The organism is Achromobacter pestifer (assembly GCF_902859625.1).
Classification (GTDB): Bacteria; Pseudomonadota; Gammaproteobacteria; order Burkholderiales; family Burkholderiaceae_B; genus Achromobacter; species Achromobacter pestifer.
Window position 1 is genome coordinate 743205 of sequence record NZ_CADIJX010000001.1, and the last position, 57671, is coordinate 800875.

At 64.7% G+C, this 57671-nt stretch carries 42 protein-coding genes (2 of these 42 cut by a window edge); 19 read left to right on the forward strand and 23 right to left on the reverse strand.

Going from position 1 to position 57671, the window contains the following annotated elements; genetic code table 11:
• Positions 1 to 229, reverse strand: partial view of a low affinity iron permease family protein gene (locus tag HV753_RS03235; RefSeq protein WP_175172970.1) — the beginning only. The gene continues 245 nt to the left of window position 1, outside the view; only the first 229 of its 474 coding nucleotides appear in the window; it begins with the start codon at positions 227 to 229; its stop codon lies beyond the left edge, outside the window.
• A 115-nt stretch (positions 230 to 344) separates the two neighbouring features.
• Here HV753_RS03235 and HV753_RS03240 point away from each other — a divergent pair, with 115 nt between their 5' ends.
• Positions 345 to 1430, forward strand: a complete 1086-nt coding sequence (locus HV753_RS03240) for a calcium:cation antiporter (protein ID WP_175172971.1) — start codon at positions 345 to 347, stop codon at positions 1428 to 1430.
• Between the two features lie 93 nt (positions 1431 to 1523).
• Here the strand turns inward: HV753_RS03240 and HV753_RS03245 are convergent, their stop codons facing one another.
• The 9 genes from HV753_RS03245 to HV753_RS03285 all read right to left on the reverse strand — a co-directional run bounded on the left by HV753_RS03245 (position 1524) and on the right by HV753_RS03285 (position 9756).
• Positions 1524 to 2153 (reverse strand): TetR/AcrR family transcriptional regulator, encoded by a 630-nt coding sequence (locus tag HV753_RS03245; RefSeq protein ID WP_246288134.1) that lies wholly within the window; start codon positions 2151 to 2153, stop codon positions 1524 to 1526.
• A 66-nt stretch (positions 2154 to 2219) separates the two neighbouring features.
• On the reverse strand, positions 2220 to 2957 hold the full coding sequence (locus tag HV753_RS03250; RefSeq protein WP_175172972.1) for an SDR family oxidoreductase: 738 nt from the start codon (positions 2955 to 2957) through the stop codon (positions 2220 to 2222).
• Positions 2958 to 3107: 150 nt separating this feature from the next.
• The gene (locus HV753_RS03255) at positions 3108 to 4082 is read right to left on the reverse strand and encodes a Bug family tripartite tricarboxylate transporter substrate binding protein (RefSeq protein ID WP_175172973.1); all 975 of its coding nucleotides are present in this window, start codon (positions 4080 to 4082) and stop codon (positions 3108 to 3110) included.
• 88 nt (positions 4083 to 4170) lie between these two features.
• Positions 4171 to 5046: an HpcH/HpaI aldolase/citrate lyase family protein gene (locus HV753_RS03260; protein ID WP_175172974.1), complete on the reverse strand. Its 876-nt coding sequence runs from the start codon at positions 5044 to 5046 to the stop codon at positions 4171 to 4173.
• 10 nt (positions 5047 to 5056) lie between these two features.
• Positions 5057 to 5830, reverse strand: a complete 774-nt coding sequence (locus HV753_RS03265; RefSeq protein WP_175172975.1) for an enoyl-CoA hydratase/isomerase family protein — start codon at positions 5828 to 5830, stop codon at positions 5057 to 5059.
• Position 5831: 1 nt separating this feature from the next.
• Positions 5832 to 7034: a CaiB/BaiF CoA transferase family protein gene (locus tag HV753_RS03270; protein WP_175172976.1), complete on the reverse strand. Its 1203-nt coding sequence runs from the start codon at positions 7032 to 7034 to the stop codon at positions 5832 to 5834.
• Positions 7035 to 7070: 36 nt separating this feature from the next.
• On the reverse strand, positions 7071 to 8003 hold the full coding sequence (gene kce / locus HV753_RS03275) for a 3,5-dioxohexanoate:acetyl-CoA acetone transferase (protein ID WP_175172977.1): 933 nt from the start codon (positions 8001 to 8003) through the stop codon (positions 7071 to 7073).
• Between the two features lie 70 nt (positions 8004 to 8073).
• Positions 8074 to 9240, reverse strand: coding sequence for an acyl-CoA dehydrogenase family protein (locus HV753_RS03280; RefSeq protein ID WP_175172978.1), 1167 nt, complete (start codon positions 9238 to 9240; stop codon positions 8074 to 8076).
• Positions 9241 to 9291: 51 nt separating this feature from the next.
• Positions 9292 to 9756, reverse strand: a complete 465-nt coding sequence (locus HV753_RS03285) for a MaoC family dehydratase (RefSeq protein ID WP_175172979.1) — start codon at positions 9754 to 9756, stop codon at positions 9292 to 9294.
• 132 nt (positions 9757 to 9888) lie between these two features.
• Here HV753_RS03285 and HV753_RS03290 point away from each other — a divergent pair, with 132 nt between their 5' ends.
• The 9 genes from HV753_RS03290 to HV753_RS03330 all read left to right on the forward strand — a co-directional run bounded on the left by HV753_RS03290 (position 9889) and on the right by HV753_RS03330 (position 18709).
• Positions 9889 to 10911 carry an NADP-dependent oxidoreductase gene (locus HV753_RS03290; RefSeq protein ID WP_175172980.1) on the forward strand — a complete coding sequence of 341 codons (1023 nt, stop codon included), beginning with the start codon at positions 9889 to 9891 and terminating at the stop codon, positions 10909 to 10911.
• Complete coding sequence (locus tag HV753_RS03295) at positions 10912 to 11427, forward strand: MarR family winged helix-turn-helix transcriptional regulator (RefSeq protein WP_175172981.1); 516 nt, start codon at positions 10912 to 10914, stop codon at positions 11425 to 11427. It begins immediately after the preceding gene.
• Between the two features lie 131 nt (positions 11428 to 11558).
• Positions 11559 to 12032 (forward strand): (2Fe-2S)-binding protein, encoded by a 474-nt coding sequence (locus HV753_RS03300; protein WP_175172982.1) that lies wholly within the window; start codon positions 11559 to 11561, stop codon positions 12030 to 12032.
• Positions 12029 to 14320: a xanthine dehydrogenase family protein molybdopterin-binding subunit gene (locus tag HV753_RS03305; protein ID WP_175172983.1), complete on the forward strand. Its 2292-nt coding sequence runs from the start codon at positions 12029 to 12031 to the stop codon at positions 14318 to 14320. The genes HV753_RS03300 and HV753_RS03305 overlap by 4 nt, the downstream gene beginning before the upstream one ends.
• A gap of 31 nt (positions 14321 to 14351) precedes the next feature.
• Complete coding sequence (locus tag HV753_RS03310; protein ID WP_175173658.1) at positions 14352 to 15368, forward strand: XdhC family protein; 1017 nt, start codon at positions 14352 to 14354, stop codon at positions 15366 to 15368.
• A 279-nt stretch (positions 15369 to 15647) separates the two neighbouring features.
• Positions 15648 to 16070 carry a DUF3995 domain-containing protein gene (locus tag HV753_RS03315; protein WP_175172984.1) on the forward strand — a complete coding sequence of 141 codons (423 nt, stop codon included), beginning with the start codon at positions 15648 to 15650 and terminating at the stop codon, positions 16068 to 16070.
• 87 nt (positions 16071 to 16157) lie between these two features.
• Positions 16158 to 16883, forward strand: coding sequence for a hypothetical protein (locus tag HV753_RS03320; RefSeq protein ID WP_246288135.1), 726 nt, complete (start codon positions 16158 to 16160; stop codon positions 16881 to 16883).
• A gap of 364 nt (positions 16884 to 17247) precedes the next feature.
• Entirely contained in the window at positions 17248 to 17544 is a 297-nt protein-coding gene (locus tag HV753_RS03325) for a hypothetical protein (RefSeq protein ID WP_246288136.1), read from the forward strand.
• Between the two features lie 202 nt (positions 17545 to 17746).
• Positions 17747 to 18709 (forward strand): sensor domain-containing diguanylate cyclase, encoded by a 963-nt coding sequence (locus HV753_RS03330; RefSeq protein WP_175172986.1) that lies wholly within the window; start codon positions 17747 to 17749, stop codon positions 18707 to 18709.
• A 28-nt stretch (positions 18710 to 18737) separates the two neighbouring features.
• Here HV753_RS03330 and HV753_RS03335 read toward each other — a convergent pair whose 3' ends face one another.
• From HV753_RS03335 to HV753_RS03380, 10 genes are all read right to left on the reverse strand, one after another.
• Positions 18738 to 21278 (reverse strand): fused MFS/spermidine synthase, encoded by a 2541-nt coding sequence (locus HV753_RS03335; protein ID WP_217481430.1) that lies wholly within the window; start codon positions 21276 to 21278, stop codon positions 18738 to 18740.
• Positions 21279 to 21355: 77 nt separating this feature from the next.
• Positions 21356 to 22990 (reverse strand): arylsulfatase, encoded by a 1635-nt coding sequence (locus HV753_RS03340; protein WP_175172987.1) that lies wholly within the window; start codon positions 22988 to 22990, stop codon positions 21356 to 21358.
• A 49-nt stretch (positions 22991 to 23039) separates the two neighbouring features.
• Positions 23040 to 24077: an HAD family hydrolase gene (locus HV753_RS03345; RefSeq protein WP_175172988.1), complete on the reverse strand. Its 1038-nt coding sequence runs from the start codon at positions 24075 to 24077 to the stop codon at positions 23040 to 23042.
• A complete protein-coding gene (locus tag HV753_RS03350; RefSeq protein ID WP_175172989.1) occupies positions 24074 to 25504 on the reverse strand; it encodes a BatD family protein in 1431 nt (476 codons plus the stop codon). Before HV753_RS03350 ends, HV753_RS03345 begins: the two co-directional genes overlap by 4 nt.
• A complete protein-coding gene (locus HV753_RS03355; protein WP_175172990.1) occupies positions 25501 to 27015 on the reverse strand; it encodes a VWA domain-containing protein in 1515 nt (504 codons plus the stop codon). Before HV753_RS03355 ends, HV753_RS03350 begins: the two co-directional genes overlap by 4 nt.
• On the reverse strand, positions 27000 to 28028 hold the full coding sequence (locus HV753_RS03360) for a VWA domain-containing protein (protein ID WP_175172991.1): 1029 nt from the start codon (positions 28026 to 28028) through the stop codon (positions 27000 to 27002). The genes HV753_RS03355 and HV753_RS03360 overlap by 16 nt, the downstream gene beginning before the upstream one ends.
• Positions 28015 to 28515 (reverse strand): DUF4381 family protein, encoded by a 501-nt coding sequence (locus HV753_RS03365; RefSeq protein WP_175172992.1) that lies wholly within the window; start codon positions 28513 to 28515, stop codon positions 28015 to 28017. Before HV753_RS03365 ends, HV753_RS03360 begins: the two co-directional genes overlap by 14 nt.
• The gene (locus HV753_RS03370) at positions 28512 to 29477 is read right to left on the reverse strand and encodes a DUF58 domain-containing protein (RefSeq protein WP_175172993.1); all 966 of its coding nucleotides are present in this window, start codon (positions 29475 to 29477) and stop codon (positions 28512 to 28514) included. Before HV753_RS03370 ends, HV753_RS03365 begins: the two co-directional genes overlap by 4 nt.
• Before the next feature lie 8 nt (positions 29478 to 29485).
• Positions 29486 to 30466, reverse strand: a complete 981-nt coding sequence (locus tag HV753_RS03375) for an AAA family ATPase (protein WP_175172994.1) — start codon at positions 30464 to 30466, stop codon at positions 29486 to 29488.
• Between the two features lie 60 nt (positions 30467 to 30526).
• The gene (locus HV753_RS03380) at positions 30527 to 31675 is read right to left on the reverse strand and encodes a formylglycine-generating enzyme family protein (protein ID WP_175172995.1); all 1149 of its coding nucleotides are present in this window, start codon (positions 31673 to 31675) and stop codon (positions 30527 to 30529) included.
• A gap of 548 nt (positions 31676 to 32223) precedes the next feature.
• Here HV753_RS03380 and HV753_RS03385 point away from each other — a divergent pair.
• Positions 32224 to 32904, forward strand: a complete 681-nt coding sequence (locus tag HV753_RS03385) for a hydrolase (protein WP_175172996.1) — start codon at positions 32224 to 32226, stop codon at positions 32902 to 32904.
• A 108-nt stretch (positions 32905 to 33012) separates the two neighbouring features.
• Here the strand turns inward: HV753_RS03385 and HV753_RS03390 are convergent, their stop codons facing one another.
• Positions 33013 to 33534: a sigma-70 family RNA polymerase sigma factor gene (locus tag HV753_RS03390; protein ID WP_175172997.1), complete on the reverse strand. Its 522-nt coding sequence runs from the start codon at positions 33532 to 33534 to the stop codon at positions 33013 to 33015.
• Between the two features lie 166 nt (positions 33535 to 33700).
• A complete protein-coding gene (locus HV753_RS03395) occupies positions 33701 to 35353 on the reverse strand; it encodes a cyclic peptide export ABC transporter (RefSeq protein WP_175172998.1) in 1653 nt (550 codons plus the stop codon).
• Positions 35354 to 35562: 209 nt separating this feature from the next.
• Between HV753_RS03395 and fhuF the strand changes: the two genes are divergently transcribed.
• The 8 genes from fhuF (at position 35563) to HV753_RS03435 (ending at position 45525) form a co-directional block, all read left to right on the forward strand.
• The gene (fhuF, locus tag HV753_RS03400) at positions 35563 to 36312 is read left to right on the forward strand and encodes a siderophore-iron reductase FhuF (protein WP_175172999.1); all 750 of its coding nucleotides are present in this window, start codon (positions 35563 to 35565) and stop codon (positions 36310 to 36312) included.
• A 122-nt stretch (positions 36313 to 36434) separates the two neighbouring features.
• A complete protein-coding gene (locus tag HV753_RS03405) occupies positions 36435 to 37481 on the forward strand; it encodes a GNAT family N-acetyltransferase (RefSeq protein WP_175173000.1) in 1047 nt (348 codons plus the stop codon).
• 19 nt (positions 37482 to 37500) lie between these two features.
• The gene (locus HV753_RS03410) at positions 37501 to 38802 is read left to right on the forward strand and encodes a lysine N(6)-hydroxylase/L-ornithine N(5)-oxygenase family protein (RefSeq protein ID WP_175173001.1); all 1302 of its coding nucleotides are present in this window, start codon (positions 37501 to 37503) and stop codon (positions 38800 to 38802) included.
• A gap of 27 nt (positions 38803 to 38829) precedes the next feature.
• Entirely contained in the window at positions 38830 to 40263 is a 1434-nt protein-coding gene (locus tag HV753_RS03415) for a diaminobutyrate--2-oxoglutarate transaminase (protein WP_175173002.1), read from the forward strand.
• Positions 40264 to 40270: 7 nt separating this feature from the next.
• A complete protein-coding gene (locus HV753_RS03420) occupies positions 40271 to 41218 on the forward strand; it encodes an alpha/beta hydrolase (protein ID WP_175173003.1) in 948 nt (315 codons plus the stop codon).
• A gap of 110 nt (positions 41219 to 41328) precedes the next feature.
• On the forward strand, positions 41329 to 41967 hold the full coding sequence (locus HV753_RS03425) for an RNA polymerase sigma factor (RefSeq protein WP_175173004.1): 639 nt from the start codon (positions 41329 to 41331) through the stop codon (positions 41965 to 41967).
• A 4-nt stretch (positions 41968 to 41971) separates the two neighbouring features.
• Positions 41972 to 42988 (forward strand): FecR family protein, encoded by a 1017-nt coding sequence (locus HV753_RS03430; protein WP_175173005.1) that lies wholly within the window; start codon positions 41972 to 41974, stop codon positions 42986 to 42988.
• 101 nt (positions 42989 to 43089) lie between these two features.
• The gene (locus HV753_RS03435) at positions 43090 to 45525 is read left to right on the forward strand and encodes a TonB-dependent receptor (protein WP_175173006.1); all 2436 of its coding nucleotides are present in this window, start codon (positions 43090 to 43092) and stop codon (positions 45523 to 45525) included.
• Between the two features lie 134 nt (positions 45526 to 45659).
• On the opposite strand, the gene HV753_RS03440 is transcribed toward HV753_RS03435, so the two are convergent.
• A protein-coding gene (locus HV753_RS03440; RefSeq protein WP_175173007.1) for a non-ribosomal peptide synthetase crosses the window boundary here: on the reverse strand, positions 45660 to 57671 show its 3' portion. Its footprint extends 321 nt past the window's final position; only the last 12012 of its 12333 coding nucleotides appear in the window; its start codon lies off the right edge, out of view; its stop codon occupies positions 45660 to 45662.

Below are 57671 nucleotides of genomic sequence, written 5' to 3' on the forward strand. Positions count from 1 at the left end.
TCACCAATTGCCAATTCTCGGAATAGCCGAAAGCTGGACCGGAGACGCCCCAAACGACCACTGCGATCAATGCAAGCCCGAACGCGATGGGCGAGCCCGCCCATTTCGTCACGTGCGCGGCAAAATGGTCAAAAAACCGCGCCAAGGGATGTTCGCGGGGAACGCTTTTTTCATCGGCGGCTGCCCGCTTTGAGGTCGGCTTGCGCCTTGATCTGCGCTTGCTCGTCATGGCGTTCCTTCTGTCCGGTGGGGCATGACGGTCAGCAAGTTTCATACCCGCCGCTTTGCTCCGAAACCCAGCCATGCGTGATAGCCTCGCTGGAGTCCCCGCTTGCCGATTCCAGATGAAATACATTTTGCAGTCTGAGAAATCCCTGCTTCTGGCGTGCGCCATCGCTTTCACAGGGTATGCCGTAGACAGCCGCCTGGCGGACTACGGCCGGTTCGCCGGCCTGCTGGAAACGGCCATCATGATCGCAGCCATCCTGGCCGCTTCACTAAGCGTCGCCCGCCATGCCGAGCGCATCGCCCAAAAGCTGGGCGACCCGTACGGCAGCATGGTCCTGACGCTATCGGCAGTCCTGGTGGAAGTGATCGTATTGGCTATCGTTTCTGCCAAGAACGGCTCGCCGACGCTGGTGCGCGACAGCATCTATTCGGCCGTCATGCTCGACATTAACGGCATCCTTGGCGTTGCCGCGCTGATTGGCGGATTCAAGCATGGTGAGCAGGCTTACAACGATGATTCCGCTCGCACCTACAGCGTGATGATTCTGACTGCCGTGACGATCTCCATGATCATTCCCGAATTCGTCCCCCAGGACGACTGGCGCGCATTCAGTTCCTTCACCATCGTGGCAATGCTGTTGCTCTACAGCGTCTTCCTGCGCATGCAGACGGGCCCACACAGCTACTTTTTCAGCTATAGCTATCCCGACAAGAAAACGCGCGGCGCCGTCGCCACACCCGGTGCTTCAAGCGCGCGCTACTCGGCTACCATCATCGCGTGCGGCATCATCGCGGTCGGTTTTCTTGCCGAACTCATGTCCCATTCCCTGGATCGCAGCCTGACGGGCGCCAATGTGCCTCCTGGCTTGATCGCCCTGATCGTGGCTGGCATCTCTGCCGCACCGGAAATGCTGACAGCACTCCGCGCGGCCCTGGCCAATCGAATGCAGGCGGTCGTCAACATCGCCCTGGGCGCCTCGCTGTCCACGGTGATCCTCACCGTACCCGCCATGGAGGCCATGGCGCTGATTTCCGGAAAGCGCATTGATCTGGCCCTGACGCCGCTACAGACGCTGATGATGGCGGCAACGCTGCTGGTGGCCGCGATAAACCTGAACGACGGCCAGACCAATGCGATAGAAGGCATGACGCACTTCATACTATTCGGGACATTCCTGATGCTATTGACCCTGGGCCTGTAGACCCGGCATACGCCGACATTCCGCTTGCTGCGGATTTCTGCGGTCAGAGGTGTGCCGGATCGTCGCCTGGAGGGTTGTCCAGCCGTAGCCGCGTCACCCGGCCGGCCAGGCGAGCATGGCGGCATCGATGATCATGTTGAGCTTTTCCACGGAGGCCTCGTCACGGGCCTGGATCGAGAGTCCTTCGAGAACGGTGGTGTAGAAGGCGGCAAGCTGATCGACATCCGCGGAAGCAGGTAGGTCGCCTTCTACAATGCCTTGCGCAAGGCGGTTTCTCAACATCGTTTCTCCATCGGATCGGTTGGCGGCAAGAAACGCACGCACGCTCTCGTTTTCGGGAGCGCCAAGCAAGGAAGACAACACGATCATGCAACCGCGCGGCCCTGCTTCGACGGCATAGGCCCGCGCGTTTGATCGCAGCATTTTCTCGACGGCCTCACGGGAGGTCTTGGCCTCGCCAAGGCTCTGCGAGGTCGCTCGTCCCTCAGTGCGGTCGTAGAGCGCGACCGCCTCCCGAAAGATCTCCTCCTTGCAACCAAAGGTCGAATACAGGCTTGGCTTGTTGACTCCCATGGCGTCGACCAGATCCTGCATCGACGTGCCTTCGTAGCCTTGCGTCCAGAAGGTTCGCATGGCGGCAAGCAAAGCCGTATCTCGATCGAATGCCCGCGGGCGCCCGATTTTCAAGGCCGCGACGGGTTTTGTTTTGCTACCGGCACTCACGGCATCCTCACTTGTATTTGACCCCGATTGCACAAATGTCGACCCACGGCCCAAGCGTGGGCCACGCTACGCCGTGAAGCCGCCATCGATAGCGAGCGATGCCCCCGTGATGAATTGGCTTTCCGCGCCCGCGAGGTATCCGACAGCCGCTGCGATTTCATCGGGTTCGGCATAGCGCTTGATCGCCATGAGCGCCAACTCAGCAGAAACCGTCGGACCATCGGCAGGATTCATATCGGTGTTGGTCGATCCCGGATCGACCACGTTGACCGTGATGGCACGCTTGCCCACTTCGCGCGCGAGCCCCTTGGTGAACCCGATGAGCGCGGACTTGCTCATCGCATACAGCGTTACCCCGCCATAAGGCACTCGCTCTGCAAAGCAGGAGCCGATAGAGATAATGCGCCCACCGGAAACCATGTAGGCAAGCGCGGCTTGCGAGGCCACGAAGACCGCCCCGGCGTGGATCGCCAGCGTGTCGCTGATCTCTTCGAGCGTGACGTTCTCGATGGGCCCCGCGGGGAATACACCGGCGCTATTGACCAAGATATCCAGCCCGCCCAGCTCGCCGGCAGTTCGTTCCACCGCCGCGCGGACGGCCGCCGGATCACGGCTATCCGCCTTGATGGCCAAGAGCTTGGCGCCGGTGGCGCCCAGTTCATGCACGAGGTCCATCGCCGCCTGATCCGACTTGGCGTAGGTGAAGGCAACATCCGCCCCTCTTTGCGCGAAGCGCCGAACGATGGCGGCGCCGATGCCGCGCGTACCCCCTGTGACGAGCGCTACCTTGCCTTTGAATTCCATGTCGACGGCTCCTTTTATACCGATCGGTTAAAAAATATTATGCGGCCTGGAAATTCATGTCAAGGATTGTGAAAGGAGCACATTAAAGCGGGGGCACAGCGGACGGCGGGCGACGGCGCAAGGAAATCACATGGGGGTGTCAGGTACCTGCTACTCCGGTTGGATGCCCGCCTGCTTGACCTTGTCTCCCCAGACTTTTTCCTGCTGTGCCACGAACGGCCCGAAGGCCGAGGCCGGCGCGGGCGTGGGCTCGGCACCCATCTGCGTCAGTTTCTGCTTGATCTCGTTGGATGAGACGATTCGATAGAGCTCGTCGGCCAGCCGCTTGGCGATGGGTTCGGGCAGCTTGGCCGGCCCGAAGATGCCGACCCACGCGGCCAGGTCGAAGCCCGGCTGCCCCAGCGCCTCGGACACGCTCGGCAGGTTGGGCGCCAACGCGCTGCGCTTTTCCGTCGAGACGGCCAGCGCCTTGAGCGAGCCCGCCTGAATCTGCGCGGCGGCGGACGCCAGGTCCACGAACATGAAGGTTGCACGCCCGCCGATGATGTCCGTCATGGCCTGCGGCGTGCTCTTGTATGGAATGGCCGCCGCGCCGAGCCCCGTCATCTTGTCGAACGAAGCGGCCGAGATCTGCCCGGTGCTATTGCCATAGGCATAGTTCAGGCTGCTCGGGTTGGCGCGGCCGTAGGCAAGCAGGTCTTGGACGTTCTGGATGGGCAGCTTGGCGCTGACGACCAGCACGAACGGAAAATTGCACACCTGTACCAATGGCGTGAAGTCCTTGACCGGGTTGTAGCGCAGGTTTTTATACAGGTATGGGTTGGACGAATGGGTGGTGTTGGTCGCCAGCATGATGGTGTAGCCATCGGGCTGAGCGCGGGCGACGAGGTCGGCTGCCACTTGCCCTGAGGCGCCGGGCCGGTTTTCAACGATGACGACCTGGCCGAGTGCCGCCTGCAATCGTTCGCCGATCAGGCGCGCGACGATGTCGCTCGCGCTGCCGGCGCCAAACGCCGTGACCAGTTTCACCGGCTGCGACGGATAATCCGCCGCGCGCGCGGGGCCCGCCAATCCCACAACCAGCGCTGCTGCCGCGCATAGCGGCGTCAAGATGGAACGCAACATGTCTCTCTCCTTGGTGTGGCGCCGCCCTTGTGCCGGACGGTCGCGGATAGGCCTGCCAGGCCTGTCGTGATGGATGCCGGAACCGCCGTCAGCCGCCCGCCGGGACGCTCGCCAGAATGCGCATGGCCTGTTTCAGGTGTGGCCGGTCCAGCATTTCTCCGTCCAGCTGCAAGGTGCCCGTGCCCGGCGCGTCTTCGAAGGCCTGCACGATACGCCGCGCCCGCGCCACGTCGGCGGGATCAGGCGTGAAGGCCTGGTTGATGATCCCGACTTGATCCGGGTGGATGGCGATCTTGCCGGTGAACCCCGCGCGGCGCGCTCGCGTGCTGTCCTGCTGCAAGCCATCGCCATCGCGGAAGTTTCCCCAAATGGTGTCGATGGCGGGCACGCCTGCCGCGTGCGCACCCAACAGGCACAATGACCGCGCCAGTTGATAAGTGAAGTCATATTCGCCGTCTTCACGGCGGTTGCTGGCCGCGCCCAGCACGGCGGCCAGGTCCTCGGCACCCCAGGTCAGGCCGCGCAGCCGTGCGCTGCAATCGGCATAGCTGCCCAGATTGAACATCGCGCCGGCGGTTTCTGTGGCCACCGGCATGATGCCGATGGCGCCAACCGGCAAGCCTTCGCGCGCCTCCAACGCGGTCAGGTAGTGATCCAGCACGACGATGTCGCGCGCACCCTGCCCCTTGGGTAACAGGATGGCGTCGGGCGCCGCGCGCACGACCGCCGCCAGATCGTCCAGCGCCAATCCCGAATCCAGCGGGTTGATGCGCACCCACAGCTGCGGCCCGCTGGCCGGGCGCGCGGCCAGGTATTCCCGCACCATGACGCGCGCGGTCGGCAGGCGCGCAACGTCCACCGCGTCCTCCAGATCCAGAATCAGCGCGTCGGCGCCGCTGCCCGGTGCCTTGGCCAGCTTTCTTTCGCTGTCCCCGGGTACGAACAACATCGATCTCAATGCCATGTCTTGCTCCTCAACGTCCTTGAAAATGGGGCGGCCGGCGCTGCGCGAACGCCTCGGTGCCTTCGGCGACATCCTGCGAGTCCTGCAACAGCCGCAGGAACAGTTGTTCAAGCCGCAGTCCGGTCGCCAGGTCGGCGTCGCGGCTGCGCAGCGCCAATTCCTTGGCGGCCTGCACGGCCAGCGGCGCATTGGCGGCCAGGCGGCGGGCATACGCCATTGCCGCGGGCAGCAGTTCGTCTTGCGGCACCACGCGGTTGACCAGCCCCCAGCGCAGCGCCGCATCCGCATCGAATGCATCGCCCAGCAGCAGCATTTCCATGGCGATGGCGTGCGGCAGTTGCTGCGCCACGCGCTGCGTGCCGCCGTTGGCGGGAAAGACGCCGCGCTGCACTTCCGTCAGCCCGAACGTGGCCGTGGGCACGCACACGCGCAGGTCGGTCGCCAGCAAAAGGGTCATGCCGCCGCCAAGGCAATGACCATTGACGGCGGCCACCACGGGCTTCCAAACCTCCAGCCCCCGGTTGAGCAATTGACCCTGCTGGGTGTGCATCAGCGCGGCCAGGCTGGGCGGTGCGCCGACAAAGGACTTCAGGTCGGCGCCCGCGCAGAAGGCGCGGTCTCCCGCCCCGGTGATGACCGCGACGCGGATGGCGTCGTCGTCCCGCACGCGGCGCCACGCCTGCGACAGGGCGTCGTAATGCGCGTGGTCCAACGCATTGCTTTTCTCGGGGCGGTTGATGGTGATCAGCGCCACCCCGTCGGCTTCATGAAAATCGATGGCCATGTCAGTTGGACTCCCCGGCGACGGCCTTGGGCTGGCGTGCCTGTAGATGATGCGCGATGGTGGCTTCGTCATAGCCCAGCTCGGCCAGCACCTGGCGCGTGTGTTGGCCCACCGTGGGTGGCGGCGACGAAGGAATGGGCCGCTGGCCGTCGAATCGCAGCGGTTGCGATACCACGTTCAATTCGCCGTGCGCCGATTCCGCAAAGCGGTAAATCATGTCGCTGGCTGCCATGTGGTCGTGCGCCAGCACCTCGCCCACGCCCTGGATCGGTGCGCAGGGTATGCCGGCGCGCGACAGCCTTTCCATCCAGCCATCGCGGCTGTCTTCGCGCAGGATGGCAGCGACGCGCTCCAGAACCTCGGGGCGATGATGCACGCGGTCGGCATTGGTGGCGTAGCGTGGATCGTCGGCCAGTTCCGGCTGGCCGGCCTCGTTGCAGAAAGTACGCCACAGTGTGTCGTTGGCCACGCCCAGCAACAGCGGCCGGTCATTGGCCTGGAACACCTGGTACGGACACAACGATTCGTGCGCCGAGCCCCAGCGGCGCGGCTCGGTGCCGCGCTCCCAGTAGCTCTGCATGACGTAGCTCATGAAACCGACCGAGGTGTCAAAGAGCGAGGCCTCGACCTTGCAGCCCTTGCCGGTGCGCAGGCGCCGCACCACCGCGGCCAGGATGCCGGTGGCCGCGTGCATGCCGGTGGCCTGGTCGATGGGGGAAATCGGGCTGCGGATCGCAGGCCCGTCTTCTTCGCCAGTGATCGACATCATGCCGCAGAAGGCTTGCAGAATGACGTCGTAGCCCTTGCCCCGATTCAGCGGCCCCTTGCTGCCAAAACCTGAAATACTGCAATAGACCACATCGGGCCGCAGCGCGGCGGCAGCGGCGTAGTCGATGCCCAACCGCGTCGCCACGCCCGGGCCGAAGCTTTCCACGACGATGTCGGCCGTGGCGATGAGGCGCTGCGCGGCCTCACGCCCTTCGGCGGACTTCAGGTCCAGCGCCACGCTGCGCTTATTACGGTTGACGCTCAGGAACACCGTGCCGTCTTGCTGCCGGAACGGCGGCCAGCGCCGCGTGTCGTCGCCCTGCACCGGCTCCACCTTGATGACCTCGGCGCCCATGTCGCCCAGGTACTGCGTGCATAGCGGCCCGGCCAGCACCTTTGAAAAATCCACCACCCGCAACCCTTGTAAGGCATCCATCGCGCCGATCTCCTCTATGGGCACGCGCCGCGTTGCTCAGAAGGCAACGTTGGCGCCGCCCTTGGTTTGAATCATGGCCCGCGCCTCGTCAGGCGTGGCAATCTCGAACGACAGCTCTTCCAGGATGCGGCGGATCTTGGCGACCTGCTCGGCATTGGAGGTGGCCAGCTTGCCTCGGCCCGCATACAGGCTGTCTTCCAGCCCCACCCTGACATTGCCGCCCAGCAGCGCGCTGGCGGTGACGAACGGCAGTTGGTGGCGGCCGGCGGCCAGCACCGACAGGTAGTAGTCCTGGCCAAATAACCGGTCGGCAATGGTGCGCATGTGCAAGAGGTTGTCGTGGTCGGCGCCGATGCCGCCCAGGATGCCGAAGATGCACTGCAAGAAAAACGGCGGTTTGGCCAGTCCACGGTCAACGAAGTGCGCCAGGTTGTACAGGTGGCCGACGTCGTAGCATTCGAATTCAAAGCGCGTGCCCACGTCCGAGAGCTCGCGCAGGCCGCGGTCGATCTGCGCAAAGGTGTTGGACAGGATGAAGTCGCGCGTCATCTCCAGATAGGGCTTTTCCCAATCGAACTTGAACTCGCTGATGCGTTCGCCCGCACCGGCGATGTTGAAGTTCAGCGACCCCATGTTCATCGAGGCCACTTCCGGCTGCGCCCACTTGGCCGGCGCCAGCCGCTGGTCCAGCGACATGCCCAGGCCGCCGCCCGTCGTGATGTTCAGAATGGCGTTGCTGCGTGCCTTGATCTCGGGCAGAAACTGCGCGAAGAGCTTGGGGTCCTGATCCGGGCGGCCGGTTTCGGGATCGCGCGCATGCAGGTGCAGCATGGCCGCGCCCGCGTCGGCCGCGGCCACCGCGTCGTCGGCGATCTGCTTGGGCGTGATGGGCAGATAAGGCGACATCGACGGGGTGTGGATCGAACCCGTGACGGCGCACGTGATGATGACTTTCGGGGATTTGCGCATGCCTGCCTCCTAGTGAGTCGGGTCGTGGCGCCCCGGGTCTTTCTGCCGGGACGCCGATACACAAGGCCGGCTAATACGACTTGGGCAGGCCCAGCACTTTTTCAGCGATGTAGCAAAGAATCAGTTGCGGCGACACGGGCGCGATGCGCGGCAACATGGCCTCGCGGAAGTAGCGCTCGACGTGGTACTCCTTGGCGTAGCCCATGCCGCCGTGCGTCAGCACCGCGGTCTCGCAAGCCCGGAAACCCGCTTCGGCGCAGAAGAATTTGGCCGCGTTGGCCTCGGCGCCGCACGGCATGCCCTGGTCGTACATCCACGCGGCGCGGCGGTACAGCAGTTCAGCCGCCTCCAGTTCCACCCAGCGTTCGGCCAGCGGATGCTGCACGCCCTGGTTCTGGCCGATGGGCCGATCAAAGACGACACGTTCGCCCGCGTAGGCCGCCGCACGGCGCAGCCCCGCGCGGCCCAGGCCGGTGGCCTCGGCGGCCAGCAATACGCGCTCGGGGTTCAGCCCGTGCAGGATGTACGAAAAGCCCTGCCCCTCTTCACCAATGCGATCCTCGACCGGCACCTCCAGCCCGTCGATGAACAGCTCGTTGGAGTCCACGGCCTTGCGGCCCAGCTTCTCGATCTCGCGTACGCTCACGCGGCTGCGATCCAGGTCGGTATAGAACAGGCTCAGCCCCTGCGTCGGGCCGGTCACCTCGCCCAATGGCGTGGTGCGCGCCAACAGCAGGATCTTCTTGGCGACTTGAGCCGTCGAGATCCAGATCTTCTGCCCGTTGACCACATAGCGGTCGCCGTGCCGCACGGCCTGCGTGCGCAGCTTCAGCGTGTTCAAACCCGTGTTTGGCTCGGTCACGCCAAAGCAGGCCTTGTGTTCGCCGCTGATGATCGGTGGCAGCCAGCGCGCCCGCTGTGCGTCGCTGCCATGCACCACAACCGGATGCAGCCCGAACACATTCATATGGATGGCTGACGCGCCCGCCATGCCCGCGCCAGACGCGGCCACCGCCTCCATCATCAGCGCGGCTTCCAGGATGCCAAGCCCCGCGCCGCCGTACTCGGTGGGCATCGCCACGCCCAGCCACCCGGCGTCTGCCATGGCCCGGTAGAAGTCCTCGGGAAACCCGCCCTCTTTGTCCTTGCGGGTCCAGTAGTCATCGTCAAACCCCGCGCACAGGTCCTGCACGGCGCGGCGGATGGCGGTCTGCTCTTCAGTCAGCGCGAAATCCATGGGCAACCTTATCGAGTAGGAAATTCAGCCATGCCTGCACGGCCCGCGCGCTCAGCCGGCCTGGGTGGCGGGTTGGCGCAGCATCAACGCAACGCGGCGGCAGCTGGCTACCAGTTCGTCGCGCTGGTTGTAGGCACGGTGGTCGAACACGACGATGCCGTTCTGCGGACGCGAACGGCTTTCGCGCAGCTCCAGTACCTGCGATTCCACGTGCAGCGTGTCGCCGGCAAAGACAGGGTTCGGAAAGCGCACTTCATCCCAGCCCAGATTGCCCACGGTGGTGCCCAGGGTGGTGTCGCCCACCGAGATGCCCACCATCAGGCCCAGCGTGAAGGCACTATTGACCAGGGGACGGCCGAACTCGGTTGTCTTGGCATATTCCGCATCCAGATGGATGGCCGCGGGATTCAGTGTCATGGTGGTGAACAGGACGTTATCGGTCTCGGTGACCGTACGCCGCACGTCGTGCGTAAAGCGTTGCCCGACTTGGAATTGCTCGAAATACAACCCGGCCATCGTCGTCTCCTGTTGCGCATGCGGGATGATTCCCGTCTGGCGCCTGGACATTCATTCACGTTGCGATAAACTGAACGCTAACATACTGTATGCATCCATACTATATTAGGAACAACCCCAAGGAGACACCCCATGCAAGGTCGACAACAGGTCAATCGGCAGGTCGTACTGAAGGAGCGCCCGATGGGCATTCCCCAGGCCTCGCACTTCGCGTTGCGCGAGGCCGCCATCCCCGAACCCAAGGATGGCGAGATCCTGGTCCGCAATCTGTATCTGTCGGTCGACCCGGCCATGCGCGGCTGGGTCAATGCCGCCGCCAACTACTCCGCCCCGGTCGCGATCGGTGAAGTCATGCGCGCTTTTTCCGCGGGCCGCGTCATCGCCTCGCGGCACCCGGACTACGCCGAAGGCGACCTCGTCATGGGCTTGCTGGGCTGGCAGGACTACGCCGTCTCCGACGGCCACGACATCCGCCGCAAAGTCCGTGAAATCGATCTGCCCCTGTCGCTATCGCTGGGCGTCCTGGGCCTGAACGGCGTCACCGCCTACTTCGCGCTGAACGCCTGCGGCGAGCCCAAACCCGGCAACACCGTTGTGGTATCGACAGCGGCGGGCGCGGTGGGATCAGTGGCCGGACAGTTGGCCCGCCACCAGGGCTGCCGCGCGGTCGGCATTGCGGGTGGCGAGGACAAGACGCGGCTGTGCGTCGAAGAGTTCGGCTACGACGCCGCCTTGGACTACCATTCGCCCCAGATGGCGGACGCCCTGGCCGCCGCCTGCCCCGAGGGCGTGGACGTGTACTTCGACAACACGTCCGGTCGCATCAGCGACACGGTCATCCCGCTGATCAACCGCCATGCCCGCATCGTCGTCTGCGGCACGGCATCGGTCGCCAGCTGGGACCCGTGGCCCACCGGCCCGCGCATCGAACGCCATCTGCTGAACAAGGCGGCGCGCATGCAGGGGTTTCTGGTGTGGGACTACGAGCACCGATACGAGGAAGCCATCGGCGTGCTGGCGCCTTTGGTGCGGCAAGGCAAACTGCGTTATCGCGAAGAGATCCTGGATGGCATCGAAGCCGCGCCGGGATCAATCGCCGACCTGTACCAGGGCAAGAACATGGGCAAGCGGCTTATTCGGCTGGAGGATGTGTGAATGACAACAAAGACGGCGGCAGGAAACGAGAACTGGGACCAGCGGCTGGGCTTTCTGATGCACGACGTCTCGCGCCTGCGCCGCAAGGTGTTCGACGAAGTCATGAAGCCCGAGGGCATCACGCGGTCACAATGGTGGGTCATGGCGCACCTGTCGCGCCATGACGGCATGTCGCAAAGCGAGTTGGCCGACGTGCTGGACCTGGGCCGCGCCGCACTCGGCGGCCTGGTGGATCGGCTGGAGTCACTAGGCTTCGTGCGCCGCGGCGCCGACGGCCAGGACCGCCGCACCAAGCTTGTCCTGCTGACGCCCGAGGGCCGCGCCATGATTGACCGCATGCGCGTCAAGAGCGACGTCATGAGCGAAGCGATCCTGCAAGGGCTCAGCGTCGAACAGCGCCATCAACTTGCCGACATGCTGGGGTTGGTCAAGCGCAATCTGCTGGCGTTCGGCACAACTCAGGATGACGGCGGTCAGCCAGTAACCGTCACTCGAGATCTGTTCCAAGAGCGTTGACGACATAGGCCTATTAGTGAAAGTATTAAATTTGTTTGCAATTTCCAGGCGGAATTCCGATATAAAGAGGTGGTTTACTCACGTCTAAAGCAAGGCACGGCCCGCCCTGCCCGCCCATTAAGGATTCCGCTATGACCCAACTTCAAATCAACGGCCAGGCGAAGGACGTCGACGTCCCGGGCGAAACGCCCTTGCTCTGGACCCTGAGAGACGAGCTCGGCATGACCGGCACCAAGTTTGGATGTGGCATGGCATTGTGCGGCGCCTGTACCGTGCATATGGACGGCGCGCCAATCCGTTCCTGCGTAACCCCCCTCTCAGCTGCGGCAGGCCACAGCATCACCACTATCGAAGGGATAGAGTCAGATGCTGTCGGCCGGGCGGTGCAGCAAGCCTGGATAGAGCAAAATGTTGCTCAATGCGGCTACTGCCAGGCAGGCCAGATCATGACCGCAGTCAGCCTGCTCAAAACCGCTCCCCAGCCTACTGACCAAGATATCGAAGACGCCATGAGCGGCAATATCTGCCGCTGCGGTACCTACCCCCGCATCCGCGCCGCCATCCAGCAAGCGGCCAAGCGCCTGGCCCAGGGAGACAAGCAATGACGCTCACCGCTCAACTTTCCCGACGTGGCTTTCTACAGGGCAGCCTGGGCGCGCTTACGCTGGCGATCACATCCAAGGGGTTCATCACGACAGTCTGGGCGGCGGAGGCCGCCGCTCAGAAGTATGGCGCCGACAGCATGCCCGGCGGCACCGTCGACGACCCGCTGATTTTCGTCAGCATCGCCCCGGACGGCACCGTTACCATCGTTGCGCATCGAGCAGAAATGGGCACAGGAGTCCGCACCAGCCTGCCCATGGTGGTCGCCGACGAGATGGAAGCGCGCTGGGACCGCGTAAAGGTCATCCAGGCGCAGGCCGATGAAGTGCGCTATGGGAACCAGAATGTGGATGGTTCGCGAAGCGTGCGCCACTTCCTGATGCCCATGCGGCGCGTCGGAGCGGCGGCCCGGCAGATGCTGGAGGCAGCAGCCGCGGCGCGGTGGTCCGTTCCGCTTGCCGAAGTCAAGGCGGTTCAGCATGAGGTGCTGCACCCGCCGTCCGGGCGCCGTTTGGCATACGGCGAGCTTGCCGCCGACGCGGCGCGGCAGCCCGTTCCCACCGGCGATGCGCTCAAACTCAAGGACCGCAGTGAGTTCCGCTACATCGGAAAAGACCAGGTCCGGCTCGTAGACCTGGAAGCCATCGGGAAAGGCCAGGCGAGCTACGGCATGGATATGCGCCTGCCCGGCATGGTCTATGCCGTCGTGGCACGCCCGCCTGTCGTCGGAGGCAAGCTGCGTCGCTTCGACAGCACTCGGGCGCTGGCCGTTCCCGGGGTGCTGAAGGTCGTGGAAATCCCCCCGATGCAAGGCGCTCCGGCATTCCAGCCCTTAGGCGGCGTCGCGGTCGTCGCGCGTAACACCTGGGCCGCCCGGCAGGGCCGCGATGCGCTGGAAATCGAATGGGACGACGGACCTAACGGCGGCTACGACTCGGCCGCCTATCACCAGGCGCTGGAGTCGGCTGCACGTGAATCCGGCAAGGCGATACGCAATCAAGGCGACGTGGCACAAGTCTGGGCGAAAGCTCCCGAAACCGAGCGCCTGGCCGCTGAATACTATGTACCCCATCTGGCCCACGCTTCGATGGAACCGCCGGTAGCCACCGTCCAGATAAAAGGCGGCAACGCCGAAGTCTGGACCTCTATTCAGAACCCCATCGCCGCGCGAGATGCGGTGGCGGCCCGACTGAAGCTGGACCCCGCCAAGGTCAAGGTAAATGTCCTGCTGCTGGGGGGAGGGTTTGGCCGCAAGTCCAAGCCCGACTTCGTGGACGAGGCCGCCATTGTCGCCCACGCCATGCCCGAAGGCACGCCGGTCAAGCTGGTGTGGACGCGCGAAGACGACATTCACCATGATTATCTGCACACCGTGTCGGTCGAGCGCTTGGAGGCCGTCCTGGACAAGAACGGACAAGTCCAATCATGGCTGCACCGCAGCGCCGCTCCCACCATCGCCTCTCTCTTCTCCGAGGGAGCCAAGGGCCAGCAGATGTTCGAGTCGGCAATGTCGGCCATCAACATGCCGTACCGCATTCCGAACGTCCGGGTGGAAACTGCCGAAGTAGAGGCCCATGCCCGCATCGGATGGTTCCGCTCGGTCGCCAACATCCCTCATGCCTTCGCGGCGCAATGCTTCATTGCCGAATTGGCCGAGCGCGCGGGCAAGGATCCCAAGGATTTCGCGCTTGACCTTATCGGTCCGGCGCGTCAAATCGATCCGGGCACGTTGGCCGACACCTGGAATTACTCGGAATCGCCCGAACGCTACCCTTACGACACGGGCCGCCTGCGCGGCGTGATCGAAGCCGCGTGCAAAGGAGCCGAATGGGGCCGGACACTGCCCAAGGGCCATGGCCTTGGCCTGGCATTCTGCTATAGCTTCATGAGCTACACAGCCACCGTGGTCGAGGTGGCCGTAGACGAGAAGGGCGAGGTACGCATCGTTGCTGTCGACATGGCGATGGACTGCGGCCCGCAGATCAACCCCGAACGCATTCGCGCGCAAATGGAAGGCGGCGCCATCATGGGCCTGAGCCTTGCGCTCACCAGCGAAATCACCTTCGAGAAAGGCCGCGTGAAGCAAAGCAATTTCCATGATTACGAAGTGCTGCGCCACAATGCGTCGCCGCGAGTGATCCGAACGCATCTGGTCAACGACGATCACGCTCTGCCCCCCGGCGGCGTGGGCGAACCGCCGGTTCCGCCCGTGGCGCCTGCGCTATGCAATGCCATATTCGCCGCAACCGGAAAGCGGATTCGCAATCTGCCCGTGCGCAGAGTCGCCTGACGGCACGCACATGGAACCACCTACCGTCAGCGTGGAAACTGTCGACGTTCGTGTATTGCGAGAAGCCCGGTCGTGGCATGCCGAGGGGCACCGGCTGCTGCTGGCTACGGTCGTCAAGACCTGGGGATCTTCTCCGCGCCCTGTCGGCTCCATGATGGCGCTGCGTGAGGACGGGCGCTGCGTCGGGTCCGTATCCGGCGGCTGCATCGAAGACGATCTGGTTCACCGATACACCCGCGCCTATGGCGACGGCGCCATTGCGCAAAGCACTCCCGAACTGGTGCGCTATGGGATTACAACCGACGAAGCGCACCGGTTCGGCCTGCCTTGCGGCGGCACGCTGGAGCTCCTGCTGGAGTTTCAACCGGATTTCGAAACGCTTGACGCCCTGGTACGGCGGCTTGAATCTGGGCAACTCATCCGGCGCAGCATCTGCGTAGCCACGGGTGCGGTGACATTGACCCCTGCTTTGGCGCCAGAGGCGGTGCAGTTCGATGGCGTGACGTTCTCCTGCACCCTGGGGCCGCAGTACCGAATGCTGCTCATCGGCGCCGGCGTATTGGCGGAATACCTGGCCACCATGGCCCTGTTCAATGACTTTTCAGTGACGGTGTGCGACCCGCGGATTGAACACCAGGGCAACTGGTCCGTGCCGGGCGTACATATCACCCGTGACATGCCTGATGATGCCGTGCTCGCCCTTGAGCCCGACACGCGCACCTGCATCGTCGCCCTTAGCCACGATCCCAAGCTGGACGATCTTGCGCTCTTGGAAGCGCTTCACAGCCCCGCCTTCTACGTAGGCGCCATCGGCTCGCGCCGCAACACAAATAGCCGCAGGGAGCGCTTCATTGAGCACTTTGGCGAAACCGCCACCTCTCTGGAGCGATTACATGCGCCGGTCGGCATCTATATTGGCAGCCGGACCCCAGCCGAGATCGCTGTAAGCATCATGGCAGAGATCCTCGCGATCAAGAACGGGGTTGCTCTACCGGCCGCGCTCTCCGTCGAACAGGCAAAACGCCAGCAGACAACCTCCGTCGCCTGATACATGATCCGGTCGCCATTCTTCGGGATCGGGACGGCCATCACGCTGCTGACGGTTGGAGCTGTCGCGGCGCTTCACGCCCGCGATGCCTTGATTCGGCGATCACAGGTAGCGCTGGACAATCTTACGGAACCGGCGGACGGCTCCGCCGCGGCTCCGAGAATGTAATGCATCCACTCCCTTGCAATGTGCTCGCTGCCAATGACCAACTCGTCCCTACCGGTCATTCTCAGTAATTCCGGCGCACAATCACGCGGGTGCCAACTTTCTGAGATCATCATGCAAGCCATCATTGCCGCCTTGACCTGTGCCGTGTTCGTCGTGCTGTCGCTATGGCACATCTATTGGGCCCTGGGCGGTCGCGTGGCCTACCTGATCGCCTTGCCTGTTAAAGACGGAAAGCCCCTGTTTCGGCCGTCTGCTCTGGGGACATTCGTGGTGGGTTTGGCATTGATGGCGTTTGCCGGGCTCGTTGCGGTCAACGCGGGCTTACTGAGCACACTTGGCGCGCCGACCTGGCTACGCTGGGTTGGCGCTGTGCTGGCGCTGGCTCTGCTGGGGCGGGCCATTGGTGACTTCCGCTACGTGGGATTGTTCAAGCGATTTGGCGGCGAGCCCTTCGCCCGGCTGGACACGCGCGTGTTTTCACCACTGTGCCTGCTGCTGGCCGCCGGCGTGGCGGCCACTGTCTGGCAGGGATGAGAGAGTAACGGGTCAGCGGCGCTCGGCCACAAACAGACGTTCAGTTTCGTGGCAAACTTTGATAATAAATACCTCGCATCGGAAACTATGACGCTGTCGTTTTCCCTTAAATATTTCTCGGCGCAGGCCATGCGCTGGACATTCCTCCCGTTAGCCCTTCTGGCCAGTGTCGGCTGCGGCGCGAACGACGGCAATACTGCGGCCGGGGTTCGTGCTCCTGCCAACGCATCCGCGCCACCGCTGCGCAAGCTGAACCCCGCGCCGACACAGGCCTATGAGATACGACTGACACTTTCCAATGCGTCGGATCTCTCAAGCGCAGCCGACGGCAAATCGCCGTTTACGGTAGTAGAGGGCACTTTGCAGTTCGACGCCAGCAACGGCGCCCGCTGTGGAAAATCCAACGCCCTGTCCGGCCACGTGCCGACATTGTCCAGCCACGAACCGTTCCGCCTTTCCCGTATATCCGCTACCGAGTACGTGGGCACCGTGTATGCCGACCTGCTGCTCAATGAGGACTATTACGGGCGCGGGGTATGCCATTGGGCATTGACGGAGGCCCGCGTCGCTTTGCAAGCGCGGGCGGACATCGCCGATACGCGATTCGTAGCCGGGCTGCCTGCGAAAAAAGCGTTCGCGGGCGATACACAGGCGCGCTATTTCTGGAAAGGGTATTACCCCCGCTTCGGGCAGGGGCAACATACCGATTATGGAAGGGAACAACTCGACGCCGTACCGGCCGACAAACGTAGCGAGTTCTTCACCATGACACTCACGGCCAGGAAGATCGCTGGCGACGTTCAACGCAAGTGAATGCAGAACGGAGGGAACTGGTCCCGTTTTCAGGGCGGCCCGGGCACTGGCGGCCCCCCGCTTTCAATGATTGGTCCTTGCCCTGAACCCAGGGCGCTAGCCTGTGCTCCTCGATGGCTCCGAGCCGCAGGGCGCCTGGGTTTCTGATACATTGACGCCCAAAATAAATAAATGCGAGCACTTCGCGGCCAGATTTGCGTCGGGGAAGTTATCGGCACGTGGAGAGCTCTTCCGATGGCGTGCCCGTCAAAAAGCACCCATCTCTCAACGATGGAACCTTGGGATAACAGTCAAAATGAGAAAATTAGCACTGCTTGTCGTCTTGTCATCACTACTCGCGGGATGTACCTCTGGACAGATGAACATGCTGATGGGCACTCGGAACAAAACCTACAACGACGTCAATGCACCTTGGGTCGGCAGCACGGAAGAGCAATTGATTTCCAAGTGGGGACCGCCCAAAAAGAGCTATACGCTTGAAAGCGGCGCAAAAATCATTTCGTACGAAGAGATCTGGGGCCCAGTCTCCGCATACCACGTATGCATAGAGAAATTCATGATCGAAAAGGGTGTCGTGACCAAATGGGGGATTTCGGATTGCCCAAAACGCATTTCGGGCACGCTACCGAAAGACACCCCTACTCCACAACCGACCCTGTAGGGCGAGCGTCCCGAAACTATTCGGAACACAGCTGGAAGCCGGGGTTCCTGACAGACACGCAACTGCCGAACGGCCGCTTCGGGTCGAGAGCCGGCGTCCGCATGGGTCAACTCCCGGCCAGAGGCGGTCGTTCAATAAGCTTCCGGGGTCGACGGCTTCAGGCTACAGTCGCTCGTTGAGATCGATCGATGAAGGATTGGTTATGCCCGACGTAGGCCCGCTTAGCAATGACACCGCGTTGTACAGAACGTTGTTGGAGTCGACCAAGGCAATTCCGTGGAAGATCGATTGGGCCACCATGAAATTCGCCTATATCGGCCCCCAGATTGAGGCGCTGCTGGGCTGGAGCACTGATAGTTGGGTGAGCGTGGAGGACTGGGCCATGCGCATGCATCCCGAGGACCGCGAATATGTGGCGAATTTCTGCGTCACCCAATCGCAGGCCGGCGTCGACCACGAGGCGGACTACCGGGCGCTGACCAAGGACAACGGCTACGTGTGGATTCGCGACGTGGTGCACGTAGTGCGCAATGACAAAGGCGAAACCGAAGCACTGATCGGCTTCATGTTTGACATCACCGAACGCAAGAAGACCGAGGAAAAGCTGCTGAGCTTGCAAAAAGAGTTGGAAGTGCTGTCCTTCAAGGATGGCTTGACGAATATTGCCAACCGGCGTCGCTTTGATAGTAGTTTCGAATTGGAATGGGACCGTGCGCAGAGCGAAGGCCAACCCCTGTCCATATTGTTGCTCGACGTCGATTTTTTCAAGCAATACAACGATTTGTATGGCCACACTCAGGGTGACAAGTGCTTGGTGGATATCGCTCAGACGCTGAGTCTGGCACTGGATGGCCCTCGCGATCTTGTTGCGCGCTACGGTGGTGAAGAGTTTGTCGTGCTGCTGCCCGAAGCCGATGCCGAAGTGGCGCTGAAAGTCGCTGAACGCTGCCAACGATTGCTCCAGAAGAAGTCCATCGTGCATGCGCTGTCGCCGCATGGCAGGCAAATCACTGTCAGCATAGGAGCGGGCACCGTGATGCCAGATGGGCAGATAGCGCGTGCTGGCTTCATCAAAGCCGTGGATCAGCAGCTCTATGCGGCCAAGAACAACGGGCGCCACCGCATAGAGCATGTGCAGTTGGAAGATAGGGCCCTTCCAAGTTGACCTGGGGCTCTCCAATCCCGAAGGCGTCCTATTCGGCTTTCCCGCGGGTGAACCAGCGTAAATAGGCATTGTCGCGGCTGGCCGTCGCCAGTGCGGCCGCGTTGCGGGCCCATTCGTTTCGATCCCCTTCATAGGCCGCCAACGCACTTTGGTAGAACAAATCCAGCACGTTGCGCTCGCGATCGATTTCCCGCGTCAATTCAGCATCCGCCCGACCCAATGGCGGTTGGCCTCTTGCGGAAAGCAAGGCCGGCAATGTACGGACGACTTCGCGCGGCCGTACCCAGGTCGCGTATTCGATCGCTGGCCGGTCATCGGTGACGGGAGGCGTCTGGCCGGCAAAGCGCGCCAGGCCGTCGCGGTCGGTGACCCAAAGGGCCAGTAGCGCGGCCGGCGACGCGATACCGACCTCGGCAAGCGCGGTTTTCACGTTGGGGGCGGTGAATCTGGCCGCGATGCGGGCGGGATCCAACGGCAGCGGGGCCATCGAACCCACCATCAGCATTTCATGGAACTCGGTCGTCCAAAGGGATGCGTGCGGGAACACGTTGATGAAACTGGCGACCAGCGCGCGGGTGTCTTCCAGATTCTGCGTGGGCAGCGGCAGCCACTGAGCGACGATGCCTTGGGGGTTCAGCCGCGCGGCCGCAAGGGAATAGAAATCCTGCGAGTAGAGATTGACGACGCCCGCGGCCGATGGCGGAGGCGGCTCGAGGGTGATGAGGTCATAGCGCTCGGCGCTGCCCAACAGTTCCCGCCGCCCGTCTTTCAGCCGTACTTCCAGGCCCGGGTCTGTCGATGCGCCATAGCTGCCCTTGAACAGAGGCGCGGCGTGAAGCACGCCGGGAAGCAGTTCGGCGACCACCCTGCGTTCCAGGCCGGGATAGCGCGACAATGCGCCCGCCGTGATACCGGTGCCGTAGCCGATCACCAAGGCGGAGCGGGGTTCACCGGCGTGCACGATCAACGGCAATAGCGCTTGCAAGCGCATATAGCGCAGCGACGGCATCGCGTCGCCGGAGTTGGACACGCCCTGGATATACAGGCGATGGAAACGCTGGTCGCCCTTCCCTTGCTGGACCACCGCGACCGTGCCGCCGTGGTTCTCTTCGTAAAAGACCAAATTGCCGCCTTGCGCGCCCGGCAAGAGGCGGGCCAGGTGATCGACCGGCACGGCAATGCCCAAGATGACAGCCGCGCCCGCGAATGCCACGCCCAGGCCCTTTGCCAACGGCGATGCCGACTGCGCGCGCCATATTGCCGCAACGCCGATGCAGCAGGCGATGACCGTCAACAACGCCAGGCTGCGCACCGTGCCAAGGTAAGGCAGCAACAGGAACCCTGTCACCGCCGTTCCGGCGATGCCGCCCAGCGTGTTCGAGGCCAGCACCGCGCCCGCGCCCTGCCCTCGGCGCTCCGGCGGCACGGCGATGCGCAATACGGCGGGAAAGGCCGCGCCCAGCAGCAACGTAGGCAACAGCACGACGGCGCTAGCCGCCACGGCGAACCGTCCGCTCATGCCGGCCATATCGCTTTCGGTCCAGCGCAGGATGGACGCCTCGGCCAGGCTTTGAGCGCTGATCAACCAGCGTCCCAGCAGCGCAGCTTCGACCAAGGCGATCAAGCCCGCGCCAGCCACGAGGAACCCGAAAACGCGCCAAGGGTCGCCCAGCCAGCGTTCGCATCGGGCGTATAGCGCCGCACCCGCCGCCAAGCCGGCAAGATAGACCGCCAGCACGATCGAGAACGCGAATGCCCGCGTGCTCATGAACGGCACCACCATCTGCGACCAAAGCACTTCATAACCCATGGCCACCGCGCCCGCGGCCGCGTAAAGCCCCAGCGCCGCCCACGCTTCGCGAGGCAAGGCCAGCGCTGGCGATTTCACGCTTGGCGGCAGCGCTTCGCCAGCGGCGGGCCGGGATTTCCGGTCCAGCGACCAGGCGCCCAGCGCGGCTGCCAAGTTCAGGCTGGCAGCCGCCCACGCCGCACCGCGCACGCCAAGCGCGGGGATCAAGAGAAAAGCGGGAAGCAATGCGCCGATGATCGCGCCGCCCGTATTGGCGGCATAGAGCGCGGCGCCTGCCCGGCCGACCCGCCCCGCGCCGGTTGCACGCAGCAGGACCGGCAAGGTGCCGCCCATGAAGAACGGTGCAATGCCGACGACCAGTACGACGGCAAGCCACGCCAGCAATGGGCTGAATGCCTCGCCGCGTGCAAAAGCTGGCGCACCGAACGCCAACAGAACGGTCACGCCAACGCCCAGGGCTGCGATGGCCACTTCAATTCCCGCGTACAGCAGGAACGGCCTTGCGGACTGGTCCGCCCGGCGTCCCAGCACCCAGCTGCCCGCAGCCAGCCCCAAAAAGAATGCACCGACCGCAGCCGCGATCGCGTGCACTTCGACACCAACGATCAACGAAAGCTGTTTGATCCAGATAATCTGGAAGATCAAGGACGCCACGCCGGACAAGGCCAACAGCGCTGCCGCCGGCCACAAGGCCGTGCGTGGAAGCGAGGCCGCCCCTGCCGCAGGAATCGCGTTCAACGGGCGCGCGGATGCATTCATTGTGTTGTCCTCCTAGGGGCCCGCCAAATTAGCAGGGGCAGGCGCAGCCACAAAGCCGCGCCCCGCCCCATGCTGCCTTACTTACCCTGCTTTTTCGCTTGCTGCTCGAAGTACTCTTCGATCTTCTTGTCCACTTCCTTCTGCACCTGATCGGTACTGAAGCTGGGCGGATTCTGGCTGGGCGGCCAATCGATGAAGGTCTCCAGGAACGACCCGGCCTTCGCAGAGCCGATAAACGCCAGGTAGGCGTTCTTCGTTATCCAGTCGTTGTACTGATCGGAAACGATGTCGGCGCGTTCATACGGGTCCATGCGCAGGTTGAACACCTTGGGCACGCGCAGGCAGACGAACGGCTCCTTCCACACCGCGAATCCGCCAGGCGACTTCTGTTCGCAGAACACAACCTTCCAGTTCTCGAACCGCATGGCGACCAGCAAGCCGTCATCGTTGAAGTAGTAGAAGTCCTCGCGCGCGCTCTTGTCGCTCTTGCCGGTCAGGTACGCCAGTTGGTTGTAGCCGTCCAGGTGCACCTTGAAGTCCCGATTGGCGCCGTTAGGCCGCCATCCCTTGAGCAACCGTTCCTTCACCCCATCGTCGCCAGCGGCGGCCAACAGCGTCGGGAACCAATCCATGCCCGAGACGATGTCGTTCTTGATCGTGCCCGGCTCGATGTGCCCCGGCCATCGGATCATCGCCGGAACGCGGAAGGCACCCTCCCAGTTGGTGTCCTTCTCGCTGCGGAATGGCGTGGTGGCCGCATCGGGCCAACTGAACTGGTTGGGCCCGTTGTCCGTCGTGTAGATCACGATCGTGTCCTTGGCAATGCCCAAGTCGTCCAGTTTCTTCAGCAGCTTGCCGACATCCTGGTCATGCTCCCACATGCCGTCAGCGTAGTCGTTGCCTGCCATGCCGCTCTTGCCCCGGTGTTCAGGCCGGATATGGGTGAACAGGTGCATGCGGGTGGTGTTCATCCAGAGGAAGAAGGGCTTGTCCGCCTTGCCGTGCTTGTCCAGATAATCCAGCGCCGCACCCACGGTCTCATCGTCGATGGTTTCCATGCGTTTGGTCGTCAGCGCACCGGTGTCCTCGATCTTGCCGTCCGCCGACGCCTTGATCACGCCACGCGGCATATAGGCCTTGATGACGGGATCCTTGGAATCCTTGGGGAAGTAAGGACGTTCCGGTTCCTCTTCAGCGTTCAAGTGATACAGGTTGCCGAAGAACTCGTCGAAACCATGCTTGGTCGGCAGATACTCGTCGCGGTCGCCCAGGTGGTTCTTGCCGAATTGCGCCGTGTTGTAGCCTTGTCCCTTCAAGGCCTGCGCAATCGTGATGTCGCGGTCCTGCAACCCCACCGGTGCACCCGGGATGCCGACCTTCGACAAGCCGGTACGGCGGGCAGACTGACCGGTGATGAATGTGGAACGACCTGCCGTGCAACTGTTTTCGGCGTAGTAGTCGGTGAAGATCGCGCCCTCGTTGGCGATGCGGTCGATATTGGGCGTCCTGTAGCCCACGACTCCTTTCGTGTACGCGCTGATGTTGCCCTGCCCGATGTCATCACCAAAGATCACGAGGATATTCGGCTTCTTGCCTGACGTTTGCTCCTGAGGGCTAGATTGCGCATTCTGGGCCTGTGCGTATGCACCTCCCATCACCGCAAGTCCGCTCGCGGCCACCAGCGCCGCGCCCAACCATCGTCTTGCTTTCATGACTGCTCTCCTCGCCCACAAGGGCCATGTACTCCCAAGTCACGCTTGCTCAAGGCTTTTCGAACTCGTATATCTGTTTCCACTCCGTCTTCATGTCGACAACCGTCCATCCGCTGCGCTGCGCTTCGTCCAGCGCGCGGTCCAATCGCCCGACGCTGGAATCCCGGTCATAGGCCCATTCGCGCTGCGCGTCGGTATGGTGAACAATTCCCGCGAAGCGCTTGCCCGCGCCAGCGGTCGTCCACTGCAACATCTGAAGGTCGCCATCGGAATTGCCGAAGGCCAATAACGGGCGGCGGCCGATATAGCGTTGGATGGCCACCGGTTTTCCCGGGCCGTCGTCGTTGAATTCGAGCTTGCCCTGACGCCAGAGCACCGGCTTGTCGTCGCGCATTTCAAACGTCGTGGCGAATCCGCTGCCGATGACCTGCTCTGGCGGCACACCGTAGGCGGCCTGCGCCCACGGACGCATGAACTCGGTTTCGCCGCCCGACACGATGTAGGTCTTGAAGCCGTTCGCGCGCAAGTAATCCAGCAGTTCGCGCATCGGCAAGTAAGTCATGGAGGTATACGGCTGATTGAAGCGCGGATGCCGTGCCGTCGCAGTCCACCGGGTCACGCTTTGCGTGAAATCGTCAACGGTCATGCTGGTGTGCGTCGCGCCCACGATCTTCAGCAGGCCTTCCTGCCCGGCTTTGGCCAGGGCGGCCTTGTCGCCTTCGATCGCCGCTTTGAACGGCTGGCGCTTGGCCCATTCAGGGTGCGCCGGCGCCATCTCCTTGAGCCGGTCCAACGCGAACAGCATCTGAAAATACAGCGGCTGCTCCGACCACAGCGTGCCATCGTTGTCGAACACCGCAATGCGCTCATCGGCCGCGACGAAGTCCGGGCTGCCGGGCTGTGTCACCGCATGGACAAAATCCACGATGGCGCTACGCGACGGCCCCTCGTTCCACGAAGGCAGATCCGCTTGCGTGGGGGATGCCTTCTGCGGCGAGGCACAGGCCGTCAACATCAGCGCGATGGCAGCCGAAGCCAGCAATGCCGCCCAGCCGCCATGCCGTCCTTCAGTCGTTTGCTTCATCATTGGCTTCCTTGCGCGTCTTGCGCCGTTGCTGTTCGCTCTGCCTGGGCCGGATTCAAATCGCGCGGCAAGGCATGCGCGGACACCGGCGCATGCGTCTTCCGCCAGGCCTGTCTCCACTGAGCCGATGACGTGGCGAGCAGGCCACGCCATGCTGAAGCGGGCTGCGGCGCGTCATAGGCGTCTTGCAAAACGGCCGCTACCGTCTGCCGCGGGGCCTGGCCCAACGGCGCCACGGCCGTGCGCAGGTCCTGCGCGCCCGTCGCCACCCGCAGCCAGCGATAGAACGCGCCAAGCGATGCTGTCTGCCCGCGCGCTTCGCGCTTCCAGGCTCGCCAATGCCAGGCTTCGCTTGCCCGATGGGCGGCAGCCGCATGCGCCACACGGCCACGCAACGCCATGGCAAGACGCCGCCACCAGGGCCAGGTCAGCCACAAGGCGGCGAAGACGGCCAGCAGCCCTGCTCCCCACGCCAGCCAAGCGGTTGGAATGACCCAGCGAAGTCCGTGGCGCAATCGAGCCAGGTCTTCCGCAAGCGAAAACGGCGGCGTGACGGCGGGTGCTGGCGCCACCGTGAATTCCCGTCCCGGCAGTTCCGATTTGGCGGGTTGGCCGGTCGTGCCATCGCGCCATCCCACGGTCAGCGGCGGCAGGCGGAACGTACCGGCCGCCTGCGCGACGTAATCCGCGCGGTCAATCCGCTGACCGCCGACGAAGCCGCCCCGGCCGTCGTTCAAGGCGGTCACTTCGGGTTCGCGCGGGTAGCGTTTGAACCCCGGCAGGTCTGGCAGCGCCACGGCGGGCAGCAGCATCGCCTGCACGCCCTCGGCCCGCTGCGTGACGGATCGCGTGATCCGCCCACCCACGATCAACGGGTCGGGCGCTATCGAGTAGTCCTGGGTCACTTCCATTTTTCCGGCCGCCACGGCCTGCCCTGCCGCCGCCTGGGGCAGCACGGAAAAAGAAACGGGTTTGCTCGTTCCCGATGCCAACTGGCCGCCAGGGCCTATCTTGGCCGTCACCGACAAGGCCGGCACTTGCATGGCGCCCGCGGCGGTCGGGCTGAGCACATAGGTGTAGCGCACACCGCTATAGGACACGCCGCCGACGGTATCGCGCACCAGTTCGCCTTCGCCTTGTGGCGGCGTCACCAGGGCGCCCGGGATATCAAGCGCCGGCAATACTGGCGGTTGCGTGAACCAAGTCGGGGTCAGGACCTCAAGCTGCAAGCGCAGCGTCATGCCCGCGCGCACTTCAGCTGGCGCCTGCAAGCTTGCGGTGACGCGCAAGGCCGGCGCATCTTGCGCGGCCGCCGCGCCGAACAAGCCGAACAAGCCGAATAAGCCGAAGAGGCCAACAAGACCCGATAGGCCAAACCAGCCGAAGGGGCCCCGTGCCAGGAACCAAAGCACCCGATGCATGCGGATCATGGGCGCCCCCCCGCCGCTGCGTCTTCGACAGCGAACCTGCCGCGCAGGAAGCGCGTCGGCGACAACGTCAGGTTGCGCAACCACACGTCTTCGGACGCGGCCTGGGCGACAGGGGCAGCGACCATCTTGCCCGTCTGTGCCGTCTTGTCCACGATCGTCTGATCCGGCGGTTCGGCCTGATCACCCTGCTGTTCCTGGCTCATCGCCGCCAACAATCGCTCTACGATGCCACGGTTGATGGCGGCGGCCTCCCAGCCAGGAGACAAAGCCAAGGCACGGTCATAGGCGGCCAGTGCGGCGTCGTATTGCCGGAGGCGCGTCTGGGTATTGGCCACGTAGAAAGCGCCCTCGGGGGTTTCCATCTTTGAAAACGCGGCCAAGGCGTCGGTGTACTTGCCTGCCTGATAGGCAGCCCGCCCTTTCCAATACGGATCTTGGAACAGCGTTGCGGCTTCTTCGAAACGGCCTTTGTCGAATGCCATGCGCCCCTGCTGGTCGGCCGTCAGGAATGCATCGGCCAGCGGGTTGGCGCGCGATTCGGCGGGCGCACCCACCGATACGGCAATCAGGATCGCCGCCGTCCACGCCACATTCCAACCGCGCCGCACGGCCAACAATGCCAGCAAACCCAGCGGCCAGCAGAGCCAATAGCCGGCATCCTTCCAGTGAATCGCGCCGGACTGCGCATCCTGCACGGCCTGGAAATGCTGCTGGGCGTGGAGCGTGATCCAATCCAGATCATCGGAGGTGATGGAAAGACTGCCCAGCGGTGCGCCGGCCGCTCGCGCCAGGCCTTGCAGCGCGTCCCGATCCAAGCCTGATTGCCCCACTGCCATGACCAGCACTTGCAAGTCGGCAGCCGCTTGCGCACGCTGGCGTACGGCGTCCAGGCTTGCCGCATCGGCGCTGTCGGTCAGCAACAGCAATGTGCCGCCGGCGCGTTCGGCCGCCAGCACCTGCGCCGCCAGCGCGATCGCGCCCGCGGCGTCTCGCCCTTGCGGGCCGATCAGGTCAGATGCCAACGCCTGGGTGAAGAGGTCCAGCAGGTTCGTGTCGTCGGTAGGCGGCAACACCAGGTGGCTACTGCCCGCATAGGCGATCAGCCCCGTTTTGGCGCCGACGCGACGGGCAGCCAGATCGCGCACCAGGTGCTTGGCCGCTTCCAGCCGCGTAGGCGGAACGTCAGCGCCATCCATGGACGGTCCCAGGGCGACGGCCACGATCAGCGGCGCGACATTGTCTAGAAACTCGGGCTGGTCGCGATGCCACGCCGGTCCTGCGGCGGCGACGGACCCGATGGCCAGGATCAGTGCCAGCGCGTCGATCGGGCGCGGCCCGCGGCTACCGGGAGAACGCACGATCAAATAGGGCAACAGCACGGGAGAAATCCGGCTGTCGCGCCCCGCAGCCTCCCCTTCGCCCCGGCGCATCCACCAGGCCAGCGCTGCCGCAAGCAGGCCCACCAGCCACCAGGGTCGCAGGAAGTGGAAGGCGCTCAGGTCGAGGTCCATGCCCCCTCCTTTTCCGTCTGCCCTATCTGCGGGCCCGGTGCGCGGCGCGATCGCCACCCGGAGATGGCGGCCACGCCGTGCCAGACGGCCAGCAGGCAAAGGGCCAGCCCGAGCGGCAACCAGAAATAGTCGCGCTTGGGTTGATGGCGCAACGTCTTGACCTCCTGCGGCGTGATGCGGTCCAGCGTGGCGTACACCGATTGCAGGCTCTTCAGATCTTCGGCCTTGAAGAATTGGCCGCCGGTCGCGCGCGCGATTCCTTGCAGCACGCCGAAGTCCACACGGTCTTCGCCGGTTGCGGCCGGATCGCCGATGCCGATGGTATGCACGATGATGTGGTGCTGGGCCGCCAGCGCAGCGGCGCGCGCAGGCGGTACGGCGCTTCCGGTGTCATTGCCATCTGTCAACAGGATCAACACCTTATCGCGCTCCTTCGCGGCGTCCAGCATCCGTATGCCCAGACCGATGGCGTCGCCCATGGCCGTGTTGGGACCTGCCATGCCCACCGCCGTGCGGTCCAGCAACAGGCTCAGCGCGGCGTGGTCGCCCGTCAGCGGCGCCTGCGGATACGCGCTGGTGCCAAACACGATCAATCCCAGCCTGTCGTCCTTCCGTTTGGCGATGAAGTCCGCGACCACGGTCTTGACGGCTTTCCATCTTGATTCGGGCTGCCCCTGGGCATCCCGAAAGTCGGCGGTGTCCATCGACTGCGAAATGTCCACGGCCAGCAGGACATCGCGAACGGCTTCGGTGTGCGTCAGCGGCGGTTCAACCCATTGCGGACGGGCCAGCGCCAGCACCATCAGCAGCCAGACCGCGACATTCAGCCATAGCTGGCCAGCGCTGGCCCGCACGCCCGGCCGCGACGGGGACTGCCCCGTGATCGCGGCGACGGAATCGAAGAACGGCACGCGCAGCGCGTTGCGCTGCTGGACATAGGCGGGCAGCCAGCGATAGGCGGCCAGCGCCAGCGGCGCGGCGGCGAGCAACCAGGGATATTCAAGCCGCCACATGATGCTTTACCATCCACTCGCGGCTTGCGTGGATCAATTGCGAAAGCGTTGCGCTGTCCAGCCGGCGCACCGCCTCGTCCGGCGCATACGCCAGCAATCGCATCAATTCGGAGGAGTGCTTTGGAAAGCCGTGCGGCACGGCGCGCTCCAGGTAGGCCAACCAGGCCTCGCCACTCAGCGAGGCCACGCCGACGCGCCCATCCGGCGGCTGTGCCGCCAGCGCCGCCCGCTTGAGCAGCGCCGGCAGGCCGCGCACCGCCAACGGATCGCTTGAAACCTCCTGCTCGAGTTGCCGCAACGCCTTCAGCCCCTGACGGCGGTATAGATTGCGCCGATGGCGGCGCCAAACGACCACTCCTGCCCATGCGCCGCCAACCACCGCGACGACGGCCAGCACGGCCCACCCCCAAGTCTGGGGCCAGTAGGACACGGCTGCCGGCAACGGCAGTTCGCGCAACTGGGCCAGGCCTGGCAGCGCGTCGCTCATCCCCGGACCCCTTGTCTCTGCGGCGCAACCGATGCCGTCGCCTGTTTGCCGAGCTCGCGGCGTAACTGCGGCAGTTCATCTTCCGCCGTGTCGACGGTCAGCAATGGCACGCGGCTGCGGCGCAGCAGTTCCGCCACCTGGCGAAGGCGGTTGCTGAAGAAATGCGCCAGCGGTTCGCGTTCGCGCTGCCGGCCCACCGCGACTTCCAGCTGTAGTTCGCCCTGCGTGACCACCAGCCGTCCGGAACGGGGCAGGTGCTGCGCCATGGGATCGAACACCAGCATGGCCAGCACGTCGTTGTGGGCGGCCAGCAGACGCAGCGTGCGCAGTGTCTCCTCGTCGGCGCCGGCGAAATCACTGATGATGCAGACCAGGCAATCATGCGGCGCATTCAGCAACGCGCCGCGTAATGCGCGGTTCAGGCCTTGCGCGGCCGGTGCATCCGGCTGGTCCGCAGACAGGTTGGCATTCGTCCGGACGACTTCGGCGAGCAATGCGCGGACCCGGTCGCGGCTGCGCAACGGCTTGAAAGCCCTTACCCCTGCGTCGTCGAACACCAGGCCGCCGACGCGGTCCCCTCCCCGATAGGCGATCCAGGCCGCAATCGCCGCAAGCCGCGCCGCCACGGCGCACTTGAATGCGCGCACCGATCCAAAATACATGCTCATGCGCTGATCGACGACGATCATCACCGGGCGGTCCCGTTCTTCGGTATACGAGCGCACAAAAGGCTTGCCGTAGCGCAAGGACGCGCGCAGATCCAGGCGTCGCAGGTCGTCGCCGGCCACGTAGCGCCGAAGCTCGGCGAAGTCCAGCCCTCGGCCCCGCAGCCGTGACCCGTGCGGGCCGGCAAGCACGCTGCTGAGCGGCTGGTTTGCCAGGAACGACAATCCGCTCGCGGCGGCCTCCAGCGCGATCAGCTCGGACAACGGCGGGTGGACGGGGTGCGGCATGCGGTTCATGGTGACCTCTATGCCGGCACGGCGACCACATCCAGGACTCGGTCGATCGCCTGGTCGGCCGTAATTCCGTCCGCCACCGCGTCGTACGAGAGATGCAAGCGATGGCGCAGCACCGCGTGCGCAACCGCGCGCACATCGTCCGGCGCACTGAAGTCGGCATTCTCCAGCCATGCATGCACCCGGGCCGCGCGGTCCAGGGCAATGGCGCCGCGCGGGCTGGCGCCAATTTGAATCCATCGGCCCAGATCCGCGTCGTAGTCAGCGGGCCGGCGCGTGGCGTTCACAAGATCCACCGTATAGCGGTCCACCGCGGGCGCCACACGCACTGCCGCCGCTTCGGCGCGGCAAGCGAACAGCGTCTCCTGCGAAATACGGGCGGCGTCGCTGCGATCGCCCGCGGCAGCACCCTGCGGTGCCTCCCTCAGCAGCGCCAGCATGGCCATTTCATCCTCGGCGCCGGGGTAATCCAACTTGATCTTCATCAGGAAACGGTCCATCTGCGCCTCGGGCAACGGATACGTGCCCTCTTGCTCGATGGGATTCTGCGTCGCCAGCACCATGAACAGCGGGGGCATCTTCCGCGTGTTGCCGCCGACGGTGATCTGCCTTTCCTCCATCGCCTCCAGCAGCGCGGATTGCACCTTTGCCGGCGCCCGGTTGATTTCGTCGGCCAGGATGAGATTGCCGAACAACGGCCCGGCCTGGAACGCGATGTGATTGCGGCCTTCGGCATCCTGCTGGAGCACATCGGCGCCGGTGATGTCCGAAGGCAGCAAATCCGGCGTGAACTGGATGCGGCTCATATCCGCCGCCAGGTGCGCGGCCAGGGCCTTGACCATGCGAGTCTTGGCAAGCCCCGGCAGGCTCTCCAGCAGCACATGCCCGTCGGCCACCAACGCGATCAGCATTTGGCGTATTACCGCTGCCTGCCCCAGGACCTCCTCGGAAATTGCCGCTTCCAACGCCAGAATTCCATCGCGCTGCGCCATGCTTATCCCTTTCGTCAAATGCAAACGAGTACGGCTCGCCGGGATGGCCCCGGCGGGAGGTCAACGGCTGGCGACGTGTCCGAGGCGGCTTTGGGCCTGCTTCCACTGGTCAGGCGTCATCACCGTGCGAAAGCCCAGGTGTGACATCCCGTTCAAGGGGTCGGTGCCCCGCCGCGCGCTGGCCCGATAGCTGATGCAGTAGGTATCGCTGCACAGGAAAGAGCCGCCGCGCGTAACGCGCTTGGGCGCGGAGGCCGGGACGTTTCCGTCATCAGGATCGAAGCTGTCCGCCGGCCCGGCGGGATCCTGTGGGGGCTGGCGGTACTGGGCCTGGATGCGGAATGCATCGGCGCGATACCAATCCGCCGTCCACTGCCAGACGTTCCCCGCCATGTCGTAGAGGCCGTAGGCGTTGGGAGGGAATGAGCCTACCGGCGTCGTGCCGACCTGGATCTTTTCATCCTTGACGACCGGGAACGGCTGTTGTTGCTGTGTGTCCCAGATGTTCGCCATGGGTTTGCCGTTGGGGCTGAGTTCATTGCCCCAGGCATAGGTCGCCTGCTCAAGGCCGCCACGCGCGGCGAACTCCCATTCCGCTTCCGTGGGCAGGCGCTTGCCCGCCCACTTGGCATAGGCCTGCGCATCCTCATACGACACTTGGACCACCGGATGGTCGTCCTTGCCATCGATGTTGCTGCCGGGGCCTTGCGGTTGACGCCAACTTGCGCCGGGTACGAATTGCCACCATCGGGTGTAGTCGCGCAACGACACTTCGGACTCGGACCCCACAAAGACCATGGCGCCCGGCACCAGCAGGCTTTCATCCGGACGCGGCGTGCCCGGGGGCAGCTGGACCTTCAGGTCTTCCCACTTCGGCTTTTGCTCGGCCGTCGTCACATAGCCCGTGGCCTGGACGAAGCGGCGGAATTCGGCGTTCGTGACGTCGTGGGTGTCCATCCAGAAACCGCTGACCCGAACGCTATGCGGGGGCAATTCATTCGGCTGCGAGAGCTTGTGGTTATTGCCCATGAGGAATTCCGCTGGCGGAATCCACGCCATGCCAGCCGGCCCCTGCTTGCCGTCGCCTAGCGTGGCCACCACGGCCGTGGGCTTTGGCGTAAGGCTGACTCCCGCGACGTAGGCGCCCAGCGCGCTGGCGCCAAGAAGAACGCCGGCTATCACTAATCCAACTTTCAGTTGCTGCTTCACGTGCCCCTCCGTACTTCCATGGAAACGAAACGGTTCGCCGATACGCTGGCGCATGGGTATCACGAATTGCTGGTCACACTGAATCGGAAATGCATTCGGCGAGCGCCGACGTAGCCTTGAAATAGCACACGGCCCTGCTTGGCCAGATGATCGATCCACGCTGAAAGCGTGGCGATCCTTGCCCCTGATCCGGTGTGGAAGACGGCCAATGCCATTCCATGTCCGGTCTGTCTCGGGACGGCGGTATCGCACCAAGTCAGAAAAAACGGGGCCAAAGAAACAATCTGAATTTATTCAATATTCTCTTATCTTCTGCCGCATGTCGACAAAAATAATCCGCAGTTTGTGACGACCCAAAAAGCTTTGCCTAAGCGCGCGCGGTAGCGTGTCACACGGCGATTCGCCAAACGCTTACTGCTAACTCGGTGCCACGTTCACCTCGTCCAGTCGTCCCATTTCCAGAACACTGATGGCGAATTTCGACTACTACCGCAATCATCGTTCTTTTCTTATCGTTAGTATTCGCAAAAACTCCTAGGAGTACTGACATGAGCACCCCCGCAAATTTCAACGGCGCCCGTCCGGTCATCGATCCGGATCAAGCCGCCATGCTATTGATCGACCACCAAAGCGGACTGTTCCAGACGATTGGCGACATGCCATTCACCACCGTGCGTTCGCATGCCAGCGCCTTGGCCAAGATGGCCACGCTGACGAAGATGCCGGTGATCACGACCGCTTCGGTGCCGCAGGGCCCCAATGGCCCCCTGATTCCCGAAATTCACAAGAACGCGCCGCATGCCAAGTATGTTGCCCGGCGCGGAGAAATCAATGCCTGGGATAACCCGGAATTCGTGGCAGCAGTCAAGGCAACAGGCCGCAAGCAATTGATCATTGCGGGCACGATCACCAGCGTGTGCATGGCGTTTCCCAGCATCGCCGCCGTGGCCGACGGCTTTCAGGTATTTGCCGTGATCGACGCTTCCGGCACGTATTCCAAGATGGCGCAGGAAATCACACTGGCCCGCGTGGTGCAAGCGGGCGTCGTGCCAATGGATACCGCAGCCGTGGCGTCCGAGCTGCAACGGACGTGGCATCGTGAAGACGCCTTGCAATGGGCGGAACTGTATGGGCACATCTTCCCGTCCTATCAGTTGCTGAGCGAAAGCTACGCTAAAGCCCAGGACGTTCAAAAGAATCAGGAAGTGCTGGATTCCCAGCGCACCTAGGCCAGAAAGCAACACAAGGGCCAAGGCCGGCGTCAGCCGGCCAGCCCTTGCCCTCACCGGCGGAGCGCCACTGCCCCGCCCCACCCCTTTTCTATTCCCTGTGCCGCCTCAATCGTCGCGCAGCATCTGCGCGCGGCAGGCTTCCAGCGCCAGGCCCGCGTCACGCAGCATGAAGTTGACCAAGGTGGTCGACACGCCCAGCATGGATGCGATGTCTCGCTGGGTATGCCCTGACAAGTGATAGAGCTCGAAGGCGCGGCGGGTGCGTTCCGGCAGAAGGTCCAGCGTCGCGACGATCTGGCGCAGGTTCTGGCGCGCGATCGCAATGCGTTCCGGCGTATGCGTGCCGCTGGACACTTCAGCCCCATCGTCTTCCGTGAAGATGTGCGATTCAAGTTGCGCCCTGCGATGGTGATCGATCGAAAGATTGCGCACGGTCTGGTACAGGTAGGCAACCGGCTGGCGCACGTTGAACGTGCAAGTTGCCTCCACGATTTTCAGATAGACCTCTTGAACCACGTCTTCTGCCTGCTCACGCGAACCCAGGATCTTCAAGGCAGCCTGGCGCAGCTTCGTCCGGTAGGCCAGGAAGGTGCTATGCATATCCGGATTCAAGAGTTCGACATTCATGAAGCGTACCTCTTTATGAAACGAATACAAATAGAATTGGTTATCATTCCGATTCAGCTGCGTAGAGTAATGAAGGCAATTGACGCAATTCCGATTCGGGGCAAAGAGTTACATCTTTCACGCCTGCCCGGCTGACTGCCGGGCAGGCACGCGCATTGCGCGGCGGTCAGGCCGGCAGCGCGTCGGCGAGCGTCTTGCCCGCCGTCTCGGCCTGAGGGGCCGAGGGTGACCGCAAGCGGCCGTTTTCCATGTGCAGCAGGCGATCCGCAAGATGGAAATAGCGGTCGTCGTGGGAGATCACCAGCACGGTCTTCCCCATTGCCCGCAACTCGGGCAGTACTTCGCGATAGAACACGTCTTTGAAGATGGGATCCTGGTCAGCGGCCCATTCGTCGAAGATCAGGAACGGCCGGTCTTCCAGATAGGCAACGACCAGGGCCAGCCGCTTGCGCTGCCCTTGTGACAAGGCGCGAGTCGTGAAGGCGCCATCACGCACCTGGACTTTGTGTTGCAGGTGCAGCCGTTGGATCAGCCGGTTGCCCTCCTCGTCCAGATCCGCCCGGCCCGTTTCCAGCAAACGGTCGAACAGATGAAAGTCAGAGAAGATGGCGGTGAAGTATTGGCGGTAGTTGTCGCGGTCGGCGTCCTGAATGGTGCGGCCATTGAGCGTCACCGCCCCGCCTTCTGGTGCGTAAAGGCCGACCAGCAGTTTGGCCAGCGTCGTCTTGCCGCTGCCGTTGCCGCCCACCAGGAATACGATTTCGCCTGCACGGAAGCTAAGGTCGATTGGACCCAACGTGAAGAAGTCATCGCTTTGCTCGTGGTAATAGCGGTGCGAGACCCCGTGCAAGGCCAGCTCGCGCAAGGGTTCGAGCTTGTCTTGCAGCGGCGCGGCCGGCGTTGCGGGCAATTGACTGACGATGCCTTCAATTTGCCGTGCCGACACTTGCGCCAGGTTGGCTCGCGGAATGTTCATCAGCAGCACCTCAAGCGGCGCGACCATGTAGACGAATATCAGCGCGAAGCCCGTCATCACGCGGGTGGAGTCGTCTGCGTCGCCCACCAGCGCGAAGAGCACCAGTCCGATGAAGGCGTAGATCAGGAAATTGCCCCACGATGACGCGGTGACGAAGATGGACATGCCGAGCGCGCGTTCACGCCGCACGGTTTCGATGGCCTGTCCCAGCACCTGGTCGGCAAAGGCGTCACGCTTGCTGCGGTTCAGGCGCAATTCCTTGGCCCCATCAGTCAACGCGCGGAAGTGACCAAACAGCCGGTCTTGTTCGCCAGCGGCCAGGTTCAAGTGACGAATGGCTCGAAGATGCGCGAAGTGGTAGCCCAGCGAACCCAGACCGATCGCGCCAAGCGCAAACAGGAAGACCTGCCAGGACAGCATCGCCATGTAGACCAGGCAGCCCGTCACGACGACGGCATTGGTCAGGATGGCCGGCAGGCTGACGAAGAATTGCGCCACATTCGCGCTGTGCTCGGACAGCGCCGATTGGATGCGTGCCGCACCCGTCTGTTCCAGGCCGCGGAAATCCGCCTCCAGCACCCGGTTGGAGACATAGCTGCGCAACGCAGCGTGGGCACGCTGGCTCAACCGTTCAAACAGGACGGCCGACACCATGTTCGCCAGCAGCGACACCACCGCCACCCCCGCGAAGATGCGCCAGTGCCCTGCCCGCTGGGCCGCGTCGGCGGTGAGCGCCAGATTGATCTGCGCGATGAGCAACACGCCGCAAGCGCCAGACACGACGCTGGTTAGCGTCGCGGCCGTGAACAGCGCACGCGACTGGGCAATCAGATACGAAAGCACAGGCACCTCGATGACAAGTATCGGTATGAGCAATAGACGAAGCAGCCCGCGGAAAATTTAGTTCGCATATTTAGGGCTATCACCCGAGGCCCGGCCACGGAGGACCGTGGGGGGTGAATTTCCACCCTGCTCATTCGTCTACCGCTTATGTCGACAGGTTTTTTTTCGGATGCCGCCGCGCCAACGCCCGGATCAGGCGGGGTCACGCCATGATCCCCATCCTGGTGCCCTACTTTCCGGGGGAATGGCGCAGCCATGGGGAATCGCTTCGGCTGGGTCCCGCTGGCGGCGTTGTCGCGCGTGCATTCCTGGAGGACACCCACGGCCTGCGCCACGCGCTGGAGAGCTACCGGGCGGCGCGTTGGCCCGAGGCCGATGCGCGCGCTTCGGCCTCGGCCTGGGCGTTGCAGTATCTGTGGGCATTGTTGGCGCCTGTCGTGGCCGCCGTCAGCGGTGCGCAACGTGCCGTGCCCTGCTCCGCATCCCTTATGCGGTTGACGTTGGATGAGACCTGCGCGCCCGTGGCATTCACGGTCGCGGAACTTGGCCCCTCCCATGCGGATGCGGATGCCTGGCGACGCTACGGCGCGCTGGTATGGGAACACCTGCTGCCGCTCGCCGAGGGTGTCCACGCCGCCAGCCGGCTACCCCGCAAGGTGGTCTGGGCCGGCGCGGTGCGCTATCTGGAGGCGCTGTTCGACGCCTTGCAGGCCATGGGGTGTGACGTCGCAGAAGATCGGCACCCTCTGCTGCATACCGAGATCTGGGCGCGGGATGGCCGCGCCAATCCCCTGTGTTTGCCGCCGCGTATTCCGCCCGCGCAGGTGCAGGGACCCGTGTACCGGGAATGCTGCCTCTATTACCTGCTGCCGGGCCAGACGCAGTGCGTGGCCTGCCCCCTGGCCCGGCAGACGGCGCGCACTGCGGCCTGCGTGAAAGAAATTTCGTCCGCGGCCTAAACATGCGCAAGCGTGATTCGTCAGTTAGGGGAAGACCCAAGGTGGTTGCTGGCGCCTCGGGCCCCTCCTAGACCGCTTCGGCGCATGCCGCGCCGGACCCTGCTGAGACTAAGCCTGCCCTCATGGATGCTCCGATAGACGGGCCGTTGGCCCATGCCGTGCGAATCGCCGGACGCGATTGGCGCGTTGAGAATGCCGCTGGCAATCTGGTGGTGCTTGGCCCCGATGGCCGGCCCCACAGCCGATGGGAACTGCGTAGTGGCGCTGACGCTCCCGCGCTGCGCTGGCGCGATGGCCAGGCGGTCGCCGACGATGGTTGGGCCGCGTTGGCAGCGGCGTTCTCGTTCCATCACGGCGCAGGCCGCCTGATGCTGGACGCGCCGTCCGACTGGTGCGAAATGCTGCTGTCCCGAGGCGCTGCGGCGCGCGAGGCCGGCCAGACGGCTGTCTTGCGCACGGGCTTGCTGCAACAACCCGAACCCTGGCTGACCCAACCGCGCGCGCCCTATGCCGAGCGCTTGACGATGAGCCAGGGCAAGCGGCATCCGGTGCGGCCCGCCCGGCCGCAAGGCGAAGTCTATGCGCGCCACATTCCCTGGCTGGGCAAGACGCTCACGCTGTCCGCCTTCAATCTGGAAACCGACCTGCCCGATCTGCACCGCTGGATGAATGATCCGGTGGTGGCGCATTTCTGGCAGGAAGAAGGCAGCCTGGAAAAACAACGGATCTACATCGAAGGCCTTCTGGCTGATCCGCGCGTGCAGCCGCTTGTGCTGCGTCTGGATGGCCGCGCATTCGGCTATGTGGAAGCCTATTGGGCAAAGGAAGACCGCATTGCGCCGTTTTACGACGCACGCGACTACGACCGTGGGTGGCATGTGCTGATCGGCGAGGCGGATTGCCGTGGCCGCCCCTTCGTGACGGCATGGCAGCCCAGCGTGGCGCACTACCTGTTCCTGGACGATCCGCGTACGGCGCGGCTGGTGATTGAACCGCGCGCGGACAACCACAAGATGCGCCGCAATCTGCTGCAAGGCGGGTACGCCATCCTCAAGGAATTCGATTTTCCGCACAAGCGGGCAGCGCTGGGCATGCTCTTGCGCGAACGCTTTTTCGACGATGCGGCCTGGCTGCGCGCACCCGACGCGCCGGCCCCGCTCGCACTCTGATTCTCACTTCGGACTCATCATGCACACTTATGACCTGATCGGTATTGGATTCGGCCCGTCGAACGTCGCCCTGGCGATCGCGCTGGAGGAACAGGCGCAGACTGGCGGACGCGAAGTCAACGCCCTGTTCATTGAGCGCCAACCGGACTTTGCCTGGCACCCGCACATGCTGCTGGACCACGCGCATATGCAGATCTCGTTTCTGAAGGATCTGGCCACGCCGCGCAATCCCTCCAGCCGCTATACGTTCCTGAACTACCTGCACGAAAAGAACCGGCTACAGGATTTCATCAACCTGAAGACCTTCTTCCCTAGCCGGCATGAGTTCAATGACTATCTGTCGTGGGCGGCCAGCCATTTCAAGAACCAATGCGCCTACGGCGAGGACGTGCTGGAAGTGCTGCCCGAGATGCATCAGGGCCGCGTGCAGGCGCTGCGGGTGCGGGCCCGAGCGGCCGACGGCAGCGTGACAGAGCGCCGCGCGCTGTCCCTGGTGATCAGCGTGGGCGGCACCGCCAACATTCCCGAGCCCTTCCTGCCCTTCGCCGACGACGCCCGCGTCTTCCATAGCAGCCGCTATCTGGACGCCATCCGCAAGCATGGCGATGCCCGCAAGATCGCCGTGATCGGCGCGGGCCAGAGCGCAGCCGAGATCTTTCTTGACCTGCACAACCGAGGGCAAGCGTCGGTGGACCTGATCACCCGCGCGCGCACCATCAAACCGTCGGACGACAGTCCGTTCGTGAACGAGATCTTCAACCCGGAATACACCGACTACGTCTACGGGCACGGCGAACGTGAGCGCGCCGCGCTGATCCACGAGTTCATGAACACCAACTACGCCGCGCCCGACCTGGATCTGATCCAGGACATCTATGCCGTGCTGTACCGCCAGAAAGTGACGGGCAAGCACACGCACCGCTTCTTGCGCCGTCATGACGTGCAGCGTGCGCTGGCCACCGACCAGGGTATCTGCCTGACCTTGCAGGACCTGGATCGTGGCGTTGCCGACACCGCCTGCTACCAGGCCATCGTGCTGGCAACAGGCTATCAGCGCGTGACCCACCAACGCCTGCTCGCACCGATGGCGGAATACCTGGGGGACTTCAATGTCGACCGCAATTACCGCATCCAGACCGGCGCCGACTTCCTGCCCGCCATCTACCTGCAAGGTTGCTGCGAACCGTCGCACGGCCTGTCCGATACCTTGTTGTCGATCACATCGGTACGCACGGCGGAAATCAGCCGCGCGCTCGATGCCGCCCTTGCCCGTCAGGGCCATGACGCGGCGCGCAGCGCGCCAGCGCTGGCCACGCACTGACCCATCCGACTTCCGCGGAGCCCAACCATGTCCAGCCTACCGGTTTCTTCCCTGCCCTCGCTTGAATCCGCCAACGAATTGGCCGGGCGCCACCATGCCCTGCGCCAACCCTACAGCCTGACGTCCAACGCGCTGCTGCAACGCCAGAGCGAACAGGAATCCAATGCCCGCAGTTACCCGCGCCGCATACCGCTGGCACTGCGGCGCGCGGCTGGCGTCTATGTCGAAGACGTGGAGGGCCGTGTGTTCCTTGATTGCCTGGCAGGCGCCGGCACCCTGGCGCTGGGGCACAACCACCCTGCGGTGCGCGCGGCGATCCAGCAAGTGTTGGACGACGGCCTGCCTCTACATACGCTGGACCTGACCACACCGGTCAAGGACCGCTATGTGCAGGACCTGTTCGAGTCGCTGCCCGCCGAGTTCGCACGGGGCGCCAAGATCCAGTTCTGCGGCCCAACGGGCGCGGATGCGATCGAAGCGGCGTTGAAGCTGGCCAGGATCAACACCGGCCGCAGCACTGTCCTGGCGTTCCATGGCGCCTATCACGGCATGACGCAAGGCGCGCTGAATCTGATGGGCAATCTTGGCCCCAAGGCCGCGCTGCACGGAACGCTGTCCAACGTGCAATTCATGCCCTATCCCTACGACTACCGCTGCCCGTTCGGCTTGGGCGGCGATGCCGGCGCGCAAGCGGGGCTGCAATACCTGCGCACGGTCCTGAATGATCCGGAAAGCGGCGTGCCCGCGCCCGCCGGCATCGTGGCCGAGCTGATTCAGGGAGAAGGCGGCGTGGTCTGCGCGCCCGATGCCTGGACGCGCGGCCTGCGGCACCTGGCTACCGCGTCGGACACGCCGCTGATCATCGACGAAGTGCAGACCGGTCTGGGACGCACGGGCAAACTCTACGCATTCGAACACGCTGGCATCCTGCCTGACGTGCTGGTGCTGTCCAAGGCGATTGGCGGCGGCCTGCCCATGTCGGTCGTGATCTACCGGGGCGAATTGGACCAATGGCGCCCGGGATCGCACGCCGGCACGTTCCGGGGGAACCAACTGGCCATGGCCGCGGGCTCCGCCACCTTGCGCATCATCCGTGAGGAAGGCCTGGCTGACCGCGCCGCCGAGCTGGGCGTGCATCTACGTCGCCGGCTGGCTGGGCTGCAAGCGGCGTTTCCGTGCATTGGCGAGATCCGCGGACGCGGCCTGATGGCGGGCGTGGAACTGATCGACCCGGACGGCGGAACCGATGCCCTGGGCTATCCGCCCGCCGCATCGGCCCTGGCAAGCGCGGTGCAGGCGGCTTGCCTGCGCCACGGATTGATCCTGGAACTGGGCGGCCGCCACGGTAGCGTGCTGCGCTTGCTGCCGCCATTGATCATCACCGCCGCCGAGTTGGACCTGGTCTGCGACATCCTGGCCACCGCGCTGACCCAGGCGACTCAAGCCCCCCTTCGCCACTGACACCACCATGCCGCTGCATCCCGATATCGAAGCCTTTCTTGAACTGGTCCAGGCTGGCCGCGACCAGGGCCGTCCGCCCATGCACCAGATGAGCGCCGGCCAGGCGCGGCAGGACTATGACCACAGCGCCCGGATGCTGGATAGCTGCCCGGCCGACCTGGACGATGTCCGGGACTTGGAAATCCCGGTGCGCGACGGGGCGCGCATTGGCGCCCGGCTGTATCGGCAGGCCGACGCGGCGGGCGCCGTCCTGCTGTACTTCCATGGTGGCGGCTACTGCGTGGGCGGATTGGATTCGCATGATTCGCTATGCCGCGACCTGGCCTTGCGCAGCGGCTGCGCGGTGCTGGCGGTGGCCTACCGCCTGGCGCCCGAACACCGTTTTCCCACGGCCTTCGAGGATGCCGTCGACAGCTATGCATGGCTGCGCGGCCAAGCGCCCGTGCTGGGCCTGAACGCCGGCCATATTGCCGTGGGCGGCGACAGCGCGGGCGCGACACTCGCGACCGCACTCTGCCTGGCGCTGCGCGACGCCGGCCAGCCCCAACCCTTGCTGCAAGCGCTGCTGTATCCCTGCACCAGCGCACGCCAGGACTCCGCCTCGCACCAACGCTACGCGGAAGGCCATCTGCTTGAAGGCGACACGCTGCAATGGATGTTCAACAACTATTTGCGCGGCGACGCCGATCGGACGGATTGGCGCTTCGCCCCGCTGGAAGCGGCCGACCTGCGCGGCTTGGCACCCGCCCTGGTGGCGCTGCCCGAATACGATCCCTTGCACGATGAGGGACTGGCCTACGCGCAACGGTTGCGCGCGGCGGGCGTGCCGGTTGATATCAGGGTTTACCCAGGCATGGTCCATGACTTTGCGCGTCTGGCAGACGTGGCGCCCGATACCGGGCAGGTGCGTGCCGATGTGGCGCGCGCGCTGCATTTCGCCCGGATTCAGGCCTGAGGGTAAACGAGTGCTTGCACGGCTGGGAGTATAAAATAATAATGGGAATCATTCTTGAATATGAGCCCTACTCACGCTCCGCTGGCCGGGGCGGCGTTTTCCCTGTCCCGATGTCAGCGCCCTCCCCGATCCGTCCCGCCAAACGGCCCGCCACCGCCTCGGCAGTGCGCGAGTTCGTCGACGAACTGCTCAGCCACTACCGGGATTTGTACCGGCATCTAAGCTATCAGCTGCGCAATCCGGACGACGCCGCCGACATTGCCCAAACCAGTTTTGAACGCGCTTACGCAAGTGGCCTGAGCCACGTCCGCAAGGACGGCCCGGGCGTCGAATCGTCACGTGGCCTGCTGTTCCGCATCGCCCACAATCTCTGCATCGATGAAGCCCGCCGCCGCAAGGTGGCTCAAACCTGGTTGACCGAGCACGGGCCGCTTGAAGCCGAACAGACCGCGCCATCCTCCGAACAAGTCGTGTCGCAGCGTCAGATGGCCGAGCGCGTAGCCGAGGTGTTGGCCGCCCTGCCGCCACGGCGGATGCAGGTGTTCCTGTTGTTCCGCGCCTACGGCCACAGCCGCGCTGAAATCGCGCAACAATTGGGGATCACGGAAGCGGCGGTCGCCAAGCACCTGGTGCGCGGCACGCTGGATTGTTCCCGCGCCCTGCGCAACTTGCATCTGGATGCCGGCCCTGCCGGCGCCGGCGATCGCCCGCAAACCGAGTACGATCTGGTCACGGACGACGGCAACTGACATCATGCAGCAAGTACCCGACGAGGGACTCATCGACCAGGCGCTCAGCCTGATCGCCACTTCGGAAATCGCAACAGAGCGCGCCGCGCGCCAGGCCGCCTCGCGGTTGGCGGCGTGGCGCACCCGCACGCCCCGGCACGAAACCGCCTACGTCGAAGCCCTCCGGCGTTGGAAGCTGCTGGGAGTGGTCGCGCCAGAGATGCGAGAGCACTTCCACCAAGATATCCCCCTTGCCGCGGATCGCGGCCTGTCCCGCCGGGCGTTGCTGGGCTGGGGAGTGGCGGGCACCTGTACGGCGCTGCTCGGCACGGGCTGGTATTGGCGTCAACCCCTGTATCGAGAGTCCTACGAAACCGGTTCAGGCCAGATCTCGCAGGCTCAAGTGCCCGACCACGCCAATGGCGGCGGCATGGGAACGCGGATCGACCTCAGCGCCCAGACGCGGCTTGCCGTCAGCCTGTACCGCCACGAGCGCGTGGTGGAACTCAGCCACGGCGAAGCGCTGTTTACGGTGGCGTCAGATGCCACCCGCCCATTCCGCGTGCGCACCCGGGGAGGCGAGGTCGAAGTCGTGGGCACGGTGTTCACCGTCAGCGACCGGGGCGGCACGGTATCGCTGGCCGTCGAAGAAGGCCATGTCCGCTTTCGCCCCGCGCCGCGTGACGCCCATTGGTACACGCTGACGTCCGGCGGCCCTCCCCTGGATTTACGTGCCAATACGGCCGTCAGTTGGCGCAACGGCGAAGTCGACCCCATTCGGCGCATCGACCCGGAAAGTGTCGCGGCCTGGCGCAACGGCTGGCTATGGTTCGACAACCAACGGCTGGACGAAGCCCTGCCGGCCATCAATGCGTATCGCACGCGGCCGCTGACGACCGCCAGCGCGGCGGTCAACGCCCTGCGCCTGACCGGCCGTTTCCGCAGCGCCGACGCCGACAACGCCTCGCAGTTGCTTGAGGCGATTCTGCCCGTGCGCGCGGAGGCGCGCGCCAATGGCGACGTCATGTTGCGCCTGCGCTGATTTTTTTTCCGACAGGTGTCTCCGTTTCAGCGCCTGATCCGTCTTCTGTATCGATAAGGCCGCCCATGGGGGCGACGATTTTCTCGATAGACGGAGTTGAAATGCACCAATCCGGTATACGCCGGCCGGCCTTCAGCCGGCCCGCGCTGGTCCTGGCGCTGGCGGGCGCCCTAGGCCTGCCGCTGGCCGCCGCGCCCACGTTCGCCCAGGCCCAAGCGCAGCCCGAACGGCTCTACAGCGTCGACCTGCCCGCGCAGCCGCTGAACACGGCGCTGACCACCCTGTCGCGCCAGACCAATACCCCCATCATGGCGGGCGGCTCCCGCGTCACGGCGCACCGCGCGCCGGCGGTGTCGGGCCGCATGACGGTCCAGGAAGCCTTGTCGCAATTGTTGGCAGGCTCCGGCCTGTCCAGCGCGGCCACCCCCGGCGGTGGCTTCGCCGTCACGGCGCCTGACCAGGGTCCGGCCGTGACCACGCTGGCGCCGGTGCTGGTAACGGGGCGCTCGCAGTTGTCCGAGCCTTACGCCGGTGGCCAGGTCGCCCGCGGCGGCCGGGTTGGGATGCTGGGTGAGCGCGACGTCATGGACACGCCGTTCAATATCGCCAGCTATACGTCTGAACTGATCCAGAACCAGCAGGCCAATTCCATCGCCGATGTGCTGGCCAATGACGCATCGGTACGCACCGTCAACGATGGCCAGGGCTCCGTGGCCGGCACGGGTGACGAATTCCAGATCCGCGGCTTCCCGGTGCGCAACCAGGACGTGTCCTTCAATGGCCTGTACGGCATGCTGCCGCTGCGCACCATTGCCATGGACGGCGTGGAGCGGGTCGAAGTCTTGAAGGGTCCGACCGCCCTGCTCAACGGCATGAGCCCGCGCGGCAGCGTGGGCGGCGGCATCAACGTCGTGCCCAAGCGCGCCGGCGACGAGCCCCTGACCCGGTTGACCGCCACCTACCAATCCGATTCCCGCTTTGGCAGCATGGTCGATATCGGCCGGCGCTTTGGCGAGAACAACGAATTCGGCATCCGCTTCAATGGTTCGTACCGCGACGGCGACACGGCCGTCGAGAATCAATCCAACCAGATGGGCACGGCAGTGATCGGGCTGGACTATCGCGGCGACAAGCTGCGCGTCTCGCTGGACGCCGGCCATCAGACCAATAACATCGACGCGCCGGGCGATTCGGGCGTACTGATCTTTGGCGACAACCTGCCGGTTCCGCGCGCGCCCGATGCGTCAAAGAGCTATTCGCCTGACTGGGGCTATTCCAAGTCGCGCGACAACTACGGCGTACTGCGCGCTGAATACGACATCACCCCCAATTTGACCGTGTTCGGCGGCGTGGGCATCCGCCGCAGCAATAACCGCTACCTGTATGCGGACCCGATCGTGGTCGGCCAGGAAGGCGAACTCTTGATGCGCCCGTACTATTGGCCCAGCTATGAACAGAACGTCTCCACCGTATGGGGCGCGCGTGGCAACTTCAACACCGGGTCGGTCAAGCATGACGTCAGCCTGAGCTATTCGACCTTCGAGCAACGCGCCGGCTACTACGATTACTACATCTTTGGCCTGTCGCCGTCCAATCTGTACGATCCTTCCGAGATTCCCAAGCCGTCGATCGACGGGCTATCGAGTTCGCCGCCGCGAACCTCGCTGCTGAAGCTGCCCACCATCGCGCTGGCCGACACGCTGTCCTTCGCCGATGACCGGGTGCAGTTCACCGCAGGCGTGCGCTATCAGACGGTGAAGGCGACGAACTACAGCTACACCACTGGCGCCGAGACATCCCACTACGACAAATCCGCGGTCACGCCGGCCTTCGGCCTGGTGGTCAAGCCGTGGACGTATGTGTCGCTGTACGCCAACTACATCGAAGGCCTGACGACGGGCCCCATTGCTCCGGCCGGCACCTCGAACGCAGGCGAGATCTTCGCGCCCATCAAGACCAAGCAGGTCGAAGCCGGGGTGAAAGTTGATTTCGGCTCGGTCACGACGACGCTTGGTCTATTCCAGATCAAGCAGCCCACCGGGTTGACGACGGTCAGCGGCGGTGTCACCCGCTACGACTTGAGCGGCGAACAACGCAATCGTGGCGTGGAGCTGAATGCCTTCGGCGAGCTCGCCCGAGGCGTGCGCCTGCTGGGTGGCATCACCTATATCCAGCCCACGATGACCCGTACCGCCAACCCCGACACCGAAGGCAATAGTGCCGTCGGCGTGCCGCGCTGGATGGCCAACATCGGCATGGAATGGGACCCGTCGTTTGCGCCGGGCGTGACGCTCAGCGCACGCGCACTGTCGACCAGCTGGCAGTATCAGAACCTGGAAAACACGCGCCGCATTCCGGGTTGGACTCGCTGGGACGTCGGCATGCGCTATGCCACCCGTGCCTTCGACCATCCCGTCACGCTGCGCGCGACGGTCAACAATGTCTTCGGCAAGGATTACTGGTCGTCGGCCTCCGAGGGCTATCTGCGCCTGGGTTCGCCGCGGTCGGTGATGCTGTCGGCGTCGATCGATTTCTAAGACGCCCAGGCACGAGCGCAGCCATTATCAAGCCGGCACTTGTAAAAAAGCTGCCTTTACCCTCCCCGGCGTACCTGATCGCCGGGGAGTTTTTTTTGCCTGAGCCTTTCGGCCCCTTGCCCCTTCTTGGACGCCTACAGGGCGTTCGCCGTGCTGCGCGGCGGCGCAGGCGGCGTTGCGGCATCCGCGTTCAGCAAGGCCAGCAATTCACTGCGGAAGCTGGCGGCCAGCCGTTCAATGGTGGCGGGCTGGTACATGCGACGGCTGAAGCGCCAACTGAACGACAGTTCGCCGCCATAGACACGTCCCACGACTTCCAGCCAGTTCGCCAACGGGGCCGCCGCATCCTTCTCGGCGCCGCCGTGTTCATCAGCCGGCGCGTACAGCGCGTCGGCGTCAAACGCTTGATCGAACTGCCCCATATAGTTGAACGTGACCCGCGCGGCACCCTGGCGCATGCGCGCCTGCTGCGCCGCCGTGCCCAAGTACTTCAGCATGCCAAAACCCACGCCCTTCTCGGGCACGGTGCGCAACGCCTGGCGCGTATCGGCCAGTGCTTGACGCAGCGGCAGGCCGGCGCCCGACAGGCGTACCGGATACACCGTGGTGAACCAACCCACGCTGCGGCTCAGATCGATATCCGCCGCGTCGCCTTCGCGTCCGTGCCCTTCCATGTCCACCAACACGGCGCCGCCTGCCCAATCCGATAGGCACCTGCCCAGCGCGGTCAGCAGAAGGTCGTCGATGGCGGCGTCATAAACGCCTTGCGCCGCCCGCAACAAGGCGCGGGTGTCATCGGCGTTCAGTCCGATGTCGATACCCTGCACGTCCTCGCTCCGGGGAGTATCCACGTCGGGATGATCGCGCGGAATGTCGCAGGCGTCGGCCACCTGCGCGGCCCAGTAGTCCGCCTGGCCTTCGATGGCGGCGGCCGTCGCGGTCTGGTCCACATGCCGCGCCCAGTCCGCGAACGGAGCACTGGCGGCCGGTAGCGCCACGGTCTGGCCCAGGCTTAGCTGACGATAAGCCGTTTGCAGGTCTTCCAGCAGCACTCGCCAGGAATACCCGTCGACCACCAGGTGATGCACGGCCGCCAGCAGACGCTGCTGGCCGTCAGGCAGACGGAAAAGCGCCAGCCGCCATATGGGCCCGCCGTCAAAGCTCAGGCTGCGTTGCACTTGCGTGCACAACTGGCGCAGGGTGTCGGCATCCGCCGCGTCCGCGATGTCCAACGGGGCCACCGGGGCGCCAAGCGCGTCCGCGACCTGCAACCAGCCGCCGCCGGCCGTGCGTGAGAAGCGCGTCCTCAGGGCCGGGTGATGCGCTTGCACGGCTTGGGCAGCGGCACGCAGCAAGGCGGGGTTCAGCTCCGCACGCGGAGTCAGCAATACGGACTGGTTGTAGTGATGCGGTGACGGAATGTCGCTTTCAAAGAACCACGCTTGAATCGGCGTGCACGGTACGGGTGCGGGCGCGGGCGCGGCGGACGGCGCGGGAATGGCCGCCGGCGCCGTGCCGCCCGTCTCGTCCAGATGGGCCAGCAAGGCGTCGATGGTCTGGTGACGCATCAGGTCGCGCAGCTTGAAGCTCAGCCCCAGGCCCGCTTGCCTGACTTTCGACACCAGTTGCAGGCTAAGGATGGAGTCCCCGCCCAGTTCAAAGAAATTATCGGTGATGCCCACGCTGTCCACCCGCAGCACCTGCGCCCAGATCTCTGCCAGACGCGCTTCGCGCGGGGTGCGTGGCGCCACGTGATCGGCCTGGGCGACCGTCGCCGTGCGGGGCTCGGGCAGACGAGACCGGTCCAGTTTTCCGCTGGGCAGCACCGGCAGTTCGGGCAATAGCTCGACGTGCCCAGGCACCATGTGTTCAGGCAGATGCGCCGCCGCATAGTCGCGCACATGGCGGGCAAGGTCCTGCGTGCCCACGCCAGGCAACGGCACCACATAGGCCACCAATTGGGCGCCGGTGGAGCCCTGGTGCAAGGTGATCACGGCGTCCAGCACGCCCGGGCACTCGCGTATCCTTGCTTCGATCTCCCCCAGTTCAATGCGGAACCCCCGCAACTTGACCTGATGATCGGCCCGGCCCACGTATTCGATGTTGCCATCCGGCATCCAGCGCACCAGGTCGCCGCTGCGATACAACCGCGAGCCCGGCGTGCCGAATGGATCGGCCACGAAGCGATCCGCCGTCAGGTCGGGGCGGCCCAGATAGCCACGCGCCAGTCCGTAACCGCCGATATAGAGTTCGCCTACATGGCCGACCGGCACGGCTTGCAGGTCGGCGTCCAGTACATACAACGACCGCTCGCCGACGACCCGGCCGATGGGCGCATAGGCGCACGTGAAACTCTCGTCTCCGCGTGACTTCCAGATCATGGGCGTGACCACCGTTTCGGTCGGGCCGTAGCCGTTGATCAGCCATTGTGGGCGCAATGCGTGACGCACCTTGTCGTAGGTGGCGCGCGGCATGGCTTCGCCGCCGTAGACATAGAGCTTCACCGGCGGCACCTCGGTGCCCGCGCCCTCGGCCAACTGCCCCAGGTAGGCGGGCGGGAACGCCGCATGCGTCACCTGGTGCCGGCCCAGCACGCCTAGCGTCTGTTCCGCCGTCCAGAGCTCATCGTCGCGCAGCACCAGACTGGCGCCCGTGATCAGCGAGGTCAGCCAACGTTCGTGCGCGCCGTCGAACGACAGCGACATGAAAATCAATTCCCGCCAATCCGCATTCATGCCGTAGATCTCGGCGGTGGCGGCGCAATGCATGCTGAGCGGGCCGTGCGTGACGCAGACGCCCTTGGGCCGTCCCGTGGAGCCCGAGGTGTAGATCAGATAGGCCAGGTTGTCGCTGGACAGCGGCACGGCCGGATCGTGATCGGGCGCCGGTGCAGCAGGCGCCGTCGCGTCAGGCGTCCCGTCGCCCAGCCCATCCAGTGCCAGCACCGGCAGGCCGGCGGGCAGCGCGGCGGCCACGCTGTCACGCCCCAGCAGGCGCTGCTGGGACAACAAGAGCGCCATGCCGCTATCGGCCATCATGAACGCAAGCCGTTCGGCCGGATAGGCAGGGTCCATCGGCACATAGCACCCGCCCGCCTTCAGGACGGCCAGCAAGGCCACGAAGACTTCCGGGGTGCGTTCCATCAGCACGCCCACCCGCGTTTCCGGGCCAACGCCTTGGCCCATGAGCCGATGCGCCAACCGGTTGGCGGCAGCATCCAGCGTGCCGTAGTCCAGGCAGCGCGTGCCCATGATGATGGCGGGCGCGTCGGGGCGCTGGCGGGCATGCGCCGCGATGCGGGCGTGGACCGTCTGCTGCGGTTGACGCGGCCATGCGCCGGTTCGATGGCCGCCCCAGGCCCAGACCTCGGCGCGCTGCTCGGGGGTAATCCATGGCAGATCACCCACGGGGCGCGCGGCGTCCTCGGCCATGGCCGACAAGGTGTGCTCCATGTGGCCGCGCAACGTTTCCACAAAACCGGCATCGAAGGCGTCGCAGCCATAGCAATACTCGATTTGCAAGGTGTCGCCCCACATCACCTGCAAATCCATCGCGTAGCCCGTCAAGCCCTGGCGTTCGGCGTCGCCAAAGTCCAGGCCGTAGCGTTCGTCGCCACGCAGAACGGCATCCACCGGATGGTTCTCGAAGACAATGATGCTGTCGAATAGCGACCGGCCGGCAGACCCGGCCCAACGCTGGATATCCGCCAGCGGGGTATGTTCCTGTTCGCGCAGATCCAGGTTCAGGGCCTGCAAGCCGCGCAAGTACTCGCCCACGGACTGCTCCGGCTGGCGCGTGACGGGCACCGGAATGGTGTTGATGAACAAGCCCATGATCCGTTCCACGCCCGGCAGGCTGGGCGGGCGGCCCGCCACCGTGGAACCGAAGGCGACCGTGTCCTTGCGGGTGTAACGTTGCAGCAGCAAGGCCCAGGCCGCCTGCACCAAGGTATTGACCGTGACCCGTTCACGCTGTGCGAAGGCCGCCAGGCGGCCAGTGGCGGCTGCGTCCAGGCGCATATAGCGTTTGGCGTAGCCGGTCTGGCCGGTGGGCTTGCCAGCCGACGCCAGCAACGTCGGCCCATCCAGGCCGCCCAGCAGCTTGCGCCACCAAGCCTCGCCACGCGCGGCATCCTGCCGTGCCAGCCAACGGACATAGGCACCGTAACCCGGCCCGGTCGCGGGCAATTCCTGGCCTGCGTACGCCCGTAGCCATTCCCCCATCAGACGCGATTCGCTCCAGCCGTCCATCAAGGCATGGTGCTGCGTCCAGACCAGTTGATAACGATCGTCCTCCAGACGCAGCAGGCTGACGCGGGCCAACGGCGCGCGCGCATAGTCGAAGTCGCGTGTCAGTTCCGCCTGGGCGTACGCGGCAATGCGTGCATCGTCGGTGTTCTGCCCGCGCCAGTCGAACACGGGCACCACCGCATCCACGTTGCGATACACCAGTTGCAACGGACGCGACAAGCCGCCTTGCCACAGGATGCCCGTGCGCAAGATGGGATGACGCGCCACCAGCAGGCGCCACGCTTGGGCGAAGCGCGCCACATCGATGTGGCCCACCGGCACGGACAGCTGATTCACGTACAGGCCGGTACCCGGTGACTCCAGCGAGTGAAAGACCATGCCTTCCTGTACCGGCGACACCGGATACACGTCCTCCAGCGCGGCCGCGTCGATCCCGCAGCGCGCCAAGCCGTCGTCGTCCAGATAGTCGGACAGTTTGCCGTGCGGCACGTCTTCTTGCGGGACCTCGGCGGCCTCCAGCAAGGGTTTCGCCATTACCGCCAATCGGGCGACGGTCTGGTGCTCGAAGAGGTCGCGCGGGTTGACGCCCCAGCCTTGTTGACGCAACCGCGCCACGATTTGCAGGCTAAGAATCGAGTCCCCGCCCAGCTCGAAGAAGTTCGCCTCGCGTCCGACCGAGGTGCAACCCAGCACGTCGGCCCAGATGCCGGCAATCGCGGTTTCCAACGGCCCTTGCGGCGGCGTGGCGGACGTTTGGTCGTCGAACACCGGTGCGGGCAGCGCCTTGCGGTCGATCTTGCCGTTGGCGCTGAGGGGCAAGGCTTCCAGGGGAATGATTTGGGACGGCACCATGTATTCGGGCAGTTCGCGGGCCAGGGCCGTGCGCAAGACGGCGCTATCGACTTGCGGCGCCACGTAGGCGACCAGCCGCTGCCCGCCGCCCGGGCCGTTGGCCGCGACGACCACGGCTTCGCGCACGCCCGCTTGGGCCAACAGCCGGGACTCGATTTCGCCCAGCTCGATGCGCAGGCCGCGGATCTTCACCTGGAAGTCCAGACGGCCCAGATAGTCCAGTTCACCCGAGTCCGTCCAGCGCACCCGGTCACCCGTGCGATACAGGCGGCCCGCGCCGAAGGGATTGGCCACGAAGCGTTCAGCGGTCATGCCGGGACGCGATAGATAGCCGCGTGCCAGCCCTGCCCCGCCCAGATAAAGCTCGCCCGCCACGCCCGGCGGTGCCAGGTTCAGGTCGGCGTCCAATACGTAGACTTGCGTGCCGGTGATGGGGGCACCTATCGGCACCGCGCCGGTTTCGTTCACCACGCAGTCGTGGAAGGTGACGTCGATGGCCGCCTCAGTCGGGCCGTACAGGTTGTTCAAAGCCACATCGGGTAGCGCGGCAAAGCAACGGTCGCGCAGGTCTCCTGGCAAGGCTTCGCCGCTGCATACGATACGGCGCAATGTCGGCAACCGCGCTTGATCCACGCCGCCCGCCAGGAACGCCGACAGCATCGACGGCACGAAGTGCAAGGTCGTCACGCCGTGCGCTGCAATGCGCGCAGCCAGCGCCTGCGGATCACGATGTTCACCCGGCTCGGCCACCGCCAGCTGGGCGCCAACCATCAGCGGCCAGAAGAACTCCCAGACGGACACGTCAAAACCAAACGGCGTCTTCTGCAAGACCGTGTCCGCGCCGCCGATGGGATACGCTCGCTGCATCCAGTCCAGGCGCTGAGCCAGTGCACCGTGTCGGTTGACCGCGCCCTTAGGCTTGCCGGTGGACCCGGACGTGTAGATTACATACGCGGCTTGTTCAGGATGCGGCACGTGGCCTATCGGCGTGGATGGGTGCGCGGACACATCGATCTGGTCCAGCGCCCAAGCCGGCGGCGTATCAACCGGGAGAGTTTCCAACCAGGTCGATTGCGTCAATAGCAGTTCCGCCTGGCTGTCCTCTAGCAAATAGCTCAACCGCTCGGCGGGTAGTTCCGGGTCCATCGGCACATAGGCCGCGCCCGCCTTCATCACGCCGAGCAACGCCACTACCATTTCCACTGAGCGCGTCATCAACACGCCAACCCGTGTTTCCGCACCCGCCCCGACGGCACGCAGCGCGTGGGCCAGCTGATTCGTGCGGGCATCCAATTCCGCGTAGCTGAGACGAACCGCACCCATGACCAACGCGGGCGCGTCCGGCGTTGCTGCCGCTTGCCCGGCCAGCCGTTCCGGCACGCTCAACACCAAGCGCGCCGCGCCGCCGTCACCTTGCGACACCAGCGCCTGGCGGTCCGGCAACGCCAACACGTCCAGATCCGCCACCAACCCGTTCGGATCGGCAAGCATCGCCGTCAAGACGCGCTTGAATGTGTCCGCCAACGATTGGACCCGGGAGTCCGTCAGGCAATCGCGCCGATACACGTAGCGCAGGCTTAGCACCGGCGTCCCGGCGTCTTCGCGCAAGGCGGCTTCCAAGGTCAACGGATAATGGGTCGGATCGCTATTGTGTACTTGGCCAATTTCCAACCCACCCGGTTTGACCTCCCGGAGCGCCGCATCAATCGGATAGTTCTCGAACACCACCAGGGTGTCGAACAAGGCCCGCCCGCCCTGGCCAGCCCAACGTTGAATGTCGTAGAGCGGAGTGTGCTGGTGATCCAAGGCCGCCACGCCGCGTGCCTGCACGGCGCGCAGCCAATCGCCCACGGTCAGCGCGGGCGCGGCGGGGACGACAACGGGAATGGTGTTGATGAACAGCCCCAGCAAGGTTTCCGCGCCGGGCAGCTCGGCCGGTCGGCCAGAGGATGTGGCGCCGAACGCCACCGTCGATTGTCCCAGTTCACTTTGCAGCACGCGGGCCCAGGCAGCCTGCACCAGCGTATTGGGCGTCACCCGTTGCTGGCGTGCGCAAGCCGTCAACTGGGCGCTGTCGGCCGCGTTCAATCGGCAAGAGATTTCGCCATGCCCCGCGTCATCCGTCGTGGGCGCTGCCGTGGCCAGCAGCGAAGGTTCCTCTAATCGCGCCAGGTCAGCCGTCCACCAGGCGCGCGCATCCGCCGTGTCAAGGCGGGACAGCCACGCAAGATAGTCGCGATAACGGGCCGCGGGCGCCGCCACCGTCTCTCCTTGATAGGCGCGCAACACCTCGCCGAGCAGGCGTGATGTGCTCCATCCATCCAGCAGCAGGTGATGGCTGGTCCACAGCAGCCGGTATTCCGTATCGCCCGTGCGCGCCAGCACCCATCGCATCAACGGCGGCGCCGCCAAATCGAAGGGCAATAAACGCTCTTCACGCGCCAAGGCTTCCAGTGCGGACGCGGTGTCCAGCTGGCCCCGCCAATCGAGCTCGCGCCAAGGCAAGTCCACATCGCGCGCGACCCACTGAAGGGAGGCCCCGCCCGGTGCTTCGGCGAAACCGCTGCGCAGCGCCTCGTGGCGCCCCAACGCGGCGGCCCACGCGGCCCGCAACCGCGCCGGATCCAGGTCGCGCAGATCCACCTGCAACTGCGTGACATACAACCCCGCCTCGGCTTCCACCGTGGCATGGAACATCATGCCGGCCTGCATCGGCGATACGCCGTACAGATCCTCCACACGCGGCCACGTCAACGGCAAGGCATCAAGCTGATGCTGCGTCAATGCAAGCAGCGGGAAATCCGAAGGTGTGGCGCCGCGCGCGCCACTTGCGCAGTGTTCAATCAGTTCCAACAACGCCTGACGGTAACGGTCGGCCCAGTCGCGAGCCCGTCCTTCGCTCAACCGCGCCCGGCTATAGCTGAGCGTCATCGTGAGCTGTCCCTGGTAGACCTGACCATCCACGGCCAATTCATGCCACAGCGCGGCCCCGGCGTCCAAGGCGGCGCCGGCCGATTCGCTGGCAGGCTGCCAGCCTTGCGCATCGCCAAAGCTGCCGTCGAACTGGCCCAGGTAGTTGAACAACACCGGGGACGATGCCAAAGCCTGGCCCGCAAGCAGCGGGCCGTGGCCCACGCCACGACGCGGTACGGCACGCAGCGTTTCCTTCACGCGCTTCAATGCCTGGCCCACGTCTCCGCTGACCTCCAATGCCACCGGATACATCGCGGTGAACCAGCCCACGGTGCGGGAGATATCCGGCGCTCCGACGTCAGCCTCGCGGCCGTGCCCTTCCACGTCGATCCGGACTTGAGACTGTCCCGTGACGCCGGCCAGCATGCGCGCCAGCGCAGTCAACAACAGATCATTGACCTGCGTGCGGTAGGCGGCGGGGGCCTGCTTGAGCAGCGTGGCCGTCTGCGCAGCCGTCAATGTGAAGCCGGAGGAGGCACGCAGACCCGCGTTGGCCAGACCCAAGGGAGAATCCACCGGCAGCGTTGTCGCTGGGTGGTCGCGGAAGGTGTCCTGCCAGTATTCACGCTCGGCGGCATCCATCCGTTCCGGCAGGCCGGCGACATAACGGGTCCATTCGCCGTAGTGAGCGGTTTTGGCCGGTAGCGCGGCCTGCCTGCCCTGCCGCGCCGCCTGGTAGGCGGTTTGCAGGTCTTCAAGCAAGATGCGCCACGACACGCCGTCCACCACCAAATGGTGCGCCACCAGCAGCAGGCGGTCGCTGCCGTCGGCCATGTGTACGGCCAGCGCGCGCAGCAACGGCCCTTGCGACAGCTTCAGGCTACGTTGCGCGGCATCGCATTGGCGAGTCAGTGCCTCCGCATCGGCGGCCTGCGCCGTCCAGAGCAGATCGGATGGCGCGGCGTCCTCTGCGTAGCGCTGCGTCCAACCCTGGCTGTCCTCATCGAAGCGCAGCCGCAGACTGTCGTGGTGATTCACCAATTGCGCCAGCGCCGCACGCAATGCTGATTCGTCCAAGGGTTCGGACGGGGTTAGCAGCACGGCCTGGTTCCAATGGTCGCGCACCGGCATCGCTTGCCGGAAGAACTCGGCCTGGATAGGCAGCAGTTGGATCTGGCCAACTGCTGGCGTGCTTATCGTCTCGGCCTGGGCAAGCAAGGGCTGCGCCACCGAGGCCAGGCGCGCTACCGTCTGGTATTCAAAGATGTCGCGCGGGTTGACTGCCCAGCCCTGTTGACGCAGCCGCGCCACGATTTGCAGGCTAAGAATCGAGTCCCCGCCCAGCTCGAAGAAGTTCGCCTCGCGTCCGACCGAGGTGCAACCCAGCACGTCGGCCCAGATGCCGGCAATCGCGGTTTCCAACGGGCCTTGCGGCGGCGTGGCATCGGCTTGCTCGTCAAACACCGGCGCGGGCAGCGCCTTGCGGTCGATCTTGCCGTTGGCGCTGAGGGGCAAGGTTTCCAGAGGGATGACCTGGGACGGCACCATGTATTCGGGCAGTTCGCGGGCCAGGGCCGTGCGCAAGGCGGCGCTATCGACTTGCGGTGCCACGTAGGCGACCAGCCGCTGCCCGCCACCGGGGCCGCTGGCCGCGACGACCACGGCTTCGCGCACGCCCTCTTGCGCCAATAGCCTGGACTCGATTTCGCCCAGTTCGATGCGCAGGCCGCGGATCTTCACCTGAAAGTCCAGACGACCCAGATAGTCCAGCTCTCCCGATTCCGTCCAGCGCACGCGGTCGCCCGTGCGGTACAGGCGGCCTGCGCCGAAGGGATTGGCCACGAAGCGTTCAGCGGTCATGCCGGGACGCGATAGATAACCGCGTGCCAGCCCTGCCCCGCCCAGATAAAGCTCGCCCGCCACGCCCGGCGGCGCCAGGTTCAGGTCTGCGTCCAACACATGGACCTGCGTGCCGGCGATGGGGGTACCGATAGGCACCGGCCCGGCTTCACCCGGCGCGCAGTCGTGGAAGGTGACGTCGATGGCCGCTTCAGTCGGGCCGTACAGGTTGTTCAAAGCCACGCCGGGCAGCGCAGCAAGGCAACGATCGCGCAGTTCCCCCGGCAAGGCTTCGCCGCTGCATACGATGCGGCGCAATGTCGGCACCTGCGCTTGCACCACGCCACCCGCCAAGAACGCCGACAGCATCGACGGCACGAAGTGCAAGGTTGTCACGCCGTGCGCCGCGATGCGCGCCGCCAATGCCTGCGGATCGCGGTGTTCACCGGGCTCGGCTACGGCCAGTTGGGCGCCAACCATCAGCGGCCAGAAGAATTCCCAGACCGATACATCGAAGCCAAACGGCGTCTTCTGCAAGACCGTATCGGCACCACCAATCGGGTACGCCTCCTGCATCCAGTCCAGGCGCTGGGCCAACGCATCGTGCCGGTTGATCGCACCCTTGGGTTTGCCGGTGGAACCGGACGTGTAGATCACATAGGCCGCTTGTTCCGGATGCGGCACGTGGCCTACCGGCGTGCATGGGTGCGCGGACAGATCGATCCGGTCCAGTGCCCAGGCCGACGGGGCGCCAGCCGGCAGCGTTTCCAGCCACGTCGATTGCGTCAACAGCAGACTCGCCTGACTGTCTTCAAACAGATAGCTCAAGCGATCGGCGGGCAATTCCGGGTCGATCGGCACATAGGCGGCGCCTGCCTTCATCACACCCAGCAACGCCACCACCATTTCCACCGAGCGCGTCATCAGCACGCCAACGCGCGTTTCCGCGCCCGATCCAGCGGCACGCAGCGCATGGGCCAGCTGATTCGTGCGGGCATCCAGTTCGGCGTACGTCAGCTTGCTGTCGCCCATCGCCAGCGCGGGCGCATCTGGCGTAGCCGCTGCTTGCGCGGCCAGCCTCTCGGGCACTGAAAGCACTCGACGCGCCGCGCCGCCATCGCCTTGCGACAGCAGCGATTGGCGCACCTCTTCCGGCAACGGCGCCACCTCAGCGATCAGGCGTTCAGGCGCATGCGCCACCGCTTGCAGAATATGCAGCAGATCCGCTGCCCAGCGCGCGATCGTGGCCGGCGAGAACAGCGGTGATGCGTAGATCAGCGTCACATCCAAACGCCCGTCGGGGGACTCATTGCTGTTCAACGTCAGATCGAATTGGGCGGTCTGGCGACCCAGACTCACATCCAGGGATCGCAGGCCCGGCAACACCAAGGCGGCATCGCCCTGTTCCCGCGTATGGTTCAGCATGGCTTGGAACAGCGGACTCTGGCCCGCCTTGCGCTGCGGCGCCAGGCTATCGACCAACTGCTCGAACGGCAGGTCCGGATGCGCCTGCGCGCCATGCACGGCCTCCTTGGCCTCTTGCAGCAGCTGGTTCAGACTGATCGATCCCCGGGGACGTCCGCGCAGCACCTGCGTGCCGGCCAAAAAGCCCACCAGGTGTTGGGTCTCGGGGCGCGCGCGGTTCGCCAGCGGTACTCCGATGCGAATGTCATCCGCGCAACTGATCCGATGCAGCAGGGTCTGGTAGGCAGCCAGCAACACCGTGAACAAGGTGGTGCCAGCGGCGGCTGCCCGGGTCCGCAGGGCAGCCGCCAGCGTGGAATCCACGTTCAAGACGTGGCGAGCCGCGTCGTCAGTGTGCGCCGGATCGCGCGGCGTGTCGGTCGGCAAGGCAAGGGCTACATCGTCGTCACCCAGATGGACACGCCAATAGGCCAGTTGGCGGGCCGACTCGCCCGCGTCCATCCAATGGCGCTGCCACAGGGCGTGGTCTTGCAGGTCAATGCCAAGTTCGGGCAACGACGGCTCTTTGCCGGAAAACAGGGCCGCGTACGCCGCCGCGAATTCGTCCAACAACACTTGCATCGACCAGCCGTCAGCCACGATGTGATGAACAACCAGCGCGACCACATGCTCCTGGGGCGTCACGCGCCACAAACGCACGCGCAGCAAAGGCCCCTGCTCCAGATCAAATGGCTGTTGTCGGAACGCTTGCAATGCCTGGGTCAGCGTGACGTCCGATCCCTCGCCTGCGGTGTTGTCCAGGTCCACGACATCCACGTTGAATGCCAGGTCGTCGCGCACCCGCTGTCGCGCCTGGCCGTCAGGCAG

Bases quoted from the DNA above. Each gene is read 5' to 3' on its own strand.
- HV753_RS03335 (WP_217481430.1), bottom strand. From the start codon at position 21,278: ATGAATGCATCCGCGCGCCCGTTGAACGCGATTCCTGCGGCAGGGGCG.
- HV753_RS03250 (WP_175172972.1), bottom strand. From the start codon at position 2,957: ATGGAATTCAAAGGCAAGGTAGCGCTCGTCACAGGGGGTACGCGCGGC.
- HV753_RS03255 (WP_175172973.1), bottom strand. From the start codon at position 4,082: ATGTTGCGTTCCATCTTGACGCCGCTATGCGCGGCAGCAGCGCTGGTT.
- HV753_RS03390 (WP_175172997.1), bottom strand. From the start codon at position 33,534: ATGAATGTCGAACTCTTGAATCCGGATATGCATAGCACCTTCCTGGCC.
- HV753_RS03295 (WP_175172981.1), top strand. From the start codon at position 10,912: ATGACAACAAAGACGGCGGCAGGAAACGAGAACTGGGACCAGCGGCTG.
- HV753_RS03270 (WP_175172976.1), bottom strand. From the start codon at position 7,034: ATGGATGCCTTACAAGGGTTGCGGGTGGTGGATTTTTCAAAGGTGCTG.
- HV753_RS03350 (WP_175172989.1), bottom strand. From the start codon at position 25,504: ATGATCCGCATGCATCGGGTGCTTTGGTTCCTGGCACGGGGCCCCTTC.
- HV753_RS03435 (WP_175173006.1), top strand. From the start codon at position 43,090: ATGCACCAATCCGGTATACGCCGGCCGGCCTTCAGCCGGCCCGCGCTG.
- HV753_RS03345 (WP_175172988.1), bottom strand. From the start codon at position 24,077: ATGATGAAGCAAACGACTGAAGGACGGCATGGCGGCTGGGCGGCATTG.
- HV753_RS03385 (WP_175172996.1), top strand. From the start codon at position 32,224: ATGAGCACCCCCGCAAATTTCAACGGCGCCCGTCCGGTCATCGATCCG.
- HV753_RS03340 (WP_175172987.1), bottom strand. From the start codon at position 22,990: ATGAAAGCAAGACGATGGTTGGGCGCGGCGCTGGTGGCCGCGAGCGGA.
- HV753_RS03360 (WP_175172991.1), bottom strand. From the start codon at position 28,028: ATGTGGCGGCTTGAATATCCCTGGTTGCTCGCCGCCGCGCCGCTGGCG.
- HV753_RS03430 (WP_175173005.1), top strand. From the start codon at position 41,972: ATGCAGCAAGTACCCGACGAGGGACTCATCGACCAGGCGCTCAGCCTG.
- HV753_RS03280 (WP_175172978.1), bottom strand. From the start codon at position 9,240: ATGGATTTCGCGCTGACTGAAGAGCAGACCGCCATCCGCCGCGCCGTG.
- HV753_RS03330 (WP_175172986.1), top strand. From the start codon at position 17,747: ATGCCCGACGTAGGCCCGCTTAGCAATGACACCGCGTTGTACAGAACG.
- HV753_RS03355 (WP_175172990.1), bottom strand. From the start codon at position 27,015: ATGGACCTCGACCTGAGCGCCTTCCACTTCCTGCGACCCTGGTGGCTG.
- HV753_RS03420 (WP_175173003.1), top strand. From the start codon at position 40,271: ATGCCGCTGCATCCCGATATCGAAGCCTTTCTTGAACTGGTCCAGGCT.
- HV753_RS03425 (WP_175173004.1), top strand. From the start codon at position 41,329: ATGTCAGCGCCCTCCCCGATCCGTCCCGCCAAACGGCCCGCCACCGCC.
- HV753_RS03290 (WP_175172980.1), top strand. From the start codon at position 9,889: ATGCAAGGTCGACAACAGGTCAATCGGCAGGTCGTACTGAAGGAGCGC.
- HV753_RS03320 (WP_246288135.1), top strand. From the start codon at position 16,158: ATGACGCTGTCGTTTTCCCTTAAATATTTCTCGGCGCAGGCCATGCGC.
- HV753_RS03325 (WP_246288136.1), top strand. From the start codon at position 17,248: ATGCTGATGGGCACTCGGAACAAAACCTACAACGACGTCAATGCACCT.
- HV753_RS03285 (WP_175172979.1), bottom strand. From the start codon at position 9,756: ATGGCCGGGTTGTATTTCGAGCAATTCCAAGTCGGGCAACGCTTTACG.
- HV753_RS03315 (WP_175172984.1), top strand. From the start codon at position 15,648: ATGCAAGCCATCATTGCCGCCTTGACCTGTGCCGTGTTCGTCGTGCTG.
- HV753_RS03375 (WP_175172994.1), bottom strand. From the start codon at position 30,466: ATGGCGCAGCGCGATGGAATTCTGGCGTTGGAAGCGGCAATTTCCGAG.
- fhuF (WP_175172999.1), top strand. From the start codon at position 35,563: ATGATCCCCATCCTGGTGCCCTACTTTCCGGGGGAATGGCGCAGCCAT.
- kce (WP_175172977.1), bottom strand. From the start codon at position 8,003: ATGCGCAAATCCCCGAAAGTCATCATCACGTGCGCCGTCACGGGTTCG.
- HV753_RS03300 (WP_175172982.1), top strand. From the start codon at position 11,559: ATGACCCAACTTCAAATCAACGGCCAGGCGAAGGACGTCGACGTCCCG.
- HV753_RS03410 (WP_175173001.1), top strand. From the start codon at position 37,501: ATGCACACTTATGACCTGATCGGTATTGGATTCGGCCCGTCGAACGTC.
- HV753_RS03260 (WP_175172974.1), bottom strand. From the start codon at position 5,046: ATGGCATTGAGATCGATGTTGTTCGTACCCGGGGACAGCGAAAGAAAG.
- HV753_RS03240 (WP_175172971.1), top strand. From the start codon at position 345: ATGAAATACATTTTGCAGTCTGAGAAATCCCTGCTTCTGGCGTGCGCC.
- HV753_RS03365 (WP_175172992.1), bottom strand. From the start codon at position 28,515: ATGAGCGACGCGCTGCCAGGCCTGGCCCAGTTGCGCGAACTGCCGTTG.
- HV753_RS03370 (WP_175172993.1), bottom strand. From the start codon at position 29,477: ATGAACCGCATGCCGCACCCCGTCCACCCGCCGTTGTCCGAGCTGATC.
- HV753_RS03405 (WP_175173000.1), top strand. From the start codon at position 36,435: ATGGATGCTCCGATAGACGGGCCGTTGGCCCATGCCGTGCGAATCGCC.
- HV753_RS03265 (WP_175172975.1), bottom strand. From the start codon at position 5,830: ATGGCCATCGATTTTCATGAAGCCGACGGGGTGGCGCTGATCACCATC.
- HV753_RS03305 (WP_175172983.1), top strand. From the start codon at position 12,029: ATGACGCTCACCGCTCAACTTTCCCGACGTGGCTTTCTACAGGGCAGC.
- HV753_RS03415 (WP_175173002.1), top strand. From the start codon at position 38,830: ATGTCCAGCCTACCGGTTTCTTCCCTGCCCTCGCTTGAATCCGCCAAC.